Below are 42012 nucleotides of genomic sequence, written 5' to 3' on the forward strand. Positions count from 1 at the left end.
CGGAAGGCGGGGCCAGTGGCGCGTACGCGGCTCAGCGGGCCTTCTGGGCCAGGTTCAGGAGGTGGTCGGCCAGGGCCTGGCCGCCGGAGGGGTCGCGGCTGATGAGCATGAGGGTGTCGTCGCCCGCGATGGTGCCCAGGATGTCGTGCAGCTCGGCCTGGTCGATGGCGGAGGCCAGGAACTGGGCGGCGCCCGGCGGGGTGCGCAGAACGACGAGGTTGGCGGAGGCCTCCGCGGAGATGAGGAGTTCGGCCGAGAGCCGACGCATCCGCTCCTCCTTGGCCGACTCCCCCAGCGGCGCGCGCGGGGTGCGGTCGCCGCCCTCGCTCGGCACCGCGTAGATCAGCTCGCCCCCCGTGTTGCGGATCTTGACCGCGCCCAGTTCGTCCAGGTCGCGGGAGAGCGTCGCCTGGGTGACGGACAGGCCGTCGTCGGCGAGCAGCCGGGCGAGCTGGCTCTGGGAGCGGACCGCCTGCCGGTTGAGGATGTCCACGATCCGGCGGTGGCGGGCGGTGCGGGTCTGCGGTACGGCCTGCCCGCCGTGCGCCGTCTCGTTGTCCTGCGCCTCGGTCATCGTCTTCGTCAGTCTCCGGATCGTCGTTCCCCGTGTGCCCCCGTATGGGCGGTGGTCAGGACGGCGGGGAGCTTTCCGAGGAAGACCTCCACGTCCTCCTCGGAGAGGATCAGCGGCGGGGCGAGCCGGATGACGTCCGGCGCGACCGCGTTCACCAGCAGACCCGCGTCCTGAGCCGCCTGCTGCACCTGCGGCGCGAGGGACTCGGTCAAGACGATACCCAGGAGAAGGCCCGCACCGCGGACCCGGCCGACCAGGGGGTGGCCCAGCGCCTCGATCCCGCCACGCAGCCGCTCGCCGGTCCGCTTGACGCTCTCCAGGATGCCCTCGGCCTCGATGGTCTCCAGCACGGCGAGCGCACCGGCGCACACCACGGGGTTGCCGCTGAAGGTGGAGCCGTGCGTTCCGGGGGTCAGCAGGGCGGCCGCGGGGCCGAAGGCGAGGGTGGCGCCGATGGGCAGGCCGCCGCCCAGCCCCTTGGCGAGGGTGACGATGTCGGCCTGAACCCCCTGGGCCGCGGAGTGAAGCCAGTGGCCCGTACGCCCGATACCGGTCTGGATCTCGTCCAGGACCAGGAGGGTGCCGGTGGCCGCGGTGATCTCCCGGGCGGCGCTCAGATAGCCGGGCGGGGGCACGACCACGCCGTTCTCGCCCTGGACGGGTTCCAGGACCACCAGGGCGGTCTCGGTGGTGACGGCCGCGCGCAGCGCCTCGATGTCGCCGTACGGGACGAAGTCGACATCGCCCGGCAGCGGCAGGAACGGGGCCTGCTTGGCGGGCTGGCCGGTCAGCGCGAGGGCGCCCATGGTGCGACCGTGGAAGCCGCCGGTGGTGGCGACCATGTGGGTACGGCCCGTGAGCCGGCCGATCTTGAAGGCGGCCTCGTTGGCCTCGGCGCCGGAGTTGGAGAAGTAGACCCGGCCCGGGCGCCCGGCGATCGCCAGCAGCCGCTCGGCGAGCGCGACGGTGGGCTCGGAGACGAAGAAGTTGGAGACATGGCCCAGGGTGGCGATCTGCCGCGATACGGCGCCCACGACGGCGGGGTGGGCGTGGCCGAGGGCGTTGACCGCGATACCGCCGAGGAAGTCGAGGTACTCCTTGCCCTCGGCGTCCCAGACCCTGGTGCCCGCGCCGCGCACCAGCGGGATGCGGGGGGTGCCGAAGTTGTCCATCATGGCGCCCTGCCAGCGGTGGGTGAGCGCCGCGTTGCCGTCGGCCGTTTCTGGCGCCGTGCCCGTGGTCATACCGTCCCCTCGATGGTGTTCTCGTCGGGCACGACCATCGTGCCGATGCCCTCGTCGGTGAAGATCTCCAGCAGGATCGAGTGCTGCACCCGCCCGTCGATCACCCTGGCGGTGTGCACCCCGTTGCGTACCGCGTGCAGACAGCCCCGCATCTTGGGCACCATGCCGCTGGCCAGGTCGGGCAGCAGCTTTTCCAGCTCCGTGGCGGTGAGCCGGCTGATGACCTCGTCGGAGCGCGGCCAGTCCTCGTACAGGCCCTCGACGTCGGTCAGGACCATCAGGGTCTCGGCACCCAGCGCCGCAGCGAGTGCCGAAGCCGCCGTATCAGCATTGACGTTGTAGACATGCCCCACATCACCTTCGTCCTGGGAGCGGGCGATCGAGGAGACGACCGGGATACGGCCGTCGGCGAGCAGCGCCTCGATGGCGCCGGTGTCGATCTCGGTGATCTCGCCGACCCGGCCGATGTCGACCAGTTCGCCCTCGATGCGGGGCCGGTGCTTGGTGGCGGTGATGGTGTGGGCGTCCTCGCCGGTGATGCCGACGGCGAGCGGGCCGTGCTGGTTCAGCAGGCCGACGAGCTCGCGCTGCACCTGTCCGGCGAGCACCATGCGTACGACGTCCATGGCGTCCTCGGTGGTGACGCGCAGGCCCGCCTTGAACTCGCTGACGATGCCGTGCCGGTCCAGGGCCTCGCTGATCTGCGGTCCGCCGCCGTGCACCACGACGGGCTTGAGGCCCGCGTGGTGCAGGAAGACGACGTCCTGGGCGAAGGCGGCCTTCAGCTCCTGGTCGACCATGGCGTTGCCGCCGAACTTGATGACGACGGTCTTGCCGTGGTGCCGGGTCAGCCAGGGCAGCGCCTCGATGAGGATCTGCGCCTTGGGGAGCGCGGTGTGCTTGCGGGCGGTGGGCTGGCTGCTGGGGTCTTTGCCCGTGTCTTTGCTCATGACGAGTACGCGCTGTTCTCGTGGACGTAGTCGGCGGTGAGGTCGTTGGTCCAGATCGTCGCGGTCTCGGACCCGGCCGCGAGGTCGGCGGTGATGACGACCTCCCGGTAGCGCATGTCGACGAGTTCGCGGTCCTCGCCGACCGAGCCGTTCTTGCAGACCCAGACGCCGTTGATGGCGACGTTGAGCTGGTTCGGGTCGAAGGCGGCGGAGGTCGTGCCGATCGCGGAGAGCACCCGGCCCCAGTTGGGGTCCTCGCCGTGCAGGGCGCACTTGAGGAGGTTGTTGCGGGCGATGGACCGGCCGACCTCGACGGCGTCGGCCTCGCTCGCGGCGTTGACCACCTCGACCTTGATGTCCTTGCTGGCGCCCTCGGCGTCGCCGATCAGCTGCCGCCCCAGGTCGTCGCAGACCTCGCGGACGGCCTCGGCGAACTCGGCGTACTCCGGGGCGACTTCGGACGCACCCGAGGCGAGCAGCAGCACCGTGTCGTTGGTGGACATGCAGCCGTCGGAGTCGACCCGGTCGAAGGTGAGCCGGGTGGCGTCGCGCAGCGCCGCGTCCAGAACGCCGGCTTCGAGGTCGGCGTCGGTGGTGAGGACGACGAGCATCGTGGCGAGGCCGGGGGCGAGCATACCCGCGCCCTTGGCCATGCCGCCGACGGTCCAGCCGTCCTTGGTGACCACGGAGGTCTTGTGCACGCTGTCGGTGGTCTTGATGGCGATGGCGGCCTTCTCGCCGCCGTGCGCGGAGAGTTCGGCGGCGGCCTTCTCGACTCCGGGCAGGAGCTTGTCCATGGGGAGCGTGACGCCGATGAGTCCGGTCGACGCGACGGCGACCTCGCCCGCGTTGAGCGCGAGCACCCGCGCCGCCTTCTCGGCGGTGGCATGGGTGTCCTGGAAGCCCTTGGGGCCCGTACAGGCGTTGGCGCCACCGGAGTTGAGGACCACGGCCGAGACCTGTCCGCCCTTGAGGACCTGCTCGGACCACAGGACCGGGGCGGCCTTGACGCGGTTGGAGGTGAAGACACCGGCGGCGGCCAGGCGCGGCCCGGTGTTGACCACGAGGGCCAGGTCCGGGTTGCCGTTCTCCTTGATCCCGGCGGCGATCCCCGCGGCCGTGAATCCCTTAGCTGCCGTCACACTCACGGCGCGACTCCGATCGTAGTGAGCCCGGTGGCCTCGTCGAGGCCGAGGGCGATGTTCATGCTCTGCAGGGCGCCGCCGGCGGTGCCCTTGGTCAGGTTGTCGATGGCGCTGATCACGATCACGCGCCCGGCCGCCTCGTCGTGGGCGACCTGGATCTGCGCGGCGTTCGACCCGTACACGGAGGCGGTCGCGGGCCACTGCCCCTCGGGGAGCAGGTGGGCGAACGGCTCGTCGGCGAAGGCCTTCTCGTACACGGCCCGTACGGACTCGGCGGTGACGCCCGACTTGGCCTTCGCGCTGCAGGTGGCGAGGATGCCGCGGGGCATCGGGGCCAGGGTGGGCGTGAAGGAGACGGTGACGGGGGTGCCCGCCGCCGCGGTCAGGTTCTGGATCATCTCGGGGGTGTGCCGGTGCACTCCCCCGACGCCGTACGGGGACATGCTCCCCATGACCTCCGAGCCGAGCAGGTGCGGCTTGGCCGCCTTGCCCGCGCCGGAGGTGCCGGACGCCGCGACGATCACCGCCTCCGCCTCGACGAGGTCCGCCGCGTACGCCGGGAAGAGCGCGAGCGAGACGGCGGTCGGGTAGCAGCCGGGCACCGCGATGCGCTTGGACCCCTCCAACGCGGCGCGGGCGCCCGGCAGTTCGGGAAGGCCGTAGGGCCAGGCGCCGGCGTGCGGGCTGCCGTAGAACTTCTCCCAGTCCCCCGCGTCCTTCAGCCGGAAGTCGGCGCCCATGTCGACGACGAGGACGTCGGGGCCGAGCTGTTCGGCGACGGCGGCGGACTGCCCGTGGGGCAGGGCGAGGAAGACGACATCGTGGCCCGCGAGGACTTCGGCGGCGGTCGGCTCCAGGACGCGGTCGGCGAGCGGCAGCAGATGCGGCTGCAACGCCCCAAGGCTCTGGCCCGCGTTGGAGTTCCCGGTCAGCGCGCCGATCTCCACTTCCGGGTGCCCCAGAAGCATGCGCAGAACCTCGCCCCCCGCATACCCACTCGCTCCCGCGACCGCTGCTCGCACTGCCATGACCCCTCCTCGGTGATGGCATGACTATACGTAGCGATGCAGTTTTATGCAATGCATTGAGGCGAGGATTCCGATCACTTGTTCCGATCGCCCGTACGGCATCCCGGTGGCCGAAGTCCGGGGTCAGCGCCAGTAGCCGGTGAAGGTGACCGCGTCCTTGGTGAATCCGCGGTCGGTGACGAGGTGGCGCCGCACCCCGGTGGCGAGCCGCTGACCGCCGGCGGCCCAGGCGTATCCGGGCCCGTCGGGCAGTTGAGCCGCGCGGACCGCCGCGAGCACCGTCTCGCCGGGGAGGGCGCCGTCCCGCCTGACCACCCAGTGGAGCGTGGTGCCGGTCCCGGTTTCGACGGGCTGCGCGTCCTGCGGGTGCGGGATCTCGACGTACGCCTCGGTGGGCACGGCGTCGGTGGACGAGCCGATGATGCCCGCGACGGCCGGGAGTGCGGTCTCGTCGCCGACCAGCAGCCGCCACCGCGCACCGGGCGGCGGCAGGAAGGTGATGCCCTCGTCGAAGATGCCGAGTTCGTCGCCCGGTGCGGCGTCGCGCGCCCACGCGGCCGCGGGCCCGAGTGCGCCGTCGCCGTCCTCGTGCAGGACGAAGTCGATGTCGATCTCGGGGCCGTCGCTGTACGCACCCTGCGCGCGGTGGTGGCGCACGGTGTAGTTGCGGCCGATCGGGCGGGTGTCCTTGGGCATGAGGAAGTACTCGGCCATCCACAGCCCGCTGGTCCGCTTCGGCAGCCGCAGCCCGCGCGCGGCGGGCAGGAACAGCCGGAACCACTGGTCGTACCCCATCGCCTGGAAGCTCCGCAGGTCGGGACCACCGATGGTGATCCTCACGAAGCTCGGACCGATCCGCTTGCGCGCCACCACCCGCGCGACGAGGAACTCCCGCCGCTCGGGCTTGCGGTACTTCCCGGGCCTGGCCATCACACCCCACCCCCTTGATTCATTTAGGTTAGGCAAACCTAACAGGATCGAGGGGTGGCCGGGCGGCGCGGTGCGACTTCTCGCGCCCGGACCGCGTGTCCGGATGTGACAGGGAATCGTCATTGCGGCCATGGGCGGGGGCGGTGAGGATGCCTGTATGTCCCTCTCCCACCGCGTCGTCATCGCGGTCTTCCCCGATGTCGACCTCCTCGACGTCACCGGCCCGGCCGAGGTCTTCGCGCTGGCCAACCGGGAGACCGGCGGGCGGGCCGGCTACCGGGTCCGGCTCGCCGGGCCGGTGGCCGGTGCGGTGCAGACGTCGGCGGGGGTGCGGCTGCTGGCCGATCTGTCCTTCGAGGAAGTCGGGGAGCAGGTGGACACCCTGCTGGTGCCCGGCGCGGTCGACATGACCGAGCACGGCCCCACCGCCCGCATCGACGCCGACGTCGTGGCGTGGGTGAAGGCGACCGCGCCGCACGCCCGGCGAGTGGCGTCGGTGTGCGTGGGCGCGCATGTGCTGGCGGCGGCCGGGCTGCTGGACGGGAAGACGGCGACCACCCACTGGTCGACCGCCGGCCAGCTCGCCGCCGACCATCCGGCCGTCACCGTCGACCCGGATCCGATCTTCGTCCGCACCGACCGCGGCCGACTGTGGACGGGCGCCGGGATCAGCGCCTGTCTGGACCTCGCGCTCGCCCTGGTGGCCGAGGACCTGGGCGAGGACGTCGCCCTGACGGTGGCCCGGCAGCTGGTGATGTACCTCAAGCGGCAGGGCGGGCAGAGCCAGTTCTCCGTACCGCTGAGCCGGCCCGCCTCCGCCCGCCGGGACATCGACGCACTGCGGCTGTGGATCGCCGAGCACCTCGACGAGGATCTGTCGGCGGAGGCGCTGGCGGCCCGGATGTGTCTGAGCGAGCGGCACTTCGCGCGCGTCTTCAAGCAGGAGACCGGGCTCAGCCCCGCCGCGTACGTCGAAGCCGCCCGCATCGAAGTGGCCCGGCGCCTGCTGGAGACCATCGACGACCCGCTCGATCGGGTCGCGGCCGCGGCCGGGCTCGGGTCGGCGGAAACCCTGCACCGGGCGTTCAAGCGGCAGCTCGCCACGACGCCCGCCGCCTACCGGCGCCGCTTCCGCACCCAGACCGGCTGACCCGCCCCCTACCCCTACCCCTCCCCCTCGCCGTACGCAGGCGGGGCGGACGGCTTCGCCATGCCTCCGTCCCTCGCAGATCCCCCCCCCGCAGATCCCCCTGCTGATCTCCGCGTCCCCGGATCCCTCTGTCCCTTCCCTTACGACCCGTCAATTCCCTTACGAAAGGCACCCGATGAGCAGCAAACAGCCCTCCAGGACCCTGCGCGACGTCAGCGGCCTGGACAGCCGGCCGCCGAAGCTGAGCGAGTCCGCGCTGATCATGATCGACTTCCAGAACACGTACCGCAGCGGCGTCATGGCCCTGGAAGGTGCGGAGAAGGCCCTGGCAGCCGGTGCGCGTCTGCTGGAGCGCGCCCGCGCCGCGGGCATCCCGGTCGTCCACATCCTCAACGACGGCGGCGCGGACACTCCGTACGACATCCGCGCCCACATCGGCGCCATCAGCGACGAAGTCGCCCCGGCGGACGGCGAGGCGGTGGTGGTCAAGCAGTTCCCCAACGCCTTCCACGCCACCGAGCTGGAGGAAGCCCTGACCGCCCTGGGCTTCGCACCCGGCGGCGGCAAGGACCTCGTCCTGGCGGGCTTCATGACGCACATGTGCGTCAACTACACCGCCCAGGGCGCCTTCAACCTCGGCTACCGCCCCACCGTCGTCGCCGAGACCACCGCCACCCGCGCCCTCGCCGCCCCCGACGGCACCGTTCTGCCCGCCGCCGCCCTCCAGGCCGCGGCCCTGACCGCCGTCACCGACCTGTTCGGCACCGTCGTCCCCACCGTCGACGCGCTCCCCGCCTGATACCGGGGGCGGCGGGGCCGCACATCGACGCGGCCCCGTGCCCCTTGGAGACACGGGAGAACGAGACCGGCGGTGATCTCCACCTCTTCGGGTAGCGATCACCGCCGGGGTGCACGAGCCAGGGGCAGGGTCAGGAACGCGGGTCCTGGGGCGCTGCGGCCCGCTTCGCTTCCTTCTCCTTGTTCTTCTCCTTGATACGCACCGTCTCCTTGCGGACCTCGGCCTGAGTGGCGCGCTCCTTCTGCAGCCACTCGGGGTTGTCCTGCTTGAGCGCGTCAATCTGCTCCGTGGTCAGGGCGTCGGTGATGCCGCCGCGCGCCAGGCCCGAGATGGAGATGCCGAGCTTCGCCGCGACGACCGGCCGGGGGTGCGGGCCGTTCGCTCGCAGCTCCCGAAGCCACTCGGGCGGCTCGGTCTGCAGCGCGTTCAGCTCGGCGCGCGAGACGACACCCTCCTGGAACTCGGCGGGTGTGGCCTGAAGGTACACACCCAGCTTCTTCGCCGCGGTCGCGGGCTTCATCGTCTGGGTGCTCTGGTGCTGCGTCATGGTGTCAAGGGTATCGAGCATGTGCGCTACCTCCGACCACGACCGGTAACCTGGCGGAGTGACAGGCTCGGAAGATTCCCCTTCGTTCCGGCTCGCGTACGTCCCGGGCGTGACACCCACCAAATGGGTGCGGATCTGGAACGAGCGGCTGCCCGACATCCCGCTGACCCTCGTCCCGGTGACCGCTGCCGAGGCGTGCGGGGTGCTGCGCGAGCGCGGCGCCGACGCGGGTTTCGTCCGCCTGCCGGTGGACGGTACGGACCTCAGCGCGATCCCGCTCTACACCGAGACCACGGTGGTCGTGATCCCCAAGGAGCACGTCGTGGCGGCGGTCGAGGAGGTGTCCCCGCAGGAGCTCACCGACGAGATCGTGCTGCACCCCCTGGACGACACCCTGGAGTGGGAGCAGCGCCCCGGACAGCCCGCGATGGAGCGGCCCGCCACCACGGCGGACGCCATCGAGCTGGTGGCGGCGGGCGTGGGGCTGCTCGTGGTCCCGCAGTCGCTCGCGCGTCTGCACCACCGCAAGGACCTCACCTACCGCACGCTCACCGGCGCCCCCGAGTCGCGCGTGGCGCTGTCGTGGCCGCAGGAGGCCACCACCGACATGGTGGACGACTTCATCGGGATCGTCCGCGGGCGGACGGTCAACAGCACGCGGGGGCGCAAGCAGCCGCAGGCCGAGGCCCCGGCCGCGGCCGAGCGCAAGCGCCCCGACAGGGGCGGCGCGCGGCGCAAGCCCACCTCCGGCGGAAAGCCGGCCGGCAAGGGCGCGCGGAGCGGTTCCGGTGGCGCCAAGGCCGGCGGGAACAGGACCGGCGGCGCCAAGGCGGCCAAGCGCGGCAAGCCCCGCCGCCGGTCGTAACGCCGCAGGACCGGGCGTACGGCGCGGAGCGGTATGGCGCGCGCCGTACGGGGCGGCCGGTGGCTCAGTAGCCGCTCGGCCGCACCAGGCCCGTCTCGTACGCGAAGACCGCGGCCTGGGTCCGGTCGCGCAGGCCCAGCTTGACCAGGATGCGGCTCACATGGGTCTTGACGGTCTGCTCCGCCACCACCAGGCGCGTGGCGATCTCCGCGTTCGACAGGCCCTGGGCGATCAGGGACAGGACCTCCGTCTCGCGTTCCGTCAGGTCGCCGACGCGGTCCTTGAGCGGGGCGCGCGGGGCGCCGGTCATCCGGGAGAACTCGGCGATCAGCCGCTTGGTGATGTTGGGAGCCAGCAGCGCGTCGCCGCCCGCCACCACCCGTACCGCCTGGGCGAGCTCCTCGGCGGAGGCGTCCTTGAGCAGGAATCCGGACGCGCCGGCCCGCAGTGCCTCGTAGACGTACTCGTCGAGGTCGAAGGTGGTCAGGACGAGCACCTTGACGGTGGCGCCGGCCGGTTCGGTGATGCGGCGGGTCGCCTCGATGCCGCCGAGCTCGGGCATCCGGATGTCCATCAGGACCACGTCGGGGGCGAGTTCGGCGGCCTTGGCGACGGCGTCGAGGCCGTCCACGGCCTGGCCGACGACCTCGATCCCGGGTTCGGCGTTGAGCAGCACCGTGAAGCCCTGGCGGACCATCACCTGGTCGTCGGCTATCAGGACTCGAATGGTGCTGTGGGTCATCTGTCGTCCTTCGCGGGGATCGGGGGAATCGAGGAGTCGGCGGAAGTCGTCAGGGGCAGGGTCGCGGCCACTTCGTAGCCGCCCTCCGGCGTGGGGCCGACGGCCAGGTCGCCGCCCAGCATGGCGGCCCGCTCGCGCATCCCGAGCAGCCCGTGGCCGGGGCCCGGCGAGTGGCCCGAGGGGCGCTGGGCGGGCGCGGTGGGCGCGGAGTTGGTGATCCGTACGGTCAGGGCGGCCGGGCGGTATCCGATCTCCACCCGCACCCGGGCCCCCGGAGCGTGCCGCATCGCGTTGCTCATCGCCTCCTGGACGATACGGAACGCGGAGAGCTCGACGCCCGGGGACAGCGGGCGGGGCTCGCCCGTGGTCGCGGTCTCGACGGTGAGGCCGGCCGCGCGCACATTGCCGACCAGTTCGCCCAGGCGCGCAAGGGTGGGCTGCGGGGCCTGGCCCGCCGTCTCGTCCGACGGGCTGTCCGAGCGCAGCACGCCCAGGACCCGGCGCAGTTCCGTGAGCGCCTCCAGGGCGTTGCCGCGGATACCGGCGAGGTTCTCCTTCAGCTCCGGGGAGAGGTCCTCGACCAGGTGCGGGGCGACCTGGACCTGGATGGAGATGACCGACATGTGGTGGGCGACCACGTCGTGCAGTTCGCGGGCGATACGGCCGCGCTCCTCCAGCAGGGTGCGCCGGGCCCGCTCTTCGGCGGTCAGCTCCTCCTGCTCGACCAGCTGGGAGCGGGCCACGCGGCTCATGCGCAGCGAGGCCCCGACCACTACGGCGATGGCGAAGGCGATGGTGCCGCGGGCCAGGTCCTCGTTGTGGGGGTGGGAGGCCAGGCCCAGGTTCACCAGCCCTGTGACGAGGGTGACCGCCAGTGCCGCGATCGCGCTCCAGGGGCGGACCCGCAGGGCGAGCAGGAGCAGCAGGAGGGTGTGCAGGGCGATCCCCGGGACGCTCCACGGCCACACCATGTCGCGGCCGATGCCGCCTTCCGCGAGCGCGGCGGTCACGAAGAGCGCGAGGGTCGACAGCCACCAGGCGGGCGCCGGGCGGGACAGCGCGAGGACCGCGGCCGCCGTCTGGAGCAGGCTCATCAGAGCCACCAGCATCGGGGCCGCCGACCGCAGGTCCGAGTAGTGCCCGAGGTCGGTGATGCCCAGGGCCGCCACGAGCAGCACCGCATGGGCGTGCGGCAGCCAGCCCAGCCAGGTCTGGCGCGGCAGCGGGTCGCGCGCCACCGTCAGGAGGTCCTCGCGCAGCACGCGCGGCACCGTTCGCAGCACGGCTGCCGCCGACCGCTTGTCCCCGTCCCGCACCCCGTCCCCCTCGTTCACATCGCCAACCCTAGGCATGGCGTATCGCCGCCTCTCACGCGGGCCACCTGCGGTTCTTGTGCTTGCAGCCCGAACCGACGGTACGGATGGACGCGGTGGCCGGCGTCCCGCCCGGGAGGGCACTTGCCGCGTAGCTCTCAAGTAGTACGAGTAGGGGGCTCGTCCGGCGGGCCGCCGCCCGGCAAAATCACCAACCGGACCCGTCGCGATCTTCGGGCTGACAGTATGACGCCATGCCGAACATGCGATCGATTACGTACGGGGATGTGGCGGCGCGCCTGGTGGCGCTCGGGATGGTGTCACAGGAGAAGGCGCGGCACGTGCTCGCACGGCGGTCGGGGGCGGCGGACGAGGAGCTGGGCAGCGGTCGACTGGCCGCGGCGCTCGTCGACTTCGGAGTGGCCGTCGCGGCCCACAGGGACGACGGCGACGGCCTGGAAGGGGCCTACCGCGCCTTCCTTCAGGATGCCGCCGCGTGCACCGGCGGCCTGGTCGTCGTCGGCGGCGTCCGGCTGGCCGAGGGCGAGGACGGCGCGGAGAGCCTGGAGTTCGTGCGCAACGGCGAGCCGATCTCCTGGCACGTCGAGCACCAGTCCGAGGACCGGCTCGACCAGCTGGCGATCCTGGAGGTCATCAACATGCTCGACCCCGGCGACGGCGGCGATACCCGCACCTTCCACAGCGTCCCGGTCCGCGGTCCCGGCGAGGGCGGCGCCTTCGTCCTCGCGACCCCGGAACAGGCGGCAGCCCTCCAGGAGGAGCTGGGCCTGGAGTTGGAATGACGCGCGCGCGGGCGAACGATGCGCGATGAGGGACGCGTCTGTGAATGACCGGTCCCTACAAAGCTCGCGCGGCGGACTCCGTTGATCGCAGCACCCAGGTATCTGGAAATCCCTTGGCAGAGTGGGCGGCAGGTTGATCATTTCCCGCGGCAGTCGACGCGGGGGGTTGTCATTTCACAACAAGTAAGTCGCCGAAATGAGGGGGTTCTTGCAGTGGGTGTCGACAGGGAAGCCGTGGTGGTCACGGGGCTCGGGGCGACCACACCGCTCGGTGGGGATGTGGCCTCGACGTGGGCCGGGATGCTGGCGGGGCGGTCGGGGATCGGGGCAGTAGAAGAGGAGTGGGCGGCCGGGCTGCCGGTGCGGATCGCGGGGCGGCTCGCCGTCGAGCCGACCAAGGTGCTGGACCGGGTGCAGGCCCGCCGTATGGACCGCTGTGAGCAGATCGCACTGGTCGCCGCCCGCGAGGCCTGGGCCGACGCGGGCGCTCCCGGCGTCGATCCGGAGCGGCTGGCCGTGGTGATCGGCACGGGCACCGGCGGCGCGCTGACCCTGCTGGGACAGGACGACGTGCTGGAGACCTCCGGGGTACGCAAGGTCTCGCCGCACACCGTCCCGATGCTGATGGCGAACGGGCCCGCGGCCTGGGTCAGCATCGACCTGGGGGCCCGCGGCGGCGCCCACACCCCGGTCAGCGCCTGCGCGTCCGGGGCCGAGGCGATCGCGCAGGGCCTGGATCTGATCCGCCTGGGCCGGGCCGACGTAGTGGTGGCGGGCGGCAGTGAAGCCTGTATCTGCGCGCTGCCGATGGCCGGGTTCGCCCAGGCCAGGGCGCACTCGACGCGCAATGACGCGCCGGGGCGGGCGTCCCGGCCCTTCGATGTGGACCGGGACGGCTTCGTCATCGGCGAGGGCGCGGCCGTGGTCGTCCTGGAGCGCGCCGGCTTCGCCGCCGCCCGGGCCGCGCGCGCCCACGCGACGCTCGCCGGAGCCGGTGTCACCTCGGACGCGCACCACATCACCGCCGCGCACCCCGAGGGGCAAGTGCGGGCGATGCGGCGGGCGTTGGCCGAGGCGGGGCTGTCGCCGCTGGAGGTCGACCACGTCCACGCCCATGCGACCTCCACACCCAAGGGCGACCTGGCCGAGGCCCAGTCGATCACCGAGGCGGTCGGCGTCCACCCGGCCGTCACCGCGACCAAGTCGATGACCGGCCACCTCTTCGGGGCGGCGGGCTCCATCGGCGCGCTCGCCGCGATCCTGGCGGTCCGCGACGGCGTCATCCCGGCGACGGCGAACCTGGACACCCTCGACCCGGAGGTGAAACTCGACGTCGTCAGCGGCAGCCCGCGCCGCGGCGCCCTGAACGCGGCGCTGGCCAACTCCTTCGGATTCGGCGGCCACAACGCGTCGCTGGTGTTCACCCCGGCGCCCTAGGGACTTTGACGACAGGCCCTAGGTGCCACCGCGTCGAGGGCCGGGGCCCGATCCTCGACGCGCCCGTGCGGCGCCGCTCACCAGTCCGCGGAGCCCGCGGGCTGCCGGGTGGTGGCGTTGAGGCGGTTGAAGAGGTTGGTGGTGCCGATCCACAGGACCAGGCCCGCCAGCTGTTGCTCGTCGAAGTGCCGGGCGGCCTCGTCCCAGACGGTGTCCGGGACCGGGTCCGGGCGGTCGGCCAGCCGGGTGGCGGCCTCGGCGAGGGCCAGGGCGGCGCGCTCGGCGTCGGTGAAGTACGGCGCCTCGCGCCAGGCCGCCACGGAGAAGAGCCGCTCGTCGCTCTCCCCGGCCTTCTTGGCGCTGCGCGCCCCGCCCTCCACGCACAGGCTGCACCCGTTGATCTGGCTCACCCGCAGGTGGACCAGTTCGAGGGTGGACTGCGGCACGCCGCCCTTCCGCGCCGCCTTGATCACGTCCAGGATGGCCGGCATGGCCTCGGGTATGACCACGGCGGGGTTCTGCATACGTGCCTGCATGGCTGCTCTCCTGTCGTCGCGCCGGCCGCCCGGGCCGGTCGGGTCCGTCACCGCACTGACGCTCCGCGACTGGGGAATGTGACCGGTGGAGGAGAAAAGTTTCCGGCGCAGGCCTTCCGGGGGCGGCCGGCGCCTCTGACCGGTCCCGTACACCCCCCGTCCCCAAGGCGGGGCATCTGTGCCACCGTTTCGGTGAGGCGTACCCAGACCCGCTGGAGGACTTCATGAGCACCGGCACTCCCACCGACCTCACCGCACTCTTCGGCCCGGCACCGGACGGCACCGGCGTGCCGATGCCCCCGCAGTTCGAGAAGCCCGCAGAGGAACGGCAGTACCGCAAGGAGCAACTGGCCGCCGGATTCCGGCTGTTCGGGAAGTTCGGCTTCTCCGAGGGCGTGGCGGGGCACATCACCGTACGCGACCCCGAGGACCCCGACTGCTTCTGGGTGAACCCGTTCGGGATGAGCTTCCACCAGATCAAGGCCTCGGACCTGATCCTGGTCGACCACGAGGGCACCGTACGCAGCGGCACCCGGCCGGTGAACCGCGCCGCCTTCGTCATCCACTCCCAGGTGCACGCCGCCCGGCCCGACGTCATCGCCGCCGCGCACGCCCACTCCCTGCACGGCAAGGCCTTCGCCAGCCTGGGCATACCCCTGGCCCCCATCACCCAGGACGCCTGCGCCTTCTTCGAGGACCACGGCCTGTACTCCGACTACCGGGGCGTGGCCGAAGGGCTCGAGGAGGGCCGGCGGATCGGCGCGGCGCTCGGCGCGTACAAGGCCGTCATCCTCGCCAACCACGGCCTGCTCACCGTCGGGCACTCCGTCGCCGAGGCCGTGTGGTGGTTCGTCACCATGGAGCGTTCCTGCCAGGCGCAGTTGCTCGCGATGGCCGCGGGCACCCCGCGCGACATCGACCGCGAGACGGCCCTCAGGACGCGCGAGCAGATCGGCAGCCATCTGGCGGGCTGGTTCCAGGCGCGCCCGCTGTGGGACCAGATCACCGCGTCCGACCCGGATCTGTTCGACTGAGGCGGGCGGCGTACCCGCCCTTGGACCGCGGAGTCCGGGCCCGGAGAAAGCGCCCGGAGAAAGCGCCCGGGGGAGCGCCCGGGGAGAGCCGGAAGAAATTCGTTGGTGCGCGGGCGAAAGGCGCTGTTACGGTGCCGACCACGACATCACCGCCACTTCCCCGGGCTCCGCGAGCCCTGGAAACCGGGCTTCACGAGCCCTAGAAAGCAGATGATTATGACCCGGCATGCGCCGAGCGCGCCTCGCCGACCCGTGGACGGAATCCGACTCTGATCCTTCGAGGACCGCTCGGCCGACTCCTGCTGTCATCGCACAACGCCCTCAGCAAGGAGCACTCCGGGTGCATCAGCACACCTCTCATCAGCACAGCAATTCAGCCAATTCCTCTTCCCGCACACCGAGTTCCGTTCTGCGGACCGACACCTTCTGCTGCATTCGGTGCGGTCTGACCGTCACCACGCTCGGTCCGGACGGCAGCCGGCGCAACCACTGCCCCAGCTGTCTGCATTCCCAGCACATCACCGACCACGTCGAGGGCGGCCCCAGCGACTGCCGTTCACGGATGAGCCCCATCGCCATCGCCGTACTGCGCAACGGGGACTGGATGGTCATCCACCGCTGTACGCGCTGCGACGAGCTGACGTCCAGCCCCCTGTGCGGGGACGACAACCAGCTCATCCTGATGCGGATGGCCGTCCGGCCGCTGGCCCAGCCGCCCTTCCCGCTCGAAGCGTTCGGGGATCTGTGATGGGCAGACACCGCACACGGCGGGGCGGTCGCCCGCAGCGGCCGAAGGACGTCCTGCACGGCCCGGGCGGCGAACGCGGCGATGCGTTCCGGTGCGTGGGCTGCCGGCTGGACGTCCCGCTGTCCGCACCGGGCACCGCGCACCGCAACCACTGCCCGCACTGCCTGACGAGTCTGCACGTCGACCGGCGAACACCGGGCGACCGCGACGCGTCCTGCCGCGGGCGGATGGCCGCGCTGAGCGTGACGGTGCGCCAGGACGGGGAGTGGCTGATCATCCACCACTGCCGGTCCTGCGGCGAGCTGAGCGCCAACCGCATCGCCGGGGACGACAACGCGCTCGCCCTGATGCGCATCGCGGTGCGGCCGCTGTCCGACACCCGGGTTCCGGTACGGGCGCTGCTCGCGCTGTAACGCGGGGCGGGCCGGTGGGGCCGCACGCCCCAACCGGCCCGTCCCGCAGGGCGGTTGACGCCCGGGGCCTACGCCGGTGGCCCATGCCGGGGGAATCGGCCATCGCCGTGTGTCCGAACCGTTGCGCGGGCCGGGGCGTGCTGGGACCCTCTCTCGCAGGCCGGGCGCGGGGGGTGCCGGGCCGACGACGCGATGGAGGTCGCCGGTGGTGGGCGAACGGGCCGAGGGGGCGGGCGCCTCCGGGATACGGCGGCAGGGGCGGCCCGCGCCGTCCCGGCGCCAAATCCTGCGCGGCGGCGCGGCGCTGGCGGCCGGAGCGACGGGCGGCGCGCTGCTCGCCGGGTGCGCGGCGGGCGCGGCCGAGCGGGTGGGGCCGGGCGGCGAGGCGCTGGTGGAGCTGTGGCACGGCCAGTCCGACCTCGGCAAGAAGGCGATCGACGCCCTGGTCGCGGACTTCAACCGCACCCACCCCGGCATCCATGTCGACGCGGGCGGCGGGGGCGTGGTGGCCGACGCCATGCTGCAGAAGGTCACCGCCGCGCTGGCCGCCGGATCGTACCCGGACATCGCCTACATCTACGGCTCCGACCTGGCCCGGATCGCCCGCAGCCCGCGGGTGGTCGACCTCACCTCGGCGCTGCGCGCGGGCCCGGTCCCGTGGGATGCGTACTGGGCGCCGGTGCGCGGCGCGGTCTCCCTCAACGGCAAGGTACGGGCCGCGCCCGCGCTGCTGGACTCGCTGTGCGTGGTCTACAACAAGAAGGTCTTCCGCCAGGCCAAAATCCCCTTCCCCCGCGCGGGCTGGACCTGGGACGACTTCCTGCGGATCGCCCGCCGGCTGACCGACCGCACCCGGGGCGTCTTCGGTACGGGCTGGCCGGCCACCGGCGACGAGGACACCGTGTGGCGGCTGTGGCCGCTGGTGTGGGACCTGGGCGGCGAGGTCATCGCGCCCGACGGGCACAGCATCGGCTTCGCCGACGTGGGCGAGCGCGCCCTGGGCGTACTGGACCGGCTGGCCCGCGACCGGAGCGTCTACCTGGACCCCAAGCCGGGCAGCGAGCAGCTCTACCAGGTCTTCATCGGCGGCCGGATGGGCATGGTGGCCACCGGCCCCTGGCAGCTGCCCGACTTCATCGAGGGCGAGGTCGACTACGGCGTCGTGGAACCGCCGACCTTCAGCGGCCGCCCCTGCACCATCTCCGGCCCCGACACCTGGACCGTCTTCGACAACGGCCCGGCCCGCTCCCGCGCGGCCATCGAGTTCGTGCACTGGCTCAACCACCCCGACCGGGACGTGCGGTGGGACATCACCTTCGGCAGCCTCCCGCTGAGCACCGCCGCCGCGGGCCGGGCCCAGTGGCGCCGGCACGCCGAGCGGACCACGGGGCTGGCGGTGTTCACCCAGGCCCTGCGGACCGCGCGGGTACGGCCCGTGCACCCGGCCTATCCGCAGGTCTCGCAGGCGGTCGGGCAGGCCGTGGTCGGGGTCCTGCTGGGGCGCAGGACCCCCGCCCAGGCGCTGCGCGAGTGCGCGCAGAAGGCGGACGCGGCCCTGTTGATTCCCCGATGACAGGGCCTGCCGACTCCCCGATGACAGGGCCCGGAGCGAAGGAGCGGACCGCGCCGCGGGCCGCGGGCCGCCGTCCGCCGAACAAGGAGGGGCGTCATGCCGTCACTGCCGCGCGCCGTCACGCTTGACCCGCGAAGTGCCGCGGCGGCGCCGCCCCGCCGTCCGCGCACGCGCCGCGCCCGGGCCCGCCGGGAGGCCGGTACCGCCTGGGCGTTCGTCAGCCCCGCGGTGCTGGTCATCCTCGGCCTGAGCATCGTGCCGGTCATCTGGTCGCTGCTGCTGTCCTTCCGCGCCGACGACCTGGTCACACCCGGCCGCTGGGTGGGCGGGGACAACTACCGCGCGCTGGTGCAGGACCCCAACTTCCACCAGGCGGTGGGCAACACCTTCCAGTACGCCGCCCTGTACGTCCCGCTCAGCCTGCTGGGCGGACTGGCCCTCGCCCTGGCGCTGAACCGCCGGATCCGCCTCATCGGCCTGTACCGCACGCTGATCTTCATCCCGTTCGTGGTGTCGGCCGCCGCCCAGGGCGTGCTGTTCTCCTTCATCCTGGACCCGCAGTTCGGCGCGGCCAACTCGCTGCTCAACCGGCTCGGCATCTCCCCCCAGGGCTTTCTCACCGACCCCGACCAGGCCCTGTTGCTGCTGGTGCTGATCTCGCTGTGGAGCGGGGTGGGCTTCTGCGTCGTGGTCTACCTCGCGGCGCTGCAGGACGTACCGCCCGAACTCGTGGAGTCCGCCCGCCTGGACGGGGCGGGGCGGCTGCGCGTCCTTCGGCACATCGTGTGGCCCGCGCTGACCCCGGTGACCGTCTTCCTGCTGCTGTGGCAGTTCATCACCGCGCTGCAGGTCTTCGACCTGGTGTACGTGACCACCAAGGGCGGTCCCCTGGAGTCGACGACCGTGGTCGTCTACTTCGTCTGGGAGCAGGCCTTCCGGATGTTCACCGCCGGGTACGGGGCGGCCGCGGCCTACGTCCTGGCGGTGGCGCTGCTCGCCGCCGGTGCCGCGCTGCACCTGTACCGGCGCCGCCGCACCCGTACGGAGACGGAAGGGGCCCTTCGGTGACCGCTGCCCGGCAGGCGTCCGCCAGAGCGTGGCGGCTGCCCTTCAGCCCCTGGCATCTGCTGCTCGCGCCGCTCGCGCTGTGCTTCGCGCTGCCGCTGGTGTGGCTGCTGCTCAGCTCGCTGATGACCAACGCCGAGATCAACCGCTTCCCGCCCGCGCTGTGGCCCAAGGGCGCCGACTTCGAGGGCTACCGCTACGTCCTGGGCAACGCGATGTTCCCGCGCTGGTTCGCCAACTCTCTGATCGTCTCGGCCACCGCGGTCCTCTCCAACCTGCTGCTCGGCTCGCTGGGCGGCTACGCCTTCGCGCGGATGCGGTTCGCCGGATCCCGGGTGCTGCTGGGGCTGATGCTGGCGACCATGGTCATCCCCTTCCAGCTGACCATGATCCCGACGTTCCTGGTGATGAAGTGGCTGGGGCTGATCGACACCCTGGGCGCGCTGATCGTGCCCGCGCTGGTCACCCCCTTCGCGGTGTTCCTCTTCCGGCAGTTCTTCCTGGCGCTGCCCCGGGAGCTGGAGGAGGCGGCGTGGATCGACGGCTGCTCACGGCTGCGGGTGCTGTACTCCGTGGTGATGCCGCTGGCCCGGCCCGCGCTGGCCACCGTGGCCGTGCTCACCTTCCTGACCACCTGGAACGATCTGACCTGGCCGCTGATCGCGATCAACCACGATGTCCAGTACACGCTCCAGCTGGGGCTGACCACCTTCCAGGGCCAGCACCACAACCAGTGGTCAGCGATCATGGCAGGCAACGTGCTGACCGTACTGCCGGTGCTGCTGGCCTTCCTCCTCGCCCAGAAGACCTTCATCCAGTCGCTGACCTCCAGCGGACTCAAGGGATGACCGGACCCGCCCGCCCTCCTGGGGCCGTGCCGCTTGGAGAGAGAGCCGTGCCGCCTGCCCTGGATCTGCTGGTGATCGGGGACGCCAACCCCGATGTGGTGCTCGGTCCCGTACCGCCCGCACTCCCCTACGGCCAGCGCGAGCAGCTGGTGGAGACCGCGTCGCTGGTGCTGGGCGGCTCGGCGGCCATCACGGCGTGCGGGGCGGCGCGGCTGGGGCTGCGGGTGGCCTTCGCGGGCCGGGTCGGCGACGATCCGGCGGGCGCTTTCGTGCGTACGGCCCTGGCGGCGCGGGGAGTTGACGTACGCGCCCTGGTCACCGACCCGGATCTGCCGACCCCGCTGACGGCGGTCCTCACCCGCGGCGCGGACCGGGCGATCCTCACCGCGCCCGGCTGCCTGGCCGCCACCGGGCCGCAGGACGTGCCCGCCGCACTGCTGGCCCGGGCCCGGCATGTGCACGCGGGCTCGTTCTTCCTGATGCCCCGTCTGGCGGACGCGCTGGGCGAGCTGTTCGCGCGGGCCCGCGGCCACGGCGCCACCACCTCGCTGGACACCAACGACGACCCGGCCGGGCGCTGGGACGGTGAACTCCTGGGCCCCGTACTGAAGTCGGCCGACGTTCTGCTGCCCAACGCGGCCGAGGCGCGGGCGCTGGCGGGCCTCCCCGAGCGCCACGATCTGGCCGAGGCCACCGCGGCGCTGGCCCGGCGCGGCCCCCTGGTCGTCGTCAAGGACGGCGGCAACGGGGCGCTGGCCCACGACGGGGTACGGCCGCTGCGGGTGCCCACCGTCCCGTCCCGGCCGCTGGACACCGTCGGCGCCGGCGACAGCTTCGACGCCGGGTTCCTCGCCGCGCGCCTGCGCGGCCTGGACCTGCCCGCCGCACTGGCCCTGGCCGCGGCCTGCGGCTCCCTGTCCACCCGTGCCCACGGCGGTACGGCGGCCCAGCCCACCTGGGACGAGGCCGCCACAGCCGCTAACTCTCCCCGGGAGAAGCCCTGATGACCTCCGCCCCCAGGATCGCTTTCGTCGGCGCCGGCAGCGTCGTCTTCACCCAGGGCCTGCTGGCCGACCTGTTCGCCTTCCCCGAGCTGGCCGGCGCCCACATCGCCCTGCACGACATCGACCCCGAACGGCTGGCCACCGCCGAGCGCGCCGCCCGCCACATCGCCGCCGCCCGCGGCGCCGGGCCCACCGTCACCGCGCACGCGGAGCGGCGCGCGGCCCTGGAGGGCGCCGACTTCGTCCTGAACACCGTGCAGATCGGGATGAACGAGGCCACCCGCACCGACTTCGCCGTGCCCGCCCGCTACGGCCTGCGCCAGACCATCGCCGACACCATCGGCGTCGGCGGCATCTTCCGCGCCCTGCGCACCTTCCCCTTCCTGCGCGCGCTGGCCGCTGACATCGCCGAAGTGTGCCCTGATGCCTGGCTGTTGAACTACACCAACCCGATGGCGATGAACGTGCTCTATCTGCACCGCGCCACCGGACTGCGCCGGGTCGTGGGCCTGTGCCACTCGGTGTACTGGACCCTGCACGACCTCGCCGAGCTGATCGGCGTCCCGTACGAGGAGATCACCTACCTCGCGGCGGGCGTCAACCACCAGGCGTGGGTGCTGCGCTTCGAGCGCGCGGGCCAGGACCTCTACCCGCTGCTGGACGCCGCCATCGAACGCGACCCCGGGCTGCTGCGCCGGGTCAGGGTCGACATGTACCGCAGGCTGGGCCACTACCCGACCGAGACCAGCGAGCACTCCTCGGAGTACGTGCCCTGGTATCTGCACCACGACAGCGAGATCGAGCGGCTGCGGCTGCCCATCGGCGCGTACCTGGGCATCGTCGAGGAGAACACCGCCGCGTACGAGCGCACCCGCGACGCGCTCGCGGCGGGCGACCCGCTGCCGGTGGAAGGGACGATGGAGTACGCGCCGCAGGTGATCCACAGCCTGGTCACCGGCGCCCCGCGCACGCTCTACGGCAATGTGCCCAACCACGGCCTGATCGACAACCTGCCCGCCGACTGCGTGGTCGAAGTGCCGTGCCTGGCCGACTCCGCGGGCGTGCAGCCGACCCGGGTGGGGGCGCTGCCGCCGCAGTGCGCGGCCCTGAACCGCGCGTACGCCTCGGTCACCGACCTCGTGGTGCGCGCGGCCACCGAGGGCGACCCGCGGCACATCCGGCACGCGGCGATGGCGGACCCGGCGACCGCCGCGGCGCTGCCCGTGGAGCGCATCTGGGACCTGTGCGACGACCTCGTACGCGCCCACGCGGAGCTGCTGCAGCCCGAGCTGAGGGCCGAGCTGGGCCACTGAGCGGGCGGCTCACGGCTCACCCCTGCTTGAGCGCCATCCAGTCCTCGGCGTCCCACAGCGGCTTGAAGCCGAGCTTGGCGTAGACGCCGTGCGCGTCGGAGGTGGTCAGCACGAAGCGGCGCAGGCCGATCGGGGCCAGGTGGTCGCGGACCGCCGCGACCAGGGCGCTGCCCAGCCCCTTGCCGCGCACCTCGCGGTCGATGTAGACGTCGCACAGCCAGGCGACGACGACCCGGTCGGTGACGACCCGGGCATAGCCGACCTGACGGCCCGAAGCCGCTTCGTACAGGCCGAAGTTGAGCGATCCCGCCATGGCCAGATCGTGCTGTTCGCGGGTGCGCTCCTGGGCCCAGTAGGTGTCGGTGGACAGCCAGCGGTGGACCAGCGCCGCGTCCAGGCGGCCCGGGTCGGTGGAGATCTCGTAGCCGTCGGGGAGGCCTGCGTCAAGGGTGTCATCACTCATGGCGGGAGGTTCGCAGAGACGGCGCCCCGCCGTCGAGCCAATTGATCACCGCGCTCGGCGCCGCCCCGTCACCTCCTGGTAGGCGGTACGCAACCGGCGCACCCCTTCGGTGAGTTCGGCGACACCGGCCGCCGCGGCGAAGCTCAGCCGCAGATGGCCCGCGGGGGGCTCGGCGGCGAAGTCGGGGCGGCCGGCCGCGACCGCGACGCCCGCGTGCAGCGCCGCGCCGACCAGCGCCGCCTCGTCCGTGCCGTCGGGCAGCCGCACCCACAGGTGGAAGCCGCCGGGCGGGACGCCGTGCCCGGCCAGTTCGGCCAGCTCGGGCAGCTCCTGGCGCAGCGCGCCGAGCAGGGCCTGCCGGCGCAGCCTCAACTCGGCGCCCATGGCGCGCAGATGGCGGCTCCAGGCGGGCGAGCCGACGAGTTCGAGGGCGGTCTCCTGCAGAGGCCGGGGGACGAAGAAGCTGTCGACGACCTGGATGGCCCGCAGCCGGTCGAAGACCGGGCCGCGGGCGGCCAGCGCGCCCACCCGCAGGCTGGGCGAGGTGGCCTTGGTCAGCGAGCAGACGTGCACGACGGTGCCGTCGGTGTCCTGCGCCATCAGGGTCGGCGCGAGCGCGGGGGCGTCCTCGTGGACCAGGCGGCGCGCGAAGTCGTCCTCGATGACGAACGCCCCGGCGGCGCGGGCCGCCCGCAGCACCGCGCCGCTGCGTTCGGCGGCGAGCGAGGCCCCGGTGGGGTTCTGGAAGAGCGGCTGGCACACGAACAGCCGGGCGCCGCTGGCCCGGAAGGCGTCGGCGAGCAGATCGGGGCGTACCCCCAGCGCGTCCACGGGGACGGGCACCGGGCGCAGGCCCGAGGCGCGGGCGGCGGCCAGCATGCCGGGGTAGGTGGGCGACTCCACCAGTACGGGGGCGCCGGGTGCGGCCAGGGCGCGCAGTGCGGCGGTCAGCGCGCTCTGCCCGCCCGCCGTCACCAGGACGTCGGAGGCCGCGAGCACTCCTGCGGGGCCGCCGATCTCCCGGGCGAACCACGCCCGCAGCTCGGCGACGCCCTCGATCGGGGGCCGCTCCCAGGCGCCGGGCCGCCGTCCCGCCCTGGCCAGGGCGGCGGCCAGGGCCCGCTCGGGCTGCAGGCCGGGGTGCAGATAGCCGCCGTTGAGCTCGATGACGCCGGGCGCGGGTGCGGCGATGGTGGCCAGGACGCCGCTCGCGTCGACGCTGCGCGGCACCTGGTCGCCGGCCGGCTCCGCGCTCAGCGCGATCTCCTGCCAGGAGGTGTCCAGCGGCCGCGCGGCCGGTGCGCGCACCTGCGCGCGGAAGGCCCCGGCGCCCGGCCGGGTGGTCACCAGCCCCTCGGCGGCGAGCTCGGCCAGCGCCCTGGTGACCGTCACCGGGCTCACCCGGTGCCGCTCCACCAGCACCCGACTCGATGGCAGTTTCTCACCGGGAGAGTAGCGGTTCAGCTCTTCTCTCAGGACTTTGGCCAGTTCAGCGACGCTGCTACGCTCTTGCATGACAGCACAAGATAGCGCTACTCCCTCGATGACGATAGCGGTGAGCGGCTCCCCCGCCGACGCCGCCACCGCCACCACCGCGGCGCCCGCCCCCGCTGCGACGGGCCGCGGCACCCTCCTGGCCGCACTGGGCGTCGCCGCCTTCTCCCTGACCTTCCCCGCCACCGCCTGGGCGCTGGAAGGCATGGGGCCGTGGACGGTGGTGACCCTGCGCAGCGTGCTGGCCGCCGCGCTCGCCGGCACCTGTCTGGCACTGTGCCGCGTACGCCTGCCCGAGCGCCGCCACTGGGCGGGCCTGGCCGTCGTCGCCCTGGGCGTCGTCCTCGGCTTCCCGCTGCTGACCACGCTCGCGCTGGGCACCTCCACCACCTCCCACGCGGCGGTGGTCGTCGGACTGCTGCCGCTGACCACCGCGGCCTTCTCCGCACTGCGCACCGGCTCCCGCCCCTCGCGCACCTTCTGGATCGTGGCCTGCGCGGGCGCCGCCGTGGTCATCGGCTTCGCGGTGCAGCAGAGCGGCGGCGCCCCGAGCACCGGCGACCTCTACCTCTTCGGTGCCCTCCTGGTGTGCGCGGCCGGCTACACCGAGGGCGGGCGCCTGGCCCGCCACATGCCCGGCTGGCAGGTGATCGGCTGGGCCCTGATCCTGGCGCTTCCCCTCTCCCTCGCGGGCGCGGCGATCGCCCTGTCCCACGAGCCCCTCCACCTGAGCGCGCACGCGGTGACCGGACTGATCTGGCTGGCGGCCGGATCCAACCTCCTCGGCATGATGGTCTGGTACCGCGGCATGGCCCTGATCGGCGTCGCCAAGGCCAGCCAACTCCAGCTCGCCCAGCCCCTGCTGACCCTGGTGTGGTCGGTGGCGCTGCTCGGCGAACACCTGCCGCCCGAGGCTCCCGTCGCCGCGGTGGCCGTCCTGGTCTGCATCGCCCTCACCCAGCGCACCCGCAGCTGACCTACGCACGCGGGGGTCAATGCCGCCGGTCGGCCGTACACTGGCGGCCACGGAACATCCCTCCCTTGTCAACGCAGTTGGACCTGTTGGTCGGACCTGATAGGAGGCCATCGCCGATGCAAGCGAGTGTGGGAGACCGGCTGCTGGTGCACGGCAGGATCGTGGGGCAGCACGACCGGACCGCCGAGATCATCGAGGTCCTGGGGGACAACGGCTCGCCGCCCTACCGCGTCCGCTTCGAGGACGGCCACGAAACCCTGATGTCCCCGGGTCCCGACACGGTCGTACGCCACTTCGCCGCCGACGAGGAGTGACGCCGAGGACCGGCACACCCACGGGCGGTACCGCGGCGCGGTACCGCCCGTCCTCAGTGCCTCAGCGCGGCGGGCGCACCGGCCACGGATAGTGGTCGGCCACCACCTTCGCCATCGCCCCGTTGCGGTCCGTGGACACCTCTTTGGCCGAGAAGAACACATGGCCGCGCACCGCCGAGTACCCGCGGGCCAGGGTGAGGTGCCTGGACAGCTCGGCCGGGTCCTGCCAGGCGGGCGGCTGCGCCGGATCGCCCGCCTTGTAGAGCGCCTCACCTATGTAGAGACGCACCCTCGTCCCGGCCACCGTCCTCGCCCACCACGGCACGAGCTTGGCGTAGTCGGCCACCTCGAACCCGATGTTCCAGTACACCTGCGGGAGGATGTAGTCGATCCACTCCTCGCGCGCCCACCTGCGGGTGTCGGCGTACAGGTCGTCGTAGGTCTGCACGCCCGCCCGGGTGTCCGAGCCCTCCGGGTCGGTGGCCCGGTTGCGCCAGACCGCGAACGGGCTGATCCCGAAGCGCGCCCGGGGCCTGGCCTGCGTCACCCGGTCCGCCGTCTCCCGCACCAGCCGGTCGATGTTGTCCCGCCGCCAGGCCGCCCGGTCCGGGAAGCCCCCGCCGTGCTCCCGGTAGGCCGCGTCGTCGTCGAAGACCTGCCCGGCCACCGGATACGGATAGAAGTAGTCGTCGAAGTGCACGCCGTCCACGTCGTAGCGCTCCACCGCGTCCAGGATCGCGTCCTGCACGAAGCGGCGGGCCTCGGGCAGCCCCGGGTTGTAATAGAGCCGCCCGCCGTAGGGGACCACCCACTGCGGGTGCAGCCGGGCGGGGTGGGTGGGCACCAGCCGGGACGGGTCGGTGTGGTTGGCGATGCGGTACGGGTTGAACCAGGCGTGCAGTTCGAGGCCGCGCCGGTGGGCGGCGCGCACCGCGAAGCCCAGCGGGTCCCAGCCGGGGTGCTTGCCCTGCGTCCCGGACAGGTACTGCGACCAGGGCTCGTACGGCGAGGGCCACAGCGCGTCCGCGGTGGGCCGCACCTGGAGGAAGACCACATTGAGGCGGCGCGCCACCGCCCGGTCCAAATAGGCCAGCAGCTCGGCCTGTTGGCGCTGCGGCGGCAGGCCGGGCGCCGAGGGCCAGTCCCGGTTGGCGACCGTGGCCAGCCACATCCCGCGCAGCTCCCGGCGCCGCTTGCCGCCCGCCGCTCCCTGGCGGCGCTCCTGCGCCACCGCGTCGCCGGCCGCCAGCATCGCCGAGGCCGCGCCCAGCGCCAGCCCCGCGAAGCCTCTTCGGGTGACACGTGTGATCTCTCTCATGCCCTGCCCCCCTGCTCGTACGGGCCGCATGTCCCATACGTCCCGCTCCAGGACCCCAGAATGCCCGCCCCGGCCCCCGCTGCCTATGGGCGTGCGGAGTAACGTCTGGTGCCGGGTGTGCGCCCAGAACCTGATCCATTGGACAGGCCCTGAGTTCCCCCCGACGGTCGGCGCCGGCGCCACGCGGCGCCGAGCCGGTCCCCAAGAGCAGCGGATCAGCGAAAGGCACGAGGTGACGGACCCGATTTCCGGCTTTGCCGATATTGCACGCGTCGGAGTGGTGGGCTGCGGTCAGATGGGTGCGGGCATCGCCGAGGTGTGCGCCCGTTCCGGCCTGGACGTCAAGGTCGCGGAGACCACCGGCGAGGCCCTGGAGCTGGGCCGTACCCGCCTGACCAACTCCCTGGGCAAGGCCGCCGAGCGCGGCAAGATCACCGAGGAGGAGCGGGACGCGACGCTGGGCCGGCTCAGCTTCACCACCGACCTCGGGGAGTTCGCCGACCGCGACCTCGTCATCGAGGCCGTGGTCGAGAACGAGCAGGTCAAGACCGAGATCTTCCAGGTGCTGGACCAGGTCGTGACCCGCCAGGACGCCATCTTGGCCTCCAACACCTCCTCCATCCCGCTGGTCAAGCTCGCCGTCGCGACCTCCCGCCCGGACCGGGTCATCGGCATCCACTTCTTCAACCCGGCACCCGTACAGCAGTTGGTGGAGATCATCCCCGCGCTGACCACCGGCGACGAGACCATCAAGCGCGCCGAGGCCCTGGTGCACGACGTGCTGGGCAAGCACGCCATCCGCGCTCAGGACCGCTCCGGCTTCGTCGTCAACGCCCTGCTGATCCCCTACCTCCTGTCCGCGATCCGGATGTTCGAGTCCGGCATCGCCTCCCGCGAGGACATCGACAACGGCATGGAGATGGGCTGCGCCCACCCGATGGGCCCGCTCAAGCTCGCGGACCTGATCGGCCTGGACACCGTCGCCTCGGTCGCCGACTCGATGTACGACGAGTACAAGGAGCCCCTCTACGCCGCACCCCCGCTCCTCCAGCGGATGGTCGACGCGGGACGGCTGGGCCGCAAGTCGGGCTCGGGGTTCTACCCGTACGGCTGACCTGGGCAGTTCCCGGCCCCCTCGCGGAACCGGCCGTCCCGGGCCCTGGGGGCCGTTCGCCCGTCGCTCGGGGGAAAGACGACGGGCGAACATCCGGCCGGCGGGCGCCCGATCCGCCGGCGTCGCCCCCGTGGCAGTGCCGAGTCAACTCCCGCGCCGTGAAGGTCGGGACCGTGTGAAGACGGCGACTTGGTGCACGGATTTCACACCCCGTGCGAAGCGCGCACACCCCTGCCGAATGGCTCGTTCCGCGCTTCACACGGGGTGTGCGGGGCGGACCCGCATATTCCCTTCGCACACGCTCCCGCCGTACCGCGCAAGGCAGTTGACTGGTCGGCGTACGCACGAGACGTACGCATGGCTCGTACGCAGACCACAGACGATTCCGCGCGACGGAATACGGAAGAGGAGCGGACCGTGACCGCCCACCCTGACCCCGGCCTCGCAGCCGACAACGCCGCCGAGAACGTGGCGGAACTCAAGCGCTGCCTCGATGTACGCACCGCCCGTGTCGACGGGCACCTGGCGCTGCTGGTCCAGCGCTCCGAACAGAACGAACGTGACGCGGGCGACCTGCACGCCCGCGTCACGCGGCTGGAGCACGGCCGTTGGCCGCTGCCTTCGATCGCCGCTCTCACGGGGCTGGCGGCGTTGTTGATCGCCATCTGGCAGGCGATGGGGCACTAGGCGTACGCGCCGGCCCGCCCGTCCGGTCAGCCCAGCCGGATGTGGTGCAGGAGCATCAGCGCGGCCGCCATGTTCGCGGCCGGCACCTCGCCCCTGGCGATCATGTCCGGGACGAGCTTGAGCGGTACCCACTCGCGTCGGTCGGACTCGAAGTCGTCCTCGGGATCGCCGACGTAGACGCCCTGGTCCGACCAGTAGATGTGGTGCCGGGCGTCGGTGAGGCCATTGGAGGGTTCCACCGACAGGAGGTGCTTGAGGGGACCGGGACGCCACCCGGTCTCCTCCTCCATCTCGCGGGCCGCGGCGACGGCGATGTCCTCGCCGTCCTCCACGACTCCGGCGGCCAGCTCCCATCCCCAGTTGTCGGTGATGAAGCGGTGCCGCCACAGCAGCAGCACCTCGTTGGCCTCATTGACCACCGTGGCCACGGCGACCGGCCGCAGCCGGATCAGATAGTGGTCGAGGTGACGGCCGTCGGGGAGTTCGACGTCAGCGAGATTGACCCGGAACCATCGGTTCTCGTACACGGTCTGCTCCCTGAGATTCTTCCAGCGCATGTAACTGCCACCTTCCGCCGTTGAGATGGCAAGTTGACACGGGCCCTGTTCACAGCGGAACGCGCAGCGCCTCGTCGATCAGATCGGCAGCCTCGTCGGTCGCGCTGCTTCCGGTTTCGGCCAGGTGCTCGCGCACCGCCCTCAGCCGGTCCCGTAGCCGTTGCGACTCCATTCCCCGCGCCTGCTCCGTCATCTGAGCGGCACTGGCCACGGCTTGGTCCGCGTCCCCTTGCCGCAGCTCGATATGAGTGAGCATGGCCAGCCGGTGAACCCGGCCACGGTCATGCGCGGGGGTGCCCACAGCGGCGGTGGCCTGCTCCCGTGCGGCCCGTAGATCACCCAGGCTGAGCAGGGCCTCCGCCACTTGTACGTTCACCAGGCCCGGCTGGACGTACCCGGTCTCGTCGGGCTCCAGGCCGGGCCGTATCTTCTCCGCAGCCGCCTCCGCACGCCCGATGCACGACAGCGCGCTCGCGCCGTCACCGAGGCGCGCGTACGCCTTGGCCTGCATCGCGTACAGATCCGCCGCGAGCGCCGCGGTGATGTGCGGCCCCGCGGCCCGCACAGCAGCCTCCGCGAAGGCGACCGCCTGGCGGTATTCGCGTGTGAAGAGCGACTGGTTGACCAGCAGGGCGATGACATAGGCGCCAAGGCCTCTGTCCCCGCTGGCCTTTGCCAGCCGCAGCGCCTGGTGGAAATAGCGCTGGGCCAGCCCCAGGGCGTCCGAGTCGTATGCGCAGATCCCCGCGATGGCCACCAACCCGCCGGTAGCGCGGTGGAGTTGACGGCCGGTCGCGTCGGTGTAGCTGCCCCGCAGCAGCGGCGCCGCCTCGGTGTTCAGGAACCCGACGATGCGTGCTCGTGTAGCGATACCACCCGCCTTCCGGTACATCTGCTCGTAGTGGCTGCGGGCCGCGCGCAGCATCTCTATGTCGGCCATGCTCACGCGCGTCAGGCCGTGCCGGGAGACATCGGAGTCCTCGGGAGGGTTCTCCCACTCCCACACGGGGATGACCGCCGAGGTGCCGGTGAGCGCCGGGGCCGACAGGATGTGCGGGCGCTGCTGCTCGTCGGAGCGCCACAGCGCGGTGGCGCGCTCGACGAAGCCCGACAGCGGGGTGTCCGGGGCACGGCGCACACCGGGGCGGCTGAGCCCGATGTCGTCCAGGCCGACCGCGCGGTGCAGCCGCTCGCCGAGGATCTCGCAGATCAGGTCCGGCACCTGGCCGCGTGGCCGCTGGCCCTTCAGCCAGCGGGCCACCGCCGTATGTTCGTATCTCAGGACCAGGCCGCGGCGCCGGCCGAGCTGGTTGATGTGCGCGGCCAGCCCGGCGTGCGAGATTCCCGCCTCGTCCAGGATCGCGTCGAGCAGGGTGTTGGGCTCCATGCCGCCCTCCCGGTGAGCGCGAGTGCCCCGACCGGGCGCCGGCCCACGGACTCGATGTCCCGATGGCGGCCCGCCGCAAGGGACTTGGGCCTTCCCGCGGCGTACCGCCTCTTGCAGATCAGCGTAGTCAAGCGGACTTCACACGGGGTGTGAAGCCCGCGCGCCGCCCCTCACTCCGCCCGGCCCGCCTGTACGCGCCCCTGTCCGGCCAGCCGCCCGGTCGCCGCCTGTGCGGGGACCCGCAGCAGGTCGTTGCTGAGCGCGAGGACGGCGACGTCGTCGGTCAGGCGCCCTCCGGTGTGCCGCAGCAGCGCCGCGCGCACGCCCTCCACCAGCGCGGCCGGGCGCACCGGCGGCGGCGCGGAGCGCAGGCAGGCGCGCAGCACATCCGCCAGCGGGAAGAACTCCCCTGCCGTATCGCGCGCGTCGGCCGCCCCGTCGGTGTGCAAGAAGAGCACCTCCCCCGCCCGCAGCCGCGCGCAGCGCACCAGCGGCAGCTCGTCGGGCAGCGGGAACAGGCCCAGCGGCGGCATCGGCTCCTCGGCCGCGAGCGCGGTCACCGCGCGGCCGCCGATGCGGTACGGCCAGGGGTGGCCGCAGTTGAGAGCGGTGATCCTCCGGGAGCCGTCGGAGGCGACCTCCATCAGCAGCACGGTCACGAACTCCTCGGACAGCCGGCCCTCCGCCTCGGCCTGCTCGCCGCGCACTCCCTCGCTCAGGTGCCGGTGCAGCGCGCGCTCCAGGCGGCGCAGTACGCCGCCCAGTTCGGGCTCGTCGTGGGCCGCCTCGCGGAAGCTGCCGAGCACCGCGGCGACCGTGCCGATCGCGTCCAGGCCGTGTCCGCGCACATCCCCGATGACCAGGCGTACGCCGTGCCGGGTGGCGACGACTTCGTACAGGTCACCGCCCACGGTGGCGCCCTCGCTGGCGGAGAGGTGGTCGGCCGCGACAACGATGCCATCGACGCGCGGCGGAAGCGGGCGCAGCACGACCCGCTGCGCGGCGGCGGCGACTTCCCTGGTGCGCTCCAGCTCGCGGATCAGCCGCAGCCGACGGCCCGCCGTCAGATAGCTGGCGCCGACGATGACCAGGATCGCGCAGCAGGTGCCCAGGCGGGCGGCGGGATCGGGGCCGGGGCCGGGGGCAGTGGCGATGGGCACCAGCGCGAGCAGGGCGCACAGGCCGCCCAGCACCACGCACTGGCGGCGGCCGGTGCCTGCGCACGCGATGGCCGGGGCGGCGGCGAGGAGCTGGAGGAACTGGCCGCTGGTGGGGCGGAACAGCTCCCAGGTGACCACACCGAGCACCCACAGGCCGGGCAGAACCAGGACGAAGACCCGCCGGGCGCGTGAGGCACCGGCGCGCGCTCCGCCCCAGGCCCAGGTTCGGATCATGCCGACGGTCCCCCTAGCAGCCAGTGAGGCGGTCGGCCCGGCCCTTCCCCGCGGCAACGCGGGCCGCATCGACCGCGTCGATTCTTGCGACCCACCGTGGCCACACGACCACTATGCGCTCCGATCTCACCCGAACGAGTGAGTAGAGCAGGAGCCCGGCAACCGTTGGCTGCCGGGCTCCCTCTTACGCTTCACCCCTCACCGCCGTGGCGGCCCCCGGGGCGGCGGATCACGCTCCGCGCAGGGCGGCTCCCGTGCGCTCGGCGGCGACGGCGACCGCCGCGTCGCGCGCGGCGGAGGCCTCGTCGGCGGTCAGCGTGCGGTCCGGGGCCCGGAACCGCAGCGCGTAGGCCAGCGACTTCTTGTCCGCACCGATCTGCTCGCCGGTGAAGACGTCGAACAGCCGCAGGGACTCCAGGAGTTCACCCGCGCCCTCGCGCAGCGCCGCGGCGACCTCGGCGGCCGGGACCGAGGCGTCCACGATCAGCGCCACGTCCTGGGTGGCCACCGGGAAGGTGGAGATGCCGGGCGCGCGCACCGCACCGGTGGAGGCGCGCTCCAGGCGGTCCAGGTCGATCTCCATCGCGCAGGTGCGCTCCGGCAGGCCGAGCGCCTTGATGACGCGCGGGTGCAGCTCACCGGCGTTGCCGACCAGCACCTCCTCGCCGTCGATCACGGCGAGCAGCGCGGCGCAGCGGCCCGGGTGCCAGGGGGCGTGCTGGTCCTGGCGGACGATCAGCTCCACGCCCGCCTCACGGGCCACGACGCGGCCCGCCTCGACGGCGTCGGCCCAGGTCGCCGGGCGGCCCTTGCCCCACCAGCCGGCCTGCTCGCGCGCACCGGACAGCACGACGGCGGCCCGGCGCGGCTGCTGCGGCAGCGCGGCGTTGAGGGCGGCGATCTCCTCGTCGGTGGGCCGGCGGTCCACGGGCAGCCGGGCGGCCGGCTTCTCGTCACCGGTCGGCCGGAAGACCAGGCCGGTCTCGAAGAGCGCCAGGTCGTGCGAGCCGCGGCCGTCGTTGCGGCGCAGCGCGTTCAGCAGCCCCGGCACCAGGGTCGTACGGAGCGCGGGCTCCTCGTCCGAGAGCGGGTTGACGAGCTTGACCGTGCGGCGGCGCGGGTCGTCCGCCTCCAGGCCCAGCTGGTCCAGGACCGCTTCCCCGATGAAGGGGTAGTTCAGCGCCTCGACGTAACCGGCCCCGGCCAGCGCGCGGCCGACCCGGCGGTGCAGACGCTGACGCTCGGTCAGGCCGCGCCCGGCCGGCGGCTGCGGCAGCGTGGCGGGGAGGTTCTCGTACCCCTCCAGCCGGATGACCTCTTCGGCCAGGTCGTTGGGGTCGGTCAGGTCGGGCCGCCAGGACGGCACGGTGACGACCAGCTCGTCCTGGCCGTAGACGTCGCAGCCGACCTGCTGGAGGCGGCGTACGACGGTCTCGCGGCCGTAGTCGACACCGGCGACCCGGTCGGGGTGGTCCGCGCTGATGGTGATGGTGCGCGGGCCCCTGGGCGCCACGACCTCGGTGACCCCGGCCTCCGCGGTGCCGCCCGCGAGCAGCACCAGAAGGTCCACGGTGCGCTGGGCGGCGGCGGAGGTCGCCTGCGGGTCCACGCCGCGCTCGAAGCGCTTGGACGCCTCGGAGGTGAGCTTGTGGCGCCGCGCGGTGCGGGCGATGGAGACCTCGTCGAAGTGCGCGGCCTCGACCACGATCTCGCGGGTGCCGTGGACCTCGCCCGTCTCCGGGTCGGTCACCGCATCGGCGATCTCGGTGTCGGCCCCGCCCATGACGCCCGCCAGCCCGATCGGGCCGCGGCTGTCGGTGATGACCAGGTCCTCGGCGTCCAGGACGCGCTCGGTGCCGTCCAGGGTCGTCAGCTTCTCGCCGGGCTGCGCGCGGCGCACACCGATCGCCCCGTCGATACGGGAGCGGTCATAGGCGTGCAGCGGCTGGCCGAGTTCGAGCATCACGTAGTTGGTGATGTCCACGGCGAGCGAGATCGGCCGCATCCCGGCCTTCTGCAGACGGCGCTGCAGCCAGATCGGGGAGCGCGCCTCGGGGTCGAGGCCCACGACCGTACGGGCCGTGAAGCGGTCGCAGCCCATCGGCTCGGCGATCTCCACGGGGAAGCCGTAGGAGTTGGGCGCCGGCACGTCCAGCAGCGCGGGGTCGCGCAGCGGCAGGCCGTAGGCGGTGGCGGTCTCGCGGGCGACGCCGCGCATCGACAGGCAGTAGCCGCGGTCGGGCGTGACGGCGATGTCCAGGACCTCGTCGACCAGCTCCAGCAGCTCGATGGCGTCGGTGCCGGGCTCGTACTCCGGCGGCAGGACGATGATGCCGCCGCTGCCGTCGTCGCCCATGCCCAGCTCGTCACCGGAGCAGATCATGCCGTGCGAGGTCTTGCCGTAGGTCTTGCGCGCGGCGATCTTGAAGTCGCCGGGCAGGACGGCGCCGGGGAGGACGACCACGACCTTGTCGCCGACGGCGAAGTTGCGCGCGCCGCAGACGATCTCCTGGGACTCGCCGGTGCCGTTGGCCTGGCCGACGTCCACCGTGCAGAAACGGATGGGCTTCTTGAAGCCCTCCAGCTCCTCGATGGTGAGGACCTTGCCCACCACGAGGGGGCCCTTGAGGCCCGCGCCGAGCTGTTCGACCGTCTCGACCTCAAGGCCGGCGGCGACGAGCTTGTTCTGCACGTCGCGGCCGGTCTCGGTGGCCGGCAGGTCGACGTACTCCCGCAGCCAAGAAAGCGGGACCCGCATCAGATCTCCATCCCGAAAGGCCGGGTGAAGCGCACGTCACCCTCGACCATGTCTCGCATGTCCTCGACGTTGTGGCGGAACATCAGCATCCGCTCGATGCCGAACCCGAAGGCGAAGCCGCTGTACTTCTCCGGGTCCACGCCGCAGGCGGTCAGCACCCGCGGGTTGACCATGCCGCAGCCGCCCAGCTCGATCCAGCCCTCGCTGGAGCAGGTGCGGCAGGGGTTGTCCGCGTCGCCGACGGAGGTGCCACGGCAGACGTAGCAGACCATGTCCATCTCGGCGGACGGCTCGGTGAAGGGGAAGTAGTTCGGACGCAGCCGGGTCTGCATGCCCTCGCCGCCGAACAGCGCCTTGACCATGTGGTCCAGGGTGCCCTTGAGGTCGGCCATGGTCAGGCCCTCGTCGATGGCCAGCAGCTCGACCTGGGTGAACACCGGGGTGTGGGTGGCGTCCAGCTCGTCGGTGCGGTAGACGCGGCCCGGGCAGATCACGTACAGCGGCGGCTCGCGGTCCAGCATGGAGCGGATCTGTACGGGCGAGGTGTGCGTGCGCAGCACGACGCCCGACTGGTCCTCGCCCGCCGCCGCGTTCTCGGGGTCTTCGACGAAGAACGTGTCCTGCATCGTGCGGGCCGGGTGGTCGGGCGCGATGTTCAGCGCGTCGAAGTTCAGCCACTCCGACTCGACCTCGGGGCCCTCGGCGACCTCGTAGCCCATGGCCACGAAGATGTCCTCGATGCGCTCGGACAGGGTGGTCAGCGGGTGGCGGGCGCCGCCCTGGACGCGGTCGTGGGGCAGCGTGACATCCACGGCCTCCTCGACCAGCACCCGGGCGTCGCGCTCGGCCTCCAGCTCTTCCTGGCGGGCCTTGAGGGCCTGGCTCACCTGGCCGCGGGCCTGGCCCACGCGCTTGCCGGCCTCGGCCTTGGCCTGCGGCGGCAGCGCGCCGATCTCGCGGTTGGCCAGGGCGAGCGGCGAGGCGCCTCCGGTGTGCGCGACCTTCGCCTCGTGGAGGGCCTCGAAGTCCCCCGCGGCGGCGATGGCGGCCAGCGCCTCGTCGCGCATCCGCGCGACCTCTTCCGGTTTCAGGGCCTCGACCTCGACAGGGTCGTACGACTTATTGGGTGCGGACATCTCTTCCCGTGCTTCCGATGGTCTTGGCGCGCGGCTTGCCCCCGACGCTTGAATGCCAAAGGTGCCAAAAGTGCAGTCTACGGGGCACCGCGGCCACGTCTCACCGGCGCCCCAGGCCACAGGGAGCCCGTCGGTGCCGTTCAGGCCATGAAGGCCGGGGCCCCGACGGGCAGGCTAAACCGGAACTGCGCGCCGCCGGCCGGCGCCCGGCCGACCGTGATGCTGCCGCCGTGCGCCTCGACGATGCCCTTGACGATGTACAGGCCCAGGCCCGTGCCGCCGCGTTTGCTGCCCCGCCAGAAGCGGGTGAAGACACGGCTCATCGACTCCTCGGGAATGCCGGGGCCCTCGTCGCTCACGGTGACGCTCGTCCCTTCCGCGCAGGTGGTCGTCGCTGCTGGTCCTACCTCGATGGTGACCGTTCCCTCTCCGTGGCGCACCGCATTTTCCAGCAGATTGCCCAGCACCTGATCGACCTTGTCCGGATCCGCCCACAGATCGGGCAGCGGCTCACACATCCTGATCAGGAAGCGGTCGGGCTTCTGGCCCGCGGTGGTCTGCGCCTGGACGTGCCGCCGTACCGCCGCGATCATGTCCACCCGCTGGCGGCGCACCTCCAGGCGGCCGGAGTCGATACGGGAGATGTCCAGCAGCTCGGCGATGAGGCGGGTGACGCGGTTGGCGTCGGCGTCGACCGTCTCCAGCATCAGCCGCTTCTGGTCGTCGGTGAAGCGCTCCCACTTCTGCAGGAGCGTGGCGGTGAAGCCCTTGACGGAGGTCAGCGGGGAGCGCAGTTCATGGGCGACGGTGGCGATCAGCTCGGCGTGGCTGAGCTCGGTGCGGCGCCGGGCCTCGGTGCCGCGCAGCGCGATGACCAGGCGGTGTACGGGGCCGGTGGGGCGGGTGCGCACGTAGCGGGCCGAGACCAGCACCTCGCGCCCGCCCAGCAGCAGATTGCGCTCCGGCTGGCCGCTGCGGATGGCCAGGCCGCCGTAGGGGTCGGTCAGCTGCCACCAGCGGCGGCCCTCCAGGTCCTGCAGCGGCAGCGCCCGCTCCAGGGAGCTGCCGAGCGCCTCGCCCGGATCGATGCCGGTGATACGGGCGGCGGCGGCGTTGAAGCAGATGACCTGTCCGCTCTCGTCGGCCACGACCAGGCCGTCGGGCAGGTCGTCGGGGGCGAGCCCGGCGCCCGCCGGGAGGGGCCCGCTTAACGTGGGCGGCCCGTCGCCGGACGCGCCGGGCGGGCCGATGCCGGAAACGACTCTGGTGCCGGAAGTCCTCACACTCATCCCCGCTCCCCCTTCCCGGCCCCCTGGGCAGGCAACCCTACTAGTGGGAAGCGGCGGAGCGGCACCCCGTGGCCGAGCGCTGGGCGCGGGCGGAGGCGTACAGGCAGACCGCGGCGGCGGTGGCCAGGTTGAGGCTCTCGGCCTTGCCGTGGATGGGCACGCTCACCACGGCGTCGGCCAGCGCACGGGTCTCCTCGGGCAGGCCCCAGGCCTCGTTGCCGAAGATCCAGGCGGTCGGCCCGCCCATGCTGCCCTCGTCCAGCTCGGCGTCCAGGTCGCGCTCGCCCCCGCCGTCGGCGGCCAGGATGCGCACCCCGGCGCCCTTCAGCCCCGACACGACCTGCTCGACGGGTACGCCGACGGCGACCGGGAGGTGGAAGAGCGAACCGACCGAGGCCCGTACCGACTTGGGGTTGTACAGGTCCACGGAGGCGTCGGTGAGCACCACGGCGTCCGCGCCCGCCGCGTCCGCGCAGCGCAGGACCGTACCGGCGTTCCCGGGGTCGCGTACGTTGGCCAGCACCGCGACCAGCTTGGGCCGGGCGGCCAGGATCTGCTCGAAGGGCGAGTCCAGGAAGCGGCAGACACCGACCAGGCCCTGGGGCGTGACGGTCTGGGAGAGCTCGGCGATGGTCGCCTCGTCCGCGAAGTGCACCGGCACCCCCGCCGCGTGCGCGGCCGCCACGATGCCCTCGTGCCGCTCGGCGGCCTCGACGGTGGCGAACAGCTCGATGAGGGTCGGCTCACCGCCGCTGCGGTGCTCGATGGCCTCGCGTACGGCCTGCGGGCCCTCGGCGATGAACCGGCGCTCCTTGCCGCGGAAGTTGCGGCGGGCCAGCCGCCGGGCGGCGGCGACGCGCGAGGAACGCGGGGAGATCAGCTCGGGGGTGCCCATGGGCGGCGGCTCACTTCTTGGTGTCTGGTGCGGTCGTGCGGGGGTGCAAACGGCGGCGGACCCGCAGGCCGGGGCCTGCGGGTCCGTGCAACAACTGCCTCAGGCCGAAGTTCAGGCGGCCTTCGGGGCGTTGACGTCGCTCGGCAGCGCCTTCTGGGCCACCTCGACCAGCGCGGCGAACGCGTTGGAGTCGTTGACCGCGAGGTCGGCCAGGATCTTGCGGTCCACCTCGATGTTGGCGGCCTTCAGACCCTGGATGAAGCGGTTGTAGGTCATGCCGTTGGCGCGGGCAGCGGCGTTGATGCGCTGGATCCACAGCTGACGGAAGTCGCCCTTGCGCTTCTTGCGGTCGTTGTAGTTGTAGACGAGGGAGTGGGTGACCTGCTCCTTCGCCTTGCGGTACAGGCGGGAGCGCTGGCCGCGGTAGCCGCTGGCCTGCTCGAGGATCGCCCGGCGCTTCTTGTGGGCGTTGACTGCCCGCTTGACGCGTGCCACTTGTTAACTCCTTGTAGCTGGGCCGCGGTTGTCTTCACGCGGCCCGAATCGATTGGGTCCCGGTCCAAGTCCCGCGCCCCACACGGTCGGTGGGGCGCCGGGGCTCACTTGCCGAGAAGCTTCTTGATCTTCTTGGCGTCGCCCGGGGCCATCTCGGCGTTGCCGGTGAGGCGACGCGTCACGCGGGACGACTTGTGCTCGAGCAGGTGGCGCTTGCCGGCGCGCTCGCGCAGGACCTTGCCGGAGCCAGTGACCTTGAAGCGCTTGCTGGCACCGCTGTGCGTCTTGTTCTTCGGCATGCGCCGTTCTCTCCTCGTCGGTGACGCTCCCACCGCTGCGTGAACCGGCATGCGGGAGCGCCTTGATGTATCGGTTGTTGTCCGGGGCGGCTGCCCCGGCGATCCCCGGGGCTTGCGCCCTGGATCACGCCTCGGCGGGCTCCTCGGCGGGCTGCTCCTGCTCGGCAGGTGCAGCACCCTGGCGCTCCGCCTTGCGGGCGGCCTGCGCCTCGCGGGCCTCGGCCATCGCCTCGGTCTTCTTCTTGTGCGGACCGAGGACCATGATCATGTTGCGGCCGTCCTGCTTCGGGTTCGACTCGACGAAACCGAGGTCCTGGACGTCCTCCGCGAGGCGCTGCAGCAGTCGGTAGCCCAGCTCGGGGCGGGACTGCTCGCGACCACGGAACATGATCGTGATCTTGACCTTGTCACCCTGCTTGAGGAACCGGACGACGTGACCCTTCTTGGTGTCATAGTCGTGCGGGTCGATCTTCGGCCGGAGCTTCATCTCCTTGATGACCGTGTGCGCCTGGTTCTTGCGCGCTTCACGGGCCTTCATGGCCGACTCGTACTTGAACTTTCCGTAGTCCATGAGCTTGCAGACCGGCGGACGGGCGTTCGCCGCCACCTCGACGAGGTCGAGGTCGTACTCCTGCGCAAGCTCCAGGGCCTTGGCAAGCGGCACAATGCCGACCTGCTCGCCACTGGGACCGACGAGTCGCACCTCGGGGACGCGAATCCGGTCGTTGATGCGGGGCTCGGCGCTGATGGATCCTCCTCGGTAGCACCACGCGACGGCCTGGCGGACTGCCGCGTAACGTCTGTTCGGTGTGACCAACCGCGCCGGTACATGAAAAATGCCCCGACCGGGACACAGGCGGGGCTCCTCAAAAGATCCGGAGCACCGCCGCGGGTCACCGCGGGGCGCAACCTGACCGTTGACCCGCCGGCCCTGGGGCCGGTCCGGGTGGGAGATCGGAGCCTCCACTTGTGGGCCGGGCACAAGCGTGTCCGGCCGGTCGCTCTCTAGGTTACACCAGGTTCACCCGAAGGGTTTCCCTCGCGGAAACGCAGGGGTACGGGCGTACGCGCACGGGCCGGGCCCTCCGGTCGGGAGCGGCCCCTGCACCGCGGCGCCGGACGGGCGGGGCCTAGGCTGAGCGCACCGTAGGCACCACCAGACAGATGTGAGAGCGATGAGCGACGCCACCCCTCAGCAGCCGCAGGACCCCCAGGGGCCCGACTTCGACGCCATGACGCGGGACATCGCGGACGTACCGGCCGTCGAGGTGATCACCACCGTCGCGGTGCACCTGATGAGCTCGGCGGCGGTCAACCTCGGCCTGGCCGAGGAGGGCGAGGCGCACAAGGACCTGGACGAGGCGCGCAAGCTGATCCAGGCACTGGCCGGGCTGGTGACGGCCAGCGCCACCGAGATCGGCTCCTACCACGCGGCGCCGCTGCGGGACGGGCTCAAGTCCCTCCAGCTGGCCTTCCGCGAGGCCTCCGTGGTGCCGGACGAGCCGGGTCAGGGGCCCGGCGAGAAGTTCACCGGGCCGGTCTACGGCTGACGGTCCGCTCCTTGAGGAGGGCGGGGCGCCCAGGTCAGCCCTCGCGCTCCGACTCGACCTGGCTCCCCAGTTCGTCCACCGCCGCGGCCGCCGCGTTCAAAGCGGTCAGCGGCGGGTGGGTGAGCTGGTGGACCAGCGCCGCGATCACCGCGCCGACCAGCGGCGCGATCAGGAACAGCCACACCTGCGACAGGGCCTGGCCGCCCGCGAACAGGGCGGGGCCCAGGCTGCGCGCCGGGTTGACCGAGGTACCGGTCAGCGGGATGCCCACCAGGTGGATCGCCGCCAGCGCCAGGCCGATGGCCAGTCCGTCGAAGCCGAGCACCGCGACCTTGTGGGTCACCGCCAGGACGACGTAGACCAGCAGGAAGGTCAGCACGATCTCGGCGAGGAACGCGCCGCCGAGATTGATGTGCACGGCCGAGCGGTCGGCCCACCCGTTGGTGCCGAAGGCGCCGTCCGTCTTCAGGCCCGGGATCTGCTTGGCCACCAGGTAGAGCAGCGCCGCGCCGACGATGCCGCCCAGCAGCTGGGCGATCCAGTACTCCACCGCCGTACGGACCGTGATGCGGCGGGCCACCAGCATGCCCAGCGTCACCGCGGGATTGATGTGGCAGCCCGAGATCGGGCCCAGCGCGTAGGCCAGCGCCAGCAGGGTGAAGCCGAAGGCCAGCGCGATGCCGAAGGTGCCGATGTACTCGCCGGCCAGCACCGCTGAGCCGACCGCGAAGAACACCAGGAGCAGTGTGCCCAGGAATTCGGATACGACGGTGCGGGTCTCCGTGGTCTCCATGGGTCCCTCCTCGCAATGGATCTTGCTCTGTTCTCGCATTGTCTGCCCGTGGAGGGCGTCGCGCCTGTTGGGGGCGCGGGGGCGGCTGTCGGCGAGGAGGAGCGGAGAGGAGCAGGCAGGAGCGAGGAGGGGCGCGTGGTGAGGGTCAGCGGGTGAAGAGCGCTTCGCCGGGGGCCTCGGTGCGCGGCGGGAGAAGGGCCAGGTCCAGGCCGCGTACGAGGCGGGCGCGCAGCACGTCGTCGGCGGCCAGGGCGGTGGCCAGGCGCTGGGCGACCTCGCCGGCGCTCGCGTCCGGGGCCAGGCCCAGGGCGAGCGTGCCGTCGGTCTCGGCGGAGGGCACGAGGTGGGCGGCGAGCACGGCCTGCTCCTGGGCCAGGACCGCGCGCAGCGCTTCGGTGACGGCCGGGTCGGCGAGCGGGTCGGCACTCGTACGGCCCTCGGCCACGGCGCGCAGGGCGGGGCCGGTGAGCGGGTAGGTGACCGGGCCCGCCAGGTCGATGACCAGGGTGTCGGCCTTCTCGTGGGCCAGGGCCTGCAGGGCCTGGTGCAGGGGCACCGCGACCGGGCGGGCGTCGGGGCGCCAGCGGTGCAGGGTCTCCATGGAGGTGAAGGCCGGCAGGGCGCGGCGGCCGTCCGGGGCCTGGAGGGTGGGTACGGCCATGTCGCTGGTCTTCTCGCGCTTCAGGCCGTCCGGGCCGGTCTCGACCTCGCCGAGGACGGCCACGACGGGAACCAGGAGGCGGGCGTCCTTGAGGGCGGTGAGGAGGCGGGGCTCCTGGGTGCGGTCTTGCGCCCAGGCGGCGAGGGCTTCGGCCAACTGGGGGTCGGCGGAGCCGTTGTCGTCGGAGAAGCCGGGGTCCGGGATGTTCTTTAGGGCCACGTCGCGAGCCTATCCGGCTCGTGGAGCCGGGGTTCACCCCGGTGGTGGTCCGTCGCGCCTGCGGCGGGCGTGGTCCGCTGCGCGGGGCTGTCGGGGTGCGGGGGCGGGGGGGGGGGGGGGGGGGGGGGGGGGGGGGGGGGGGGGGGGGGGGG

The 42012-nt window shown here is 72.5% G+C and carries 43 protein-coding genes; 18 read left to right on the forward strand and 25 right to left on the reverse strand.

Annotated features, from left to right (window positions below; translation table 11 throughout):
• Positions 1-31 precede the first annotated feature (31 nt).
• The 6 genes from AC4IJH_RS34585 to AC4IJH_RS34610 all read right to left on the reverse strand — a co-directional run bounded on the left by AC4IJH_RS34585 (position 32) and on the right by AC4IJH_RS34610 (position 5871).
• Positions 32-574, reverse strand: a complete 543-nt coding sequence (locus tag AC4IJH_RS34585; protein WP_490855918.1) for an arginine repressor — start codon at positions 572-574, stop codon at positions 32-34.
• Between the two features lie 8 nt (positions 575-582).
• Positions 583-1818 (reverse strand): acetylornithine transaminase, encoded by a 1236-nt coding sequence (locus AC4IJH_RS34590; protein ID WP_490855919.1) that lies wholly within the window; start codon positions 1816-1818, stop codon positions 583-585.
• Positions 1815-2768, reverse strand: a complete 954-nt coding sequence (argB, locus tag AC4IJH_RS34595; RefSeq protein WP_490855920.1) for an acetylglutamate kinase — start codon at positions 2766-2768, stop codon at positions 1815-1817. The genes AC4IJH_RS34590 and argB overlap by 4 nt, the downstream gene beginning before the upstream one ends.
• Complete coding sequence (gene argJ / locus AC4IJH_RS34600) at positions 2765-3916, reverse strand: bifunctional glutamate N-acetyltransferase/amino-acid acetyltransferase ArgJ (protein WP_490855921.1); 1152 nt, start codon at positions 3914-3916, stop codon at positions 2765-2767. Before argJ ends, argB begins: the two co-directional genes overlap by 4 nt.
• Positions 3913-4941 (reverse strand): N-acetyl-gamma-glutamyl-phosphate reductase, encoded by a 1029-nt coding sequence (gene argC, locus AC4IJH_RS34605; RefSeq protein ID WP_490855922.1) that lies wholly within the window; start codon positions 4939-4941, stop codon positions 3913-3915. Before argC ends, argJ begins: the two co-directional genes overlap by 4 nt.
• Positions 4942-5064: 123 nt before the next feature.
• Positions 5065-5871: a siderophore-interacting protein gene (locus tag AC4IJH_RS34610; RefSeq protein ID WP_490855923.1), complete on the reverse strand. Its 807-nt coding sequence runs from the start codon at positions 5869-5871 to the stop codon at positions 5065-5067.
• Positions 5872-6028: 157 nt separating this feature from the next.
• Between AC4IJH_RS34610 and AC4IJH_RS34615 the strand changes: the two genes are divergently transcribed.
• Positions 6029-7021 (forward strand): GlxA family transcriptional regulator, encoded by a 993-nt coding sequence (locus AC4IJH_RS34615; RefSeq protein ID WP_490855924.1) that lies wholly within the window; start codon positions 6029-6031, stop codon positions 7019-7021.
• A 175-nt stretch (positions 7022-7196) separates the two neighbouring features.
• On the forward strand, positions 7197-7820 hold the full coding sequence (locus AC4IJH_RS34620; protein WP_490855925.1) for a cysteine hydrolase family protein: 624 nt from the start codon (positions 7197-7199) through the stop codon (positions 7818-7820).
• Positions 7821-7950: 130 nt separating this feature from the next.
• On the opposite strand, the gene AC4IJH_RS34625 is transcribed toward AC4IJH_RS34620, so the two are convergent.
• Positions 7951-8367: a DUF5997 family protein gene (locus AC4IJH_RS34625; protein ID WP_490855926.1), complete on the reverse strand. Its 417-nt coding sequence runs from the start codon at positions 8365-8367 to the stop codon at positions 7951-7953.
• Between the two features lie 58 nt (positions 8368-8425).
• Here AC4IJH_RS34625 and AC4IJH_RS34630 point away from each other — a divergent pair, with 58 nt between their 5' ends.
• Complete coding sequence (locus tag AC4IJH_RS34630) at positions 8426-9232, forward strand: LysR family substrate-binding domain-containing protein (protein WP_490855927.1); 807 nt, start codon at positions 8426-8428, stop codon at positions 9230-9232.
• A gap of 64 nt (positions 9233-9296) precedes the next feature.
• Here AC4IJH_RS34630 and AC4IJH_RS34635 read toward each other — a convergent pair whose 3' ends face one another.
• A complete protein-coding gene (locus AC4IJH_RS34635) occupies positions 9297-9974 on the reverse strand; it encodes a response regulator (RefSeq protein WP_490855928.1) in 678 nt (225 codons plus the stop codon).
• Entirely contained in the window at positions 9971-11308 is a 1338-nt protein-coding gene (locus tag AC4IJH_RS34640; RefSeq protein WP_490855929.1) for a sensor histidine kinase, read from the reverse strand. Before AC4IJH_RS34640 ends, AC4IJH_RS34635 begins: the two co-directional genes overlap by 4 nt.
• A gap of 233 nt (positions 11309-11541) precedes the next feature.
• Here AC4IJH_RS34640 and AC4IJH_RS34645 point away from each other — a divergent pair, with 233 nt between their 5' ends.
• Positions 11542-12090, forward strand: a complete 549-nt coding sequence (locus tag AC4IJH_RS34645) for a hypothetical protein (RefSeq protein WP_490855930.1) — start codon at positions 11542-11544, stop codon at positions 12088-12090.
• 213 nt (positions 12091-12303) lie between these two features.
• Positions 12304-13527, forward strand: coding sequence for a beta-ketoacyl-[acyl-carrier-protein] synthase family protein (locus AC4IJH_RS34650; protein ID WP_490855931.1), 1224 nt, complete (start codon positions 12304-12306; stop codon positions 13525-13527).
• A gap of 77 nt (positions 13528-13604) precedes the next feature.
• On the opposite strand, the gene AC4IJH_RS34655 is transcribed toward AC4IJH_RS34650, so the two are convergent.
• A complete protein-coding gene (locus AC4IJH_RS34655) occupies positions 13605-14063 on the reverse strand; it encodes a carboxymuconolactone decarboxylase family protein (protein WP_490855932.1) in 459 nt (152 codons plus the stop codon).
• Positions 14064-14287: 224 nt separating this feature from the next.
• On the opposite strand from AC4IJH_RS34655, the gene AC4IJH_RS34660 reads away from it, so the two are divergent.
• The 8 genes from AC4IJH_RS34660 (at position 14288) to AC4IJH_RS34695 (ending at position 22061) form a co-directional block, all read left to right on the forward strand.
• The gene (locus tag AC4IJH_RS34660; RefSeq protein WP_490855933.1) at positions 14288-15097 is read left to right on the forward strand and encodes a class II aldolase/adducin family protein; all 810 of its coding nucleotides are present in this window, start codon (positions 14288-14290) and stop codon (positions 15095-15097) included.
• A gap of 409 nt (positions 15098-15506) precedes the next feature.
• A complete protein-coding gene (locus AC4IJH_RS34665) occupies positions 15507-15845 on the forward strand; it encodes an RNHCP domain-containing protein (RefSeq protein ID WP_490855956.1) in 339 nt (112 codons plus the stop codon).
• Entirely contained in the window at positions 15845-16258 is a 414-nt protein-coding gene (locus AC4IJH_RS34670; RefSeq protein WP_490855934.1) for an RNHCP domain-containing protein, read from the forward strand. Before AC4IJH_RS34665 ends, AC4IJH_RS34670 begins: the two co-directional genes overlap by 1 nt.
• Positions 16259-16466: 208 nt before the next feature.
• Positions 16467-17831, forward strand: a complete 1365-nt coding sequence (locus AC4IJH_RS34675) for an extracellular solute-binding protein (protein WP_490855957.1) — start codon at positions 16467-16469, stop codon at positions 17829-17831.
• A 96-nt stretch (positions 17832-17927) separates the two neighbouring features.
• The gene (locus AC4IJH_RS34680) at positions 17928-18899 is read left to right on the forward strand and encodes a carbohydrate ABC transporter permease (RefSeq protein ID WP_490855935.1); all 972 of its coding nucleotides are present in this window, start codon (positions 17928-17930) and stop codon (positions 18897-18899) included.
• On the forward strand, positions 18896-19744 hold the full coding sequence (locus AC4IJH_RS34685) for a carbohydrate ABC transporter permease (RefSeq protein WP_490855936.1): 849 nt from the start codon (positions 18896-18898) through the stop codon (positions 19742-19744). The genes AC4IJH_RS34680 and AC4IJH_RS34685 overlap by 4 nt, the downstream gene beginning before the upstream one ends.
• 47 nt (positions 19745-19791) lie before the next feature.
• The gene (locus tag AC4IJH_RS34690) at positions 19792-20748 is read left to right on the forward strand and encodes a carbohydrate kinase family protein (protein WP_490855937.1); all 957 of its coding nucleotides are present in this window, start codon (positions 19792-19794) and stop codon (positions 20746-20748) included.
• A complete protein-coding gene (locus AC4IJH_RS34695; RefSeq protein ID WP_490855938.1) occupies positions 20748-22061 on the forward strand; it encodes an alpha-glucosidase/alpha-galactosidase in 1314 nt (437 codons plus the stop codon). The genes AC4IJH_RS34690 and AC4IJH_RS34695 overlap by 1 nt, the downstream gene beginning before the upstream one ends.
• 16 nt (positions 22062-22077) lie before the next feature.
• On the opposite strand, the gene AC4IJH_RS34700 is transcribed toward AC4IJH_RS34695, so the two are convergent.
• Both AC4IJH_RS34700 and AC4IJH_RS34705 read right to left on the reverse strand, forming a co-directional pair.
• Positions 22078-22524: a GNAT family N-acetyltransferase gene (locus AC4IJH_RS34700; protein ID WP_490855939.1), complete on the reverse strand. Its 447-nt coding sequence runs from the start codon at positions 22522-22524 to the stop codon at positions 22078-22080.
• Between the two features lie 45 nt (positions 22525-22569).
• Positions 22570-24039 (reverse strand): aminotransferase-like domain-containing protein, encoded by a 1470-nt coding sequence (locus AC4IJH_RS34705; protein WP_490855940.1) that lies wholly within the window; start codon positions 24037-24039, stop codon positions 22570-22572.
• Between AC4IJH_RS34705 and AC4IJH_RS34710 the strand changes: the two genes are divergently transcribed.
• The gene (locus AC4IJH_RS34710; RefSeq protein WP_490855941.1) at positions 24038-24994 is read left to right on the forward strand and encodes a DMT family transporter; all 957 of its coding nucleotides are present in this window, start codon (positions 24038-24040) and stop codon (positions 24992-24994) included. The two genes, AC4IJH_RS34705 and AC4IJH_RS34710, sit on opposite strands and share 2 nt — an antisense overlap.
• 116 nt (positions 24995-25110) lie before the next feature.
• Positions 25111-25308 carry a DUF1918 domain-containing protein gene (locus AC4IJH_RS34715; protein ID WP_490855942.1) on the forward strand — a complete coding sequence of 66 codons (198 nt, stop codon included), beginning with the start codon at positions 25111-25113 and terminating at the stop codon, positions 25306-25308.
• A gap of 61 nt (positions 25309-25369) precedes the next feature.
• On the opposite strand, the gene AC4IJH_RS34720 is transcribed toward AC4IJH_RS34715, so the two are convergent.
• On the reverse strand, positions 25370-26617 hold the full coding sequence (locus AC4IJH_RS34720; protein WP_490855958.1) for a glycoside hydrolase family 10-like protein: 1248 nt from the start codon (positions 26615-26617) through the stop codon (positions 25370-25372).
• 241 nt (positions 26618-26858) lie between these two features.
• Here AC4IJH_RS34720 and AC4IJH_RS34725 point away from each other — a divergent pair, with 241 nt between their 5' ends.
• Together AC4IJH_RS34725 and AC4IJH_RS34730 are read left to right on the forward strand one after the other, a co-directional pair.
• Entirely contained in the window at positions 26859-27740 is an 882-nt protein-coding gene (locus tag AC4IJH_RS34725; RefSeq protein ID WP_490855943.1) for a 3-hydroxybutyryl-CoA dehydrogenase, read from the forward strand.
• Positions 27741-28157: 417 nt separating this feature from the next.
• Positions 28158-28427 carry a hypothetical protein gene (locus tag AC4IJH_RS34730; protein WP_490855944.1) on the forward strand — a complete coding sequence of 90 codons (270 nt, stop codon included), beginning with the start codon at positions 28158-28160 and terminating at the stop codon, positions 28425-28427.
• 26 nt (positions 28428-28453) lie between these two features.
• On the opposite strand, the gene AC4IJH_RS34735 is transcribed toward AC4IJH_RS34730, so the two are convergent.
• From AC4IJH_RS34735 to infC, 10 genes are all read right to left on the reverse strand, one after another.
• Positions 28454-28984: an NUDIX hydrolase gene (locus tag AC4IJH_RS34735; protein WP_490855945.1), complete on the reverse strand. Its 531-nt coding sequence runs from the start codon at positions 28982-28984 to the stop codon at positions 28454-28456.
• Positions 28985-29033: 49 nt separating this feature from the next.
• A complete protein-coding gene (locus tag AC4IJH_RS34740) occupies positions 29034-30371 on the reverse strand; it encodes an NsdA family TPR-like regulatory protein (RefSeq protein ID WP_490855946.1) in 1338 nt (445 codons plus the stop codon).
• 170 nt (positions 30372-30541) lie between these two features.
• The gene (locus AC4IJH_RS34745) at positions 30542-31765 is read right to left on the reverse strand and encodes a PP2C family protein-serine/threonine phosphatase (RefSeq protein WP_490855947.1); all 1224 of its coding nucleotides are present in this window, start codon (positions 31763-31765) and stop codon (positions 30542-30544) included.
• Between the two features lie 229 nt (positions 31766-31994).
• A complete protein-coding gene (gene pheT / locus AC4IJH_RS34750) occupies positions 31995-34523 on the reverse strand; it encodes a phenylalanine--tRNA ligase subunit beta (protein ID WP_490855948.1) in 2529 nt (842 codons plus the stop codon).
• On the reverse strand, positions 34523-35659 hold the full coding sequence (pheS, locus tag AC4IJH_RS34755) for a phenylalanine--tRNA ligase subunit alpha (protein WP_490855949.1): 1137 nt from the start codon (positions 35657-35659) through the stop codon (positions 34523-34525). The genes pheT and pheS overlap by 1 nt, the downstream gene beginning before the upstream one ends.
• A 140-nt stretch (positions 35660-35799) precedes the next feature.
• On the reverse strand, positions 35800-36948 hold the full coding sequence (locus tag AC4IJH_RS34760) for a sensor histidine kinase (RefSeq protein WP_490855950.1): 1149 nt from the start codon (positions 36946-36948) through the stop codon (positions 35800-35802).
• Positions 36949-36988: 40 nt separating this feature from the next.
• Complete coding sequence (locus AC4IJH_RS34765) at positions 36989-37843, reverse strand: TrmH family RNA methyltransferase (protein ID WP_490855951.1); 855 nt, start codon at positions 37841-37843, stop codon at positions 36989-36991.
• A gap of 111 nt (positions 37844-37954) precedes the next feature.
• Positions 37955-38338, reverse strand: coding sequence for a 50S ribosomal protein L20 (gene rplT, locus AC4IJH_RS34770; protein WP_030413047.1), 384 nt, complete (start codon positions 38336-38338; stop codon positions 37955-37957).
• 104 nt (positions 38339-38442) lie between these two features.
• Positions 38443-38637 carry a 50S ribosomal protein L35 gene (rpmI, locus tag AC4IJH_RS34775; RefSeq protein ID WP_055574739.1) on the reverse strand — a complete coding sequence of 65 codons (195 nt, stop codon included), beginning with the start codon at positions 38635-38637 and terminating at the stop codon, positions 38443-38445.
• A 124-nt stretch (positions 38638-38761) separates the two neighbouring features.
• Positions 38762-39454: a translation initiation factor IF-3 gene (gene infC / locus AC4IJH_RS34780; protein WP_490855952.1), complete on the reverse strand. Its 693-nt coding sequence runs from the start codon at positions 39452-39454 to the stop codon at positions 38762-38764.
• A gap of 358 nt (positions 39455-39812) precedes the next feature.
• Here infC and AC4IJH_RS34785 point away from each other — a divergent pair, with 358 nt between their 5' ends.
• On the forward strand, positions 39813-40187 hold the full coding sequence (locus AC4IJH_RS34785) for a DUF1844 domain-containing protein (RefSeq protein WP_490855953.1): 375 nt from the start codon (positions 39813-39815) through the stop codon (positions 40185-40187).
• A 34-nt stretch (positions 40188-40221) separates the two neighbouring features.
• Here AC4IJH_RS34785 and AC4IJH_RS34790 read toward each other — a convergent pair whose 3' ends face one another.
• Positions 40222-40980, reverse strand: a complete 759-nt coding sequence (locus tag AC4IJH_RS34790; RefSeq protein ID WP_490855954.1) for an MIP family channel protein — start codon at positions 40978-40980, stop codon at positions 40222-40224.
• A 145-nt stretch (positions 40981-41125) separates the two neighbouring features.
• Positions 41126-41860 carry an SseB family protein gene (locus tag AC4IJH_RS34795; RefSeq protein WP_490855955.1) on the reverse strand — a complete coding sequence of 245 codons (735 nt, stop codon included), beginning with the start codon at positions 41858-41860 and terminating at the stop codon, positions 41126-41128.
• Between the last annotated feature and the right edge of the window lie 152 nt (positions 41861-42012).

The sequence above is a fragment of the Streptomyces sp. UF-297 genome (genome assembly GCF_058245575.1).

What these genes read in the sequence shown, in the direction of transcription:
- AC4IJH_RS34695 (WP_490855938.1), top strand. Translation starts at nt 20,748, where the DNA reads ATGACCTCCGCCCCCAGGATCGCTTTCGTCGGCGCCGGCAGCGTCGTC.
- AC4IJH_RS34705 (WP_490855940.1), bottom strand. Translation starts at nt 24,039, where the DNA reads ATGCAAGAGCGTAGCAGCGTCGCTGAACTGGCCAAAGTCCTGAGAGAA.
- AC4IJH_RS34760 (WP_490855950.1), bottom strand. Translation starts at nt 36,948, where the DNA reads ATGAGTGTGAGGACTTCCGGCACCAGAGTCGTTTCCGGCATCGGCCCG.
- argB (WP_490855920.1), bottom strand. Translation starts at nt 2,768, where the DNA reads ATGAGCAAAGACACGGGCAAAGACCCCAGCAGCCAGCCCACCGCCCGC.
- AC4IJH_RS34620 (WP_490855925.1), top strand. Translation starts at nt 7,197, where the DNA reads ATGAGCAGCAAACAGCCCTCCAGGACCCTGCGCGACGTCAGCGGCCTG.
- AC4IJH_RS34745 (WP_490855947.1), bottom strand. Translation starts at nt 31,765, where the DNA reads ATGATCCGAACCTGGGCCTGGGGCGGAGCGCGCGCCGGTGCCTCACGC.
- pheS (WP_490855949.1), bottom strand. Translation starts at nt 35,659, where the DNA reads ATGTCCGCACCCAATAAGTCGTACGACCCTGTCGAGGTCGAGGCCCTG.
- rpmI (WP_055574739.1), bottom strand. Translation starts at nt 38,637, where the DNA reads ATGCCGAAGAACAAGACGCACAGCGGTGCCAGCAAGCGCTTCAAGGTC.
- pheT (WP_490855948.1), bottom strand. Translation starts at nt 34,523, where the DNA reads ATGCGGGTCCCGCTTTCTTGGCTGCGGGAGTACGTCGACCTGCCGGCC.
- AC4IJH_RS34585 (WP_490855918.1), bottom strand. Translation starts at nt 574, where the DNA reads ATGACCGAGGCGCAGGACAACGAGACGGCGCACGGCGGGCAGGCCGTA.
- AC4IJH_RS34700 (WP_490855939.1), bottom strand. Translation starts at nt 22,524, where the DNA reads ATGAGTGATGACACCCTTGACGCAGGCCTCCCCGACGGCTACGAGATC.
- AC4IJH_RS34785 (WP_490855953.1), top strand. Translation starts at nt 39,813, where the DNA reads ATGAGCGACGCCACCCCTCAGCAGCCGCAGGACCCCCAGGGGCCCGAC.
- AC4IJH_RS34765 (WP_490855951.1), bottom strand. Translation starts at nt 37,843, where the DNA reads ATGGGCACCCCCGAGCTGATCTCCCCGCGTTCCTCGCGCGTCGCCGCC.
- AC4IJH_RS34715 (WP_490855942.1), top strand. Translation starts at nt 25,111, where the DNA reads ATGCAAGCGAGTGTGGGAGACCGGCTGCTGGTGCACGGCAGGATCGTG.
- AC4IJH_RS34790 (WP_490855954.1), bottom strand. Translation starts at nt 40,980, where the DNA reads ATGGAGACCACGGAGACCCGCACCGTCGTATCCGAATTCCTGGGCACA.
- AC4IJH_RS34660 (WP_490855933.1), top strand. Translation starts at nt 14,288, where the DNA reads ATGAGCACCGGCACTCCCACCGACCTCACCGCACTCTTCGGCCCGGCA.
- AC4IJH_RS34645 (WP_490855930.1), top strand. Translation starts at nt 11,542, where the DNA reads ATGCCGAACATGCGATCGATTACGTACGGGGATGTGGCGGCGCGCCTG.
- AC4IJH_RS34680 (WP_490855935.1), top strand. Translation starts at nt 17,928, where the DNA reads ATGCCGTCACTGCCGCGCGCCGTCACGCTTGACCCGCGAAGTGCCGCG.
- AC4IJH_RS34710 (WP_490855941.1), top strand. Translation starts at nt 24,038, where the DNA reads ATGACAGCACAAGATAGCGCTACTCCCTCGATGACGATAGCGGTGAGC.
- AC4IJH_RS34590 (WP_490855919.1), bottom strand. Translation starts at nt 1,818, where the DNA reads ATGACCACGGGCACGGCGCCAGAAACGGCCGACGGCAACGCGGCGCTC.
- AC4IJH_RS34740 (WP_490855946.1), bottom strand. Translation starts at nt 30,371, where the DNA reads ATGGAGCCCAACACCCTGCTCGACGCGATCCTGGACGAGGCGGGAATC.
- AC4IJH_RS34610 (WP_490855923.1), bottom strand. Translation starts at nt 5,871, where the DNA reads ATGGCCAGGCCCGGGAAGTACCGCAAGCCCGAGCGGCGGGAGTTCCTC.
- AC4IJH_RS34670 (WP_490855934.1), top strand. Translation starts at nt 15,845, where the DNA reads ATGGGCAGACACCGCACACGGCGGGGCGGTCGCCCGCAGCGGCCGAAG.
- AC4IJH_RS34655 (WP_490855932.1), bottom strand. Translation starts at nt 14,063, where the DNA reads ATGCAGGCACGTATGCAGAACCCCGCCGTGGTCATACCCGAGGCCATG.
- AC4IJH_RS34635 (WP_490855928.1), bottom strand. Translation starts at nt 9,974, where the DNA reads ATGACCCACAGCACCATTCGAGTCCTGATAGCCGACGACCAGGTGATG.
- AC4IJH_RS34735 (WP_490855945.1), bottom strand. Translation starts at nt 28,984, where the DNA reads ATGCGCTGGAAGAATCTCAGGGAGCAGACCGTGTACGAGAACCGATGG.
- AC4IJH_RS34615 (WP_490855924.1), top strand. Translation starts at nt 6,029, where the DNA reads ATGTCCCTCTCCCACCGCGTCGTCATCGCGGTCTTCCCCGATGTCGAC.
- AC4IJH_RS34625 (WP_490855926.1), bottom strand. Translation starts at nt 8,367, where the DNA reads ATGACGCAGCACCAGAGCACCCAGACGATGAAGCCCGCGACCGCGGCG.
- argC (WP_490855922.1), bottom strand. Translation starts at nt 4,941, where the DNA reads ATGGCAGTGCGAGCAGCGGTCGCGGGAGCGAGTGGGTATGCGGGGGGC.